Here is a 57671-nt window from a genome sequence, read left to right as displayed (position 1 = left end):
TGCCCACCAGCGGCAGGAAGAAGACCAGTCCGAACAGCAGACCCCAGAAGCTGCCGCCGAGCGCCAGGCTCCGGCTGAGCGCACCGGCACCCGCCCTGCCGTGCACCTGCTCGGTACGGGGACTCTCCCGCCCCCGCGGCCAAGTCACGAGTGCCGCATCGTCGACCTGAACGAGCTGCCCGCGAGCCAGCCGCTCCAGCAGTTCCAGCGCGGCATGCGCACCCTGCGCCGTCTCGAACCGCCACACCGTCAACGTCGCCATGCCGACTCCCTGCATGTACTGCCTGTTGTTGGAAACCCTGTAGCGGTACGGCGCGAACCGCATCACCCGCTGCGGGCGATGTGGTTGCCCTGCCGGGGAGTGAACCTGGTAGCTCACGTGCCAGTGGGGACTCGACGCTCCGCGCCGGCCCAGTGGGCGGGGCGAGAACCTGGCCCCGAGGCGAGAGGAACGCTGATGGCTGGAGCGGGGACGTCCAGCGCACTGCGAGCGGTGCTCGTCCCGCTCGCGCTCGCGCAATTCCTGTGCACCTTCGCTGGCTCCAACATGAACGTCATGATCAACGACATCAGCACCGATCTCGGCACGACGGTGCAGGGTGTGCAGGTCACGATCACGATCTTTCTGCTGGTCATGGCCGCCCTGATGATTCCCGGCGGCACAGTGACCGACCGATACGGCCGCAAGCGCTGCTTCATGGCAGGTCTGGCCGTGTACGGCGTCGGTGCCGTGCTGAGCGCGGTCTCGCCAGGCCTGGGCGTGCTCATCCTCGGAAACTCGATTCTCGAAGGCCTCGGCACGGCCATGCTCATCCCGCCCGTCTACATCCTCGCGACGCTGCTGTTCACCGAGTTGACCACCCGTGCCCGCGCGTTCGGGGCCATCATGGCGATGGGCGGCATCGGCGCCGCGGCGGGACCGCTGATCGGCGGGCTCATCACCGCGATGCTCAGTTGGCGGGCCGCCTTCGTCTTCCAGGCCCTCGTGGCCCTGTTGATCATCCTGCTCGGCCGCCGGATCAAGGACCCCCTGCCGCCGGACCCGACTCACCCCTTCGACCTCGGCGGGGCCGTCCTGTCGGCAGTCGGCCTGTTCCTTCTCGTCACGGGAATCCTGGCGGCCGACAACGACATCGTGCTGATGCTCGCCCTGCTCGCTCTCGGCGTGCTGGTCCTGCTGTGGTTCTTCCGTTGGATCCACGCCAAGGACAAGGCTGGCGGCGAGCCCTTGGTGTCACCGAGCGTGTTCGGCAATCGTACGTCCAACCTCGGTCTCGCCACGCAGAACATTCAGTGGCTGCTGCTCATGGGGACCTCGTTCACCGTCGCCGCATACCTCCAGGTTGTGCGCGGGTACACCGCGATCCAGACCGGTGTGATCTTCACGGCGGCCACCCTGGGCCTGCTCGTGTCCTCACTGGCCGCCGAGCGCCTGGCGAAACGCCGTGCGCAGAGAACCCTCATCGTGGTCGGCTTCGTGTTGACCATCGTGGGCATCGGTGTGCTGCTCGCGATGGTCGGTGCCTCCCCGAATCCCTGGGCCTTCGCCCCCGGACTGCTCCTGATCGGACTGGGACTCGGCGTCATGCTGACCCCGTCGGTCAACGTCGTGCAGTCCAGCTTCGGCGAGCAACAGCAGGGCGAGATCTCCGGCCTCTCGCGCAGCGTGTCCAACCTCGGCTCCGCACTGGGCACGGCCATCGCCGGCACGATCCTCGTCGCCGACCCCACTTCCCGGGCGTACATCGCCGCGATGATCACCTTGGCCGCCATCGGGCTCGCCGGGCTCATCGCCGCGACGTTCCTCCCTCGGGGCGTGGCTCCGACGCCCCATGACTCGGGATGAGCGGGCAGCCGTGTGGACCCGGACGCGGAGACCTCCTCGTCCGCGGTGAGCCACACGGCTGCCGTGTGCGGGACCTCCCGTTCCGCCGTCCGCCTCACACCAGGCCGAGCTGCTCCAGGTCCCGCACGTACTTGGTGATCAGCGAGGCCGACAGGTGCGGGATGTCCTTGTCCGGTCCGATCTTGGCGGTCCGCACGGCGGCCCGGAACTCGTCCGCGGGAATGACCGAACCCGCGACGGGCACCCCGGGCTGCTCGAAGGCGTGCATCAGCGGCAGCAGGCAGTGCTGGCGCTGCTTCTCCGGCAGGGCCCGCAGGGCGGTGTCGAACCGGGCGAACCACTCCTGGTAGTCCTCGATCCGCTGGATCGGGTGACCGGTCTCGGCCAGCCAGTCGACGAGGACGTCCAGCGAGATGCCGTCGTCGTGCGGGTTGAGCACGTTGAAGGTCCGGTACCCCGCTGCGGCCCGCGCGCCGAGTTCGGTGATGGCCTCGGCGGTGAACTCGGCGGGCAGCCCGTCGTAGTGCGCCCGCTGACGGCCCCCGTCGGAACCGGTCCGGTAGAACGACTTCGGCGCGATCCCGGTCAGCACGAGGCTGAGCAGCAGGCGGGTGAACATGTCGGGCACGTTGAGCTGCCCGGTGTACCGGCTGTGCGCGAGGATCATGTCCGAGCGGAACACGACGGCGGGCAGGCCGAAGGCCTCGTGCGCCTCCCGCAGGAGGACCTCGCCCGCCCACTTGCTCGTGCCGTAGCCGCTGGCGTAGCTCTGGTCGAGCCGGCGCACGGGGCTGGTGTCGCGGATGTCCAGGTCCTCGCGCAGCGCCGAGGGCGCGATCTGCGCGGACAGGACGCCCACTGTGGACAGGTACACGAACGGCTTGAGCCGCTTGGTGATCGCCATCCGGATCAGCCCCGCGGTGCCGACCACGTTCGGCCCGAACAACTGCTGGTACGGCAGCACGTGGTTGACCAGCGCGGCCGGGTGCACGATCAGGTCCACGCTGTCGGCCAGCCGGTGCCAGGTCTGCTCGTCCAGGCCGAGGTCCGGTTCGCCGATGTCCCCGGCGAGGACCTCCAGGTGCTCGGCGGCCAGCTCCCGGAAGAGCCGGAGCAGCTCGGCGTCGCCGCTGTCGAAGGCCTGCTCGAGCCGCCGCCTGGCCGCTTCCGCGCTGCTCCCACGCACGATGCAGACCAGCTTGCCGCCGTCCTGCGACAGGCGTCGCAGCCACTCAAGGCAGAGGAACCGGCCCAGGTAGCCGTTCGCGCCGGTCAGCAGGACGGTCCGCGCGGTACCGCTCGGGCCCGGCAGGTCCTTCGCCCCGGCCAGGGTGGCGGAGTCGATGAACTTGTCCAGGGTGAGGTCGGCGGCTCGCACTTCGAGGCTGCCCTGCCCGTGCACGGTGGCGAACGTGGGCCGCTTGGCCCCGGAACTGAGCTCGGTCTCGACGTAGTTCGCCAACTGCCGCAGGTCGTTGGCCGGGCTGATGACCACGCCCACCGGGACCTCGACGGTGAAGATCTCCTGGAGCAGGTTGGACAGCGACAGCGCGGAGAGGGAGTCGCCGCCGAGCTCGGTGAAGTGCGCGTCGGGGCTCAGGTCGGTGCTCGCACACCCCAACAGCGCCTGGGCGGCCCGGGTGACCGTCTCCAGCACCGGCCGGTCGCGACCGGTCACGCGCAGCGCGTGCAGTTCGTCCACCTGCCCCTTGGCGAGCTCGGCGTAGAGCTGTTCGAGGCGCTCGCCGTAGTGCTCCTTCAGCCTGGGGCGCAACAGTTTCCTGGCGTCGGAGAGCAGGCCGTTCTCGGTGCTGAACGGGTCGGTCTCGATCAGGAGGTCGCGCGGGATCTCGTAGGAGTTCAGCTCGGCTTCCCGGGCGATCCGTTGCAGGGACTCGCTGATCGAGGACTTCAACGCCGCGTTGTCCGTGACGGTCCGCCGCAGCGCCTCCTCGGTGGGCACGACCACGGCGAGCAGGTAGGCTCGCGCGCTGCTGCCGTAGACGAAGACCTGGCGGACCAGTGGGCTGGTGGCGAAGACGGCCTCCAGCCGCGACACGGCCACGAACTCGCCCTGGGACAGCTTCAGCACGTTCTTGCGGCGGTCCACGTAGACGAGCTGGTCCGGCCCGATCTCGGCCATGATGTCGCCGGTCTGGTAGTAGCCGTCCGCGTCGAAGATCTCGGCCGTGGCGTCGGGGCGCTTGAAGTAGCCGGGGATGATGGTCCGCGTCTTGATCAGCAGCTCACCACGCGGGTGCGGCGTGTCGGTGCGGAAGTAGCCGAGCTCGGGGACATCGACCAGCTTGTAGTCGAGCACCGGCGGCCGGAGCACGTGCTTGTCGATGACGACCCCACCGGCCTCCGTCGAGCCGTAGCCGTCGTGCAGCTCCAGGTCCAGGCAGGACTCGACGAACGCCGCCATCTCGGCGGACAGTGGTGCGGTGCTGCACATCGCGCGCACGACCCGCCCGCCGAGGAAGCCCTCCCGCAGCTCCTGCTTCACCTGTGCGTCGACCGCGTCCAGGTCGCTGGTGCCGGGCGCGCGCCGGTCCAGTTCGCTCTGGTAGCGCTGGAAGAGCATGTCGCAGACCCTCGGGACCAGGTTCAGTTCCGTGGGCCGGATCAGGGCGATGTCCTCGAACAGGGTCGAGAGGTCGCTCTTGGCCGCGAAGTAGCTGGTTCCGCCGCTGCTGAGCGCCCTGAGCAGTGAGATGCGCCCGGCGAGGTGGCTCATGGGCATGTAGTTGATGCCGATGACGGGCAGGGCGTTCTTGTCGCGCCAGAGCCCGTCCCACAGCGAGTGCACGAGCCGCTCGGGGTACATGGCGCCCTTGGGCGTACCGGTGCTGCCGGAGGTGTAGATCAGCATCGTGAGCGGGTCCTCGTCGGGCCCGGGGGTGAACAGGGGAGCGGGCGGCAGTGCGCGCCCGCGCTCGAGGACCGCGGCCAGCGAGTCCACGACCGCCGGGTGCCCGGCCTCGGTCAGCCGCTGCCGCGCCGACTCCAGTGCCTCGCGCTGCTCGTCGACCTCCGGGTGGGAGTCGAAGACGACCAGCCGCCGCACCGTCGGGCTGCCCAGCGCGAGCTCCACGGCGGTGTCCAGGCGCTCGGCACTCGTGGCGAGGATGCTCGGGCCGGTCTCCGCGATGATCGGCCTGAGCTGGGAGGCGGGGGAACTGGACTGCAACGGCACGCAGACCGCGCCCAGGTGCAGGCACACCAGGTCCAAGGTCGTGTAGTCGCAGCTGGTGAAGCCCAGGATGCCGACGAACTCGCCCGCGGCCAGCGGGTGGTCCGGGTGGTGGTGCCAGTCGCTGGCGATCGCGCCGACGCGGGTCCACAGCTCGCGGTAGCTGATGGTGTCGAACCATGGCAGCAGGCGGATCGAGGTCCGGCCCGTGCCGGGATCGGTGACCAGTTCCCGCGCGCGTTCCCCGAGGGCGGGCCGGTCCGCGTAGCCCGCCATGATCGCGGCCACCACCTGTGTGAGCCGCTGCCCGGGACTGCTCGTCGCCTCGTTGACCGCGTCGAGCGGTGCGGCCGCCCTGACCTGCTCGTCCTGTGCGCGCAGCTGCGCGGCGCGACGTTCCTCCCGGGGGCCGGACACCCCGTGGACCTCACTGGTCTCAGACCACGAACCCGTCGTCACCACTGTCAGCCTCCCATCGGTCGCGCCGTGTATGAGGGGGAACGACGTTGGTCCCACGAACAGATACTTACCATAGCTAAATATACGTTGGGTACTGCTCTACTCACGAAGGGTGAGTGTGAGGTCCGCTACAGGAGGATTTGGTTTGTGACACGTCCAAAGTAGTTGGTGGCACGTACTAACAGCGGCTACGGTAGGGCCATGACCGCATCGCACCGTCCTCGGCAGGTGGCGGACCTGGGCATCGTGGACGGGCTTGTACAACTGTCCTTCCTCGTGCAGGGCATCCTGGGCCGCGTCGCCGACACGCACGACCTGACGCTCCAGCAGACGCGCCTGCTCGGTGTGCTCCGCGACCGGGAACTGGGCATGGCCCAGTTGTCGGGCGTGCTGGACCTGGACAAGTCCAGCACCACCGGCCTGGTCACCCGCGCCGAGCGGCGGGGACTGGTGCGGCGCACCGCGGTTCCCGAGGACCTGCGGGCCGTGCGTGTCGTGCTGACAGCACAGGGCAAGCGGCTCGCCGAGGAGTTCGCCGCCGAGGTCGCGCTGCGCCTGAACGAAGCCGCCGCCGACCTCACCGAGACCAACCGTGCACGCCTGTCCCGGCTGGCCAGTCAGGTCGTCCACCACCACGCCGACCGCCAGGGCATCGACCTGACGGCCGGAACCTCCGCCGCACCACGTGCACGGCACTGAGCCGTTCGCGCCTCTCATAACAAGGGGTCCACCGCAATGGAGAACAACGACCGGGTCGCGGTCGTCATCGGAAGCACCCGCCCGGCCCGGATCTGCCCCGGCATCGCCCAGTGGATCCGGGACCTCGCGCAGCAGGGCAGTCCGCTGCGCTATGAACTGCTCGACCTCGCCGAGGCCAATCTGCCCCTGCTCGACGAGCCGCTGATGGCCGCGCTCCAGCGTTACGAGCACGAGCACACCCGGCAGTGGAGCCGTACCGTCAGCTCCTACAGTGCCTTCGTGTTCGTTTTCCCGCAGTACAACTGGGGTTACCCGGCGGTGCTGAAGAACGCGCTCGACTTCCTGTACCACGAGTGGCGGGACAAGCCCGCGACCGTTGCCTGTTACGGGACCCGTGGTGGCAACCGGGGTGCCGCCCAACTGCTCGACGTGCTCCGGGGCCTGCACATGCGGACCCTGCCCGACCACCTCGAACTGGTCATCACCGAGCAGGACGTGGACGAGGACTGGCAGCTCAAGGACCTGGACGCGACCCTGCACCCGTACCGGGACCAGGTCAGGCACATCGACGAGCAGCTGATCAAGGCCCTCCGGGACGGCCGGTAGCGGGCGGTGTGGGCGCCGCGTGCATTCCGTTGCGAACAACGCGAACTGCGTGAACCGCCCACCAGAACCGCTTTGTCCGCCCTAGAGTCCGTTCCCGGGCTGCCTTCGGCCGGGGAAGCGGGGTACTCACATGGGGGACTGTCAAGGTCGAGGTGTGGTGCGCTTCCACCTACTGGGGCCGCTCGCCGTGCTGGTGGACGGCAAGGAGGTGCCGCTGGGCGGTACGAAGCAGCGGGTGTTGCTGGCCCACCTGCTGCTCAACGCGAACCGGCTGGTCTCGCCAGGGCAACTGATCGAGACGCTCTGGCCGGGTGAACCGCCCGCCTCGGCCGCCGCGAACCTGCAGACCTACGTGTGGCGGCTGCGGCGGCGGTTGCCCACGGCGCCGGGGATGCCTGGACTGCGCACCTGCGGCTCCGGTTACTCGCTGGCCGTCGACCCCGAGGACCTCGACGCGCACCGCTTCACCCGGCTGGTCGAGGAGGCCGCGCGGGCAGCCAGGAAGGGCGCGGCGCGATCGGCGTTGGCGCTGTTGGCCGAGGCGGAGGCGTTGTGGCGGGGTGACCCGCTGGCGGACCTGCCGACCGCTCCTGCCTGGGACGCCGAACTCGGCAGGCTGGTGGAGAAGCGGTTGGCCGCCGTCGAGGAGCGGTTGGCGTTACAGGTGTTGCTCGGCGAGCACGACCCGGTGATAGCCGAGCTCACGGTGCTGCTCGCCGAGCACCCGTACCGCGAACGGTTGTGGCAGCAGTACATGCTCGCGCTCAACGGCGCCGGGCGCCGGGCCGAGGCGCTCAACGCCTACGCGACGGCGCGGGAACGGCTGGTCGCCGATCTGGGTGTGGAGCCGGGGCCCGAGCTGCGCGCGATCCAGGACGCGGTCCTGAACGGGGAAAACCTGCCAAGCGGCCCGGTTTCGGCCAGCCCTCCGCCGCCGCTGCGGCAACTCCCCGCCGATCTCCCGGACTTCACCGGCCGCGCGGACCACGTCCGTGAGCTGGCACAGATTCTCGCCGCGAACAGGGCAACCCCGCCGGTGGTGGTGCTGACCGGTTCGCCGGGCACCGGCAAGACGGCGCTGGCCATGCACGTCGCGCACCGGCTGGCGGACCGGTTCCCGGACGGCCAGCTCTACGTGGACCTCGCGGGTACCGGGGTGGCGCGGGGCCCGGCCGAGGTGCTCGCCGACTTCCTGCACGCGTTGGGCGTCACCGGCAACCTCGTCCCGGTGCGGCTCGACCAGCGTGCCGCGCTGTTCCGGTCCCAGCTCAGTGGCCGTCAGGTGCTGCTGGTGCTTGACGACGCCGCCTGCGCCGATCAGGTCCGGCCCCTGCTGCCCGCGGGTGCGGGCTGCGCCGTGCTGGTGACCAGCCGTGGCAGACTGCCCGAGCTGCCCGGGGCACAGCACCTCGCGCTGGCGGTGTTCGAGGAGGGGGAGGCCGAGCAGTTGCTCGCCGGGGTGGCCGGTGCGGACCGGGTCCTCGGCGAACCGGCTGAGGCCGCGGCGATCGTGCGGTGCTGCGGGTACCTGCCGCTGGCGATCCGCATCGCGGGGGCCCGCCTGGCCGGGCGCCAGGCGTGGAGCCTGCGCACCCTGCACGACAGGCTGGCCGACGAGTCGAACCGGCTGAGCGAGCTGCGCGTCGGCGATCTCGGTGTGCGGTCGAGCTTCGAGCTGAGCCTGCGCCAGCTGTCCGGGCCCGCGCGCACGGCGTTCTGCCGTTCTGCGCTGCTGGGCGCGCAGGACTTCCCGAGCTGGGTGCTCGACGCGCTGCTCGACCGCCGCGACACCCACGAGGTGCTCGACCTGCTCGTCGACGCGAACCTGATCTCCCTGGTCGGCGTGGACGCCGCCGGCCACCCGCGCTACCGCCTGCACGACCTCTTACGGTGCTATGCGGCGGAACTGCTGGAGGCCGAACCGCCGCAGGACCGCCTGCGGGCACTGGAGCGCGTGCTGTCCGGGCTGCTGTCGCTGGCGAAAGTGGCGGCGGCCGGGTTGCCGCCCGCGTTCGGCGCGATGACCGGGCCCGTGATCGGGTGGCAGTTCGAGCCTGCGGTGGCGCGGCGGCTGGTGGCCGATCCGCCGGTCTGGTTCGCGGCCAAGCGCACGATGCTGACCCGCGCTGTGCACATCGCCGCCGAGGCGGGGCTGGACGAGATCGCCTGGCAGCTCACGGCGACCGCGGTGCCGTTCTACGACCTGAGCGGGGCTTACGAGGATTGGCGGCGCAGTCACCAGGTCGCGCTGGAGGCAGTCGTGGCGGCCGGGAACCGGACGGGGGAGGCGGTGCTGGCGCGCGGCCTGGGCCAGGTCCAGCTCTACCACGACGAGTACACCGAGGCCGTGCGGCACATGCGGAGATCGGCTGCGCTGTTCGCCGAACTCGGCGATGTCCGCGGCGAGGCACTGGCCGTGGCCGGACTGGGCACCGCGGCCAGGGTCCAGCGCCAGCCGGGGGAGGCACTGGGTTTCTACCGGCGTGCGCTCGACGGGCTCCAGCGGGCGGGGGACCACAGCGGGGTGGCGCAGATGCTGAGCTCCATCGGCTCGGCGCACGCGCTGTGCGGGGAGTTCGCGGAGGCCGAGAACTGGCTCGACCGGGCCCGGGAACTGGCCCGTGGCATCGGCGACGCGCACCGCGAGGCGAAGGTGCTCACCGAGTTGGGCACCCTGCACCGCGACTGCGGGCGGCTGCCGGAGTCGCTGAACTGCCTGCGGCGCGCACTGAGCACGTTGGAGGAACTGGCGGACGAGCGGTGCAGCGCCTACGCGCTGTTGGGCATCGGTCAGACCCTGCTCGCCTCCGGTGAACCGGTGCAGGCCCGCGGTGTGTGCGACCGAGCGTTACGGGTCTTCCGGGAGACCGGCAACCGGCAGGGGGAGACGACCGGACTGGCCCTACTGGAACAGGCACAGCGGCGACGGGGTCCCGCCGCCACCGTGCCCGGGGTGGCTCAGTTGCTGTTGCCCGGCTTCCAGCCGAGGTAGTGGCTGAAGTAGCTCTGCTTCGCGTGCCCGATGCGGCCGTTGACACTGGTCGCCCACACCCCGCCCGCACCGTCGGCGATGCCGACGTGGCCGTACGCGGAGATGTCCCAGAACACGAAGGCGCCCTTCGGCGGGGTGCCGGTGGTGTGCCGGACGCCGTCGGAGGAGCGCCAGTGCTCGATCGCGCTGGCGTGGTGGGTGGTGCGGTCCCAGGCCAGGCGCGCTGCCTTCTCGCAGTAGCCCTGGTAGGCGGTGCTGCCGTTGCGGCTGGAGTACCAGGCGATCGCCTGGTCGGCGGTCCGCGCGAGGGCCAGGTCGGCGGGGGAGTCGGCGATGAGGGCACCGGGGTCGGCGATGTCGGCGGCGGAGATCTCGGCGTAGGTATCGGACGGCGCGGCCGAGGCGGCGGCCCCGCCCGCGAACAGCAGTGCCGCCGAGATGGCGACCACCTGGCACGCGGTCTTGGTGAGCATGGGTTCCTCCCTTTGGTTCCGGGACCGGGATCCCGGCGACTTCGAACGAGGCAGAGCCTGGCGGCCCCCGCTACACCGCCACTACACCGCTACGAGCGGGTGTGTGTGACCGCGCTCATCGGCCAATCGGATGGCCTCCGTGCAGGCTTTACCCGGCCGTCACCACGGGTCGTGGGCCCGCAACACCCCGCCCCAACCATGGCCGGGTGACCAGAAGACGTGTCGTCGGAATCGATTCCGGACCCTCGGGCCAGCTCGCCGCGAGCACCAGGCCGCGCGGCAAGGCGCGCAGCGGCAGGGCGTGGCGTCACTACCCGTCGCTGTGGCTGATCCGCGCCGCGGTCGAGGACCGGCCCGGCCAGTTGTCCGTGCTCACCGGAGTGCTCGGCGGGCTGGGCTGTGACATCAGGGCGCTGCACGTGCACACCGGGCAGGAGGGGCCGGTGGACGAGTTCCTGGTGCACGCACCGGCGGACATCAGCGCCGAGTCCCTGGTCCGTGCCCTGCACGGAGCGGGTGGCCGCGAAGTCAGGGTGCTGCCCGCGGAGACCCACGACCTGATGGACGCCGCCACCGCAGCCATCGGCCTGGCGGGCGACCTCGTCCTGGATCCGGACGGCCTGCCGGGCGTGCTGTCCCGGCTGCTGGCCGCCCGGGTGTCGGCGCACCCCGCGGGCGCCGGTCCCGTGGACCAGGTGGACGGCACGAGGATCCGGCTGTGCTACCGGGGCGAGGTGCTGGTGCTCGAGCGGCCCCGGATGCCGTTCACCGGCAACGAGTTCGCCCGTGCCAGGGCGATGGTCGAGCTGACCGGCCAGTTGCGCGAGCAGCGGCCGGGCTGAGGCGTGCCGCTGAGGGTTGGGGCGCGCGGTGGCGCCCCGGCCGGGAGATCAGCTGCTGGAGTAGGTCAGGCAGTTGGCGGCGTGGTCCCCGCCGCCGGGCCCGATGCGCACCCCGGAGGCGGTGCACTCCAGGTTGGAGTTGTGCGTGCACTCGGCGCGCGAGCAGGCGCCGACCTGGGCGACGACCTTCGGCAGGCCGCCCTTGGTGGACAGCGGCACGAAGGTGCCGCAGTCGGCGGTCCCGTTCGCCCCGTTCACGGTGATCGCGAATGCGTGGCACCCGTCGTGGTTGTACGAGCAGCCGGTGACGGTGCACTCGTGCACGGCGGGCATTTCGGTGGTGGTCATGAACGCTCCCGTGAAATGCGGTTCGTGGAATTCACACGGTGCCACTGACCTGCGAGGTCGGCAACCGGAGCGATTTAGGTGAGGCTTACCTGAATGGTAAATGCTTTCCTGGTGGAGGCGGGAAAAACTCGCTAGTCAATACGGTGAGTAAACGCATCGCACCCGACTGAGTGCCGCGGTTCACCGGGCCCGCGACACCGCCCCGGAGTGGTGAGTGCGCAGCTGCGAAGGCGTTGTCCCCGAGCTGTTGCGCCGGTGAGCACGGCCCTCCGGCGGGCGAGGGCCTGCCGCCTGGGCGACGCGCGCGATCAGTGCCGTGACCACCTGCCGAGCGCGCTGACGCGTCCAGCCCGCGGCACCGCTCGTGCCGGCGGAGGTGAACAGTTCGACCAGGTGCCTGTCCGGGCCGGGCAGCAGGTCGATCTCGTCGCGGGTGAGGGCGTGCCGGATCGCGGCGTCCACCGCCTGCTGGTCCGCCTGGTCGGCGAGCACGTGCCGCAGCGCGAGCACGGCCCGCGCGCGGAGGTCGGTGCCGCGCAGACCCGCGGCGTGGTCCACGACCAGGTCGGCCAGCTCGGTGCGGCCGCACCTGGTCAGCACCGTCCAGATCAGGCGGGTGACGCGGTGCGCGAGTGCTTCAGCCGTGTGCACGATCCCAACTCCTGCCGATCAGTTCCAGCACCGTCCGGACAGCCCCGGGCAGCGTCCGCACCGCCCGCACCGGCTGCGGTGTCCCCACTTGCGACCAGCCCGGTCCGGCGACGACCACCGCCACCCCGGGTTCGGCCACCAACGCCGCCAACGGCACCGACCGTGCCAGGTCCTCGCGGTGTGCCCACACCACGACCACCGCGGGGCGCAGCTTGCCGACCGCGTCCAGCAGCGCCCGCGGCGGTACGCGTGCCCCGAGGGCGCGGTGCGCGCAGTCCCGTTCGGACAGGGCGGCGCCCAGGGCGTCCAAGGCGAGTGTGTGCAGTTCCTCGGGCGCGCACGCCAGCAGCACCGGTAGCCGCCCCCGGTGCTCCGGCGCGGGGACCTGGCGCAGGGCGTGCCCCACCGTGGCGCTGGCGATGTGCTCCACCTCGATGCCGCTGCTCCGGTCGGCGACGCGCTCCCCGATCTGGATCAGCGCGGGCATGAACACCTGCTCCCAGGCCGTGACCACGCCGTACTCGCTGATCAGGTCCTGGCTCAGCCCGCGCAGCAGGGGCTCGTCCAGCCGGGTCGCGGCCCTGGCGAATCCCCGCACGGCGGCGGCGTGCGGCCCGATCACGGCGGCGGGCCCGACATCGCCGTCACGCGGTGGCTGCCCCAGGGCGAGTGCCGCCGCCGATGCCGGGGCCATGCCCATGGCGGTCAGTTCGACCATGCGCCGCAAGCGGGCCGCGTCCTGGTCGGTGTAGCGGCGGTGCCTGCCGTCCTGCCGTGCGCTGGGGCCCAGTCCGTAGCGGCGGTCCCAGGTCCGCAGGGTGGTCGGCGAGATGCCCAGCGACCGGGCCAGCGCCCCGGGTGTCCACACCGCGGGGCCGGTCACGGCGAAAGGCGGGCGGTGCGGCGGCGGTAGGCGATCAGGTCGCGCAGCTCGCTCTCACCCAGGCCACCCCAGACCCCGAAGGTCTCCTCGACGGTGAGCGCGTGCTCGCGACACTGCGCCAGCACCGGGCAGTGCGCGCAGATGGCCTTGGCGTGCCGTTCCCGCTCCTCGCGGTGCGAGCCGCGCTCGTTGCGCGGGTGGAAGAACACCGCGTTGTCCCGCCCCCGGCACGCCGCGCGCAGCTGCCAGTCCCAGGACTCGGCCACGGGGGTGGGCAGTCGACTCAGTTCGGGCATGGCCGTCTCCTTCGCGGTCATCGGGCACGCCGGGGAGACCCACTCTAGAATCGATTCGAAACCGTTTCAACTTGACCGGGAGTGTGCATGACCACCCTGCCCCTGCGGCGCCAGGCCGGCGCCGGAGCCGTGTTCGCCCTGCTCGTCGTGCTCACCGCGGGCACCGGGGTGCTGTCCAGCACTCGCACCGCCCAGGACTACCTCGCCCTGCGACAGCCGTCCTGGGCCCCGCCCTCCTGGCTGTTCGGGCCGGTCTGGACGCTGCTCTACGCCCTCATCGCGGTCGCGGGCTGGCTGGTCTGGCGGCGAGTCGCGGGCACCGGTCGCGGGCGGGCGGCGCTGACCGTCTACGGGGTGCAACTCCTGCTCAACGCCGCGTGGACCCCGATCTTCTTCGGCGCGCGCCAGTTCGGGGTGGCCTTCGCCGACATCGTGCTGCTGTGGATCGCCATCGGGGTGACGGCCGGGCTCTTCGCGCGCCTGCACCGCGGGGCGGCCGCCCTGCTGGTGCCGTACTGGCTGTGGACCACCTTCGCCGCCGCGCTCAACCTCGCGGTGTGGAGCCTCAACCCCTGACAACCAGTCAGAAGCGGCCGGAGGCCTTGACCAATGCCTCCGGCCGCGTGCTGGTGACCGCTGGCGTCACCGCACGGCGCGGTACGCGGTGCCGACGGCGTTACGTGCCGTGCCCTGGTACAGGCCGGTGGGGTGGGCGTTGGCGGACAGGGTGAACCACGCGTAGCGCTCAACGAAGGACAGGCCGTTCAGCATGGCCGTGGACGCCCTGACGAAGTCGATCTGCTGTTGCTGGCTGGGGTACCGGGGAGTGCCGGTGGAGTAGTCGGTCAGCGCGTACTCGGTCAGCCAGATCGGCTTGTGGTAGCGGTCGTGCACGGCTTGCAGGTAGCCGCGCAGTTGGTTGCTGGCCTGCGCGGAGAAGTCCCCGCCGTACCAGTGCAGGGGGATGAAGTCGACCCGGTAGCCGCGCGCCGCCGCCCCGGACATGAACTGGTCGAGCCAGCCGCCCGGCGTGGCCCCGCCGAAGGCCACCGCGGGCGCGCCGAGCCGCAGCCCCGTGTCCGCCAGCTGGGGCCAGAGGTCCAGTGCCCGCTGCACCGACATGTTCGCCTGTCCCGGCAGATCGGGCTCGTTGAAGCCGAGCAGTGTGCTGCCCGCACGGCGTGCGTTGGCCAACTCCGTGGGGTTGACCGAGGCCGCACCCCAGATCATCGGCACGAACTCCACGCCCGCGGGCTTGGTGATGCTTCCCGTTGTGGAAGACCAGTCGTAGTACCAGGAGGCGCCGACATCGATCAGGTCCTGGCTCGCGCCGCTGAACGCCTCGGCGCTCACTCCCTTGCGCGGGCCCGTGGCGGCGTGTGCGGGCTGGACGGCGCCGAGCAGGGTCAGCGCGAGGCCGAGCGCCGCGAGTCGAGTGGAAGTGCGCACAGTTTCCCCCTCAGTGGAAGGTGACCGTGAACCCGGAGCAGGAGGAGCACTGGCGCATCACCCTGTTGCCGGGCACGGTGTCCTGCTTGGACCAGGTGTACGCCTTGGGGCAGTGGGAGGTCAGGTTGCGGCTGTAGCTGGTTTCCGCGTCCCGGTTGGGGTTCACACACAGCTTCCCGCCCGCGGTGAGGTCTCCGCTGGGACAGTACGGCAACAGGTTCTCGGGGCAGCCCATCTGCTCACAGCTGCCACCGCCCGGGGGAGGCGCGGGTGCGTTGCGCGGGGAGATGGTGATGGGCAGGGAGAAGGCGTTGACGTAGCTGACGTCGTACCAGGGTGCGAGCGAGTCGCCCGCGTCGAAGTTGAACTCGGCGAGGCTGGCGGGCTGCTCGCCGGTGGTGCAGTGGTCGGCGGCCGGTCCGCAGTCGCCGATCTGGCAGTGGAAGCCGTTGCCGGACTGGCCGGTGCAACCCTGGCGGGCGAAGAACTTGCCGCGCCAGTGGCCGGGTGCGGACGCCTCCGGGATGGTCACGGTGGCCGACTGGCCCGGTGCGAGCCTGGGCAGCTTGGCGAAGTTCACCGAGCCGTCGGCGTTGACCGTGCTGCCGATCCACAGGGTTTGCTTGGTGCCATTGACAAAGGTGACCGTGTGCTGGGTGCGGGCGTGGGCCACCGGAGCGGCGGCGATCGTGGCCAGCAGCAGGGAGCACAGTGCGAAGAGGATTCGTCGAAGGTGCATTGCTGGTTCCTTTCCCGAACCAGCAGCACACTGCTCGGGACGGGCACTCGTCTAGGTGTTTTCCCCTTTTTCCGCTGAGACGCTGGACAAAGGACGCGCGCCGGGTGGCCCTCGCGCCCGGCGAGGGCCACCCGGTGCCGGTCTCAGCCCGTCACGCTCAGCACGAGCTTGCCCCGGGTGTGGCCGTTCTCACCGCGGGCGTGGGCCTGGGCGGCCTGCTCCAGCGGGAAGACCTCCGCCACCTCCGCCGCCACCGCACCGGTGTCGATCAGGTCGGCGATCGTGGTCAGCGCGGGGCCGTCCGGCTCCACCAGGAACGGGCTCGTCCGCACCCCAAGAGCCTGCGCGGCCTGATGCAGCTCGGGGGAGACCCCGGACGGGATCGCGACGAGCAGGCCGCCGGGGTGCAGCACCCGCAACGACCGGGTGCTGGTGCTGTCCTGCCCGTCCCCGATCAGGTCGATGACCAGGTCCATGTCCTGGACGACTTCCTCGAACCGGGTCGTGGTGTAGTCCACGAGTTCGTCGGCGCCGAGCTTGGTGAGCCAGTCGTGCCGCTTGGCGCTCGCGGTGCCGATGACGTGGGCGCCCAGGTGCTTGGCGAACTGCACCGCGAAGTGCCCCACCCCGCCCGCGGCCGCGTGGATCAGCACGCGCTGACCGGGCTGGAGGTCGGCGGTGTCCACCAGTGCCTGCCACGCGGTGAGCGCGGCCAGCGGCACGGCGGCCGCCTGCTCGTGGCTGACACTGCTGGGCTTGCGGGCGAACTGCCGGGCCGGTGCGGTGACGTACTCGGCGTAGCCGCCCGCGGCACGCGGGAACCAGGGCATGCCGTACACCCCGTCCCCGGGGGCCAGCGTGGTCACCCCGAAGCCGACCTGCTCCACCACCCCGGACACGTCCCAGCCGAGGATGAACGGCGGCTCGCCCAGCACCCCGGCCATGCCGCCGCCGGAACGGGTCTTCCAGTCCACTGGGTTGACGCCCGCGGCGTGCACCCGCACGAGGACCTCGGTCGGCAGCGGCTCGGGCCGGGGCACCCGCTCCAGCCGCAGCACGTCCTGGCCGCCGAAGCCGTGCTGGACCACCGCGCGCATTGGGGATGCGGACATGACAACTCCTCAGAGAAATATCGGCCAAGACCGTTGCGTGGCCTCTCCTTGTACGATGCCGACCGTATCTCCGGGGATATAGTTACCCGCAAGGGTTGCTACTTCCCATTGGGAAGTAGCCTGGTGAGGAGCGTGAGGATGACCATCGCCTGCACGACCGGTCAGCACTCGGACCACGACGTGTACGCGGCGCAGTGCCCCTGCCGCGCCATGCTGGACCTGTTGGCCAACAAGTGGTCCGCGCTGGCCATCGGGGCCCTGGAGGAGGGGCCGCTGCGCTTCGGCGAGTTGCAGCGCTGCCTACAGGGCGTCAGCCCCAAGGTGCTCACGCAGACCCTGCGCAGGCTGGAGACCTTCGGCTTCCTCGACCGCACAGTCATTCCCGCGGTGCCCCTGCACGTGGAGTACTCGCTGACCGAGCTCGGGCGCAGCGCGGCCGTGCCCCTGGGCCAGCTGCGCTCCTGGGTGGAGGAGAACGTGGACCGGTCCGCGGCCGTCCAGCCCTGTGCGGGGGACTGATCCTCCCGGATCGCCGGTGCCGCTGAGGACCTCAGCGCGCCACGCGGCAGCCCGTGTCCAGGGTGTCCTCGTGGTGGGTCCCCGCCGCCCGGTACCGGGCAGCGCGGTCCGCGGCCTCGGCCGGGGACACCACCTCGTCGCGGGTGTAGTAGGTCCAGGCCACCTGCTGGGTGTAGGTGCTCCGGCCGCCTTGGTGCGCCTCGGTGTCGATGAGCCAGGTGTTGTAGCTCAACGACATGGGCTGCCGGGGTGCCACGCTCTCCCCGTCGGGGTCCAGCGAGTGGTCGGCGGTGAGCTCGCCGTCGATGTAGTACTTCACGTGCCCCTCCGCGACCTGGGTGACCAGCTCGTGCCATCCCGCCATGGACCGGGTCTGCGTGTTGTAGGCCCGGTGGGTGAGGTCCAGCGGGTCCGGGCGGTAGGTGTGGTAGCTGGTCTGGTAGTTCGTGGCCTCGCCCACGCCCCAGCCACCGTTGGGCAGGTACTCGGCGAAGTCCAGTTCGCTGTAGAGCGGGTCGTAGTCCCCGTTGAGCGGGCTGATCGCGAAGTAGGTCTCGTTGACGTGGTCGCCGTCGGCCCCCTCGGACGGGGCGTCGGTGAAGCGGATCCGGCTCGCGTAGGTGCCCTCGTAGAACCGCCGCCTGCCCTGGGACAGCTCGGCCTGCGTGGTGCCGCCCGCGGACCCGTCGGTGGAGACGCTCAGTTGCAGCACCTTGCCCCCGTCCGCGTCGGGGAAGGCGATGTTGTCCGGGGACCAGGTCGCGCCAGGCACGCCGGGACCGCCCGAGCCGCCGCGGGCCTGCCAGCCGTTGGCCGAGAAGGCGGGGTCGGCCGTGGAGGAGTACTGGAAGTCGTCGAAGAACGCGCCGCACCGCGGGGCCGCGGCCGAGGGCAGCGCGGTGGCGGTGGTCGCGAGCGTGCTCAGCGCACAGCCCAACACAACAGCGCGAGTCCTTGACCAGTGCACCAGGCACACTCCTTCTGCCGCTCGTGGCGCCGGAAGGTAGCCCTCGGGCCGGTCCCTGTACAGACCAGGCGTCCGCAAGGGCAACAAATCCGGTGCGCCCGGTCAGTGCCGCCACCTGTCGGACAGGTCGCCGGACCCTGACCGGGCGCACCGCGACCGGGACTGGCTCGCAGCCCGGTCAGCGACACGCGGCGCAAGGCCGCGCGGCCGCGGTTCGCCGTTCGATCGGATTCATGCGCCCAGGCCCGCTTCCCACGCGGTGAGCGCGGTGGAGTCCGTCGACACCAGGAACTCCGGTCGCGGATTGGGGACCGGCACGGGCGCGTTGTCCACGCTGTTGTACGTGATCAACAGCAGCCGCCGGTCCTGCGGGGACATGTTCGTACCGGACCCGTGGATGAGCCGCGGATCGAACAACAGCAGGCTGCCCGCGGTGCCAGTGGCCGCGCGGATACCGAGGTCCGCCGCGACCGAGGCCAGTTGCCGCGGGCTCAGTTGGTAGTTGAGGTCGGCCTTGAGGTTCGCGGCCCAGTCATCCCCGGCGCTGCGCCGCTCGGTCCGCACCGTGCCCAGCAGGTGCGAACCAGGCAGGAACAGCAGCGGACCGTTGAAGTCCGTCGCGTCGTCGAGGAACAGCGCGATGTTCATCGCCCGCGGGGTGCGCATGCCGTCCTCGCGCTCCCAGAAGATGTAGTCCTGGTGCCAAGGCCACACGTCGCCACGCAGCGCCAGCTTGGCGTTGACCTTCGACTGGTACACGTAGACCTTGCTCTCAAGGACCTGCTCCGCCGCCCCCAGCAACCTCGGCAGCCGGGTGAGCCGGTCGAACAGCGAGCTGACCTGGTGGCAGCCGTGCACGCCGCGCACGGTCGTGCCGTCCGTCTCGAGCATGCGGCCGGGGTGGTCCAGCGCGAACAACGTCTCGACATCGTCCCGCACCAGCGCGAGATCCGCGGGCGGGATGACGTCGGGAACGACGACGAACCCCTCGGTGTGGTAGGTGGCGAACTGCGAATCGGTGAGCATGTTCTCCCCCGACAATCTCTCGGTGATTACCCTGGTGATCTGCACCAGTGGTACTGACTGAACGCGGCGTCGCCCTGTGCGATCGGCTGCACCTCCGTTGGTGCGGGCTCAATGGCCCTGGGTTGCCATCTCCGCCAGGAATTCCGCGATCGCCCCGACTTGGGGCTCCTGGAAGAGCGAGAAGTGGTCGCCCGCGATCACCCGGGTGTCCACCAGACCCGGGCACAACTCCCGCCACCTCGCGCTGGCCTTCTCCCGCACAGCCGGGTCGGTGTCAGCACTCTGTAGCAGGGCAACGGGTCCGGACCACGGCGCTGGCACGTACCTGCTGGCCGCCAGCGAGTGCACGTGGTACAGCTCGAGGCGTCGTTGCAGGTGCTCCCTCGCCACCGCCGAGAGCTCGCTCGGGTCCTGGCCGGTGACGTCCTGGATGGTCACCGGATCGCCATCGAGCAGCAGCTCGGGCGGGTACGTGTCCACCAGGACCACCATGGCGGGGCGCTCACCCGCGCTGGCCAACCGGCGGGCCAGTTCCAGCGCGACCAGGCCGCCCATCGACCAGCCGAGCAGCACGTGCGGTCCGGGGACCCCGGCGACCTCCGCGACGTACCGGTCGGCCAGGCCGGTCACGTCCTGACCGGCGTCCGGTTCGGTGGGAGCTTGCAGGGCGTACACCGGACGGCCCAGTTCCGGCCGCAGGGACAGCGAACGAAACCCCAGCACATCGCCCCCTGCCGGGTGAACGCAGATCAATGGCAGCCCGGCACCGTCCCTGCGCAAACGCACCAGACTGCCCAGTCGGACCGACGAGCTGGCGGTGCGCACCAGCCGCGCCAGGCGTGTGGCGGAGGCCAGCCGATGGCCACTGTCATCGTCATCCGCGTCGAACAGCACGGTCACGGGCAGGCTCAGGCCCATCGCCTCGTTGATCCTCGCGATGAGCTGCACCGCGAGCAACGAGTGCCCACCCAGGTCGAAGAAGTCCTCGTCCGCACCGACCTGGGTACCGAGCAACTCCTCCATGCAGTGGAGGATGACCAGTTCCACCGTGTCGACGGGCTGGGCCAGGTGGCGCGACCGGGCTGTCGTGGACTGCTCGGCCAGCGAGCGGACATCGACCTTCCCGTTCGTGGTCAACGGGATCTCGCTGATCCGGTGGTACTCCTCCGGGACCAGCTCCGCCGGGAGGCGCTCGCGGACGAACGCGTCGATCTCCGCCTCGGGCGGGGCGTCGGCGAGGAGGTACGCGACCAGGCGTGTGCCGCGGTTCTCGTCGTTGCTCGCCACCACAACCGCGTCGCGGACAGCCTCGTGCTCCAGGAGGGCGGCGCGTACCTCCTCGGGTTCGACGCGGACACCCCTGATCTTGACTTGGTCGTCCACCCTGCCCACGTAGTGCAGGCCTCCACCGGGCGTGTGGCAGGCCAGGTCACCAGTCCGGTAGAGCCGGCCGCCGGGGGTGTTCGCGAACGGGTCCGGCACGAACCGTTGCGCCGTCAGGCCGGGGGCCGAGTGGTAGCCCCTGGCCAGCCCGGCACCACCGATGTAGATCTCGCCCGTGACACCGACGCCGACCGGTCGTAGCCGCTGGTCCAACACGTAGATCTGGGTGTTCGCGATCGGCCGCCCGATCGTCACCGGTCCTGTCGTGGTGGTGACCTCGTGGACGCTGCACCCGACGGTGGCTTCGGTTGGCCCGTACTCGTTGAACAACCTGGTCGGCCCATCGCGCCACGGCCGGGCGACGTCCGCGGTCAGCGCCTCACCGCCCACGACGAGCGCCCGCACCCGACCGGCGAGTTGGTCAAAGCTGTGGTTCAGTACCTTCAAGTGCGACGGGGTCAACTTCAGTATCGCGGGTTCGTCCAGAGTGGGCAGGCCCTCGGCCAGCCGTAGCACGTCCCGCCACGCGGGGTTGATCCGCACCGAACCGCCAGCCACCAACGGTGTGAACAGGCTGGTGACGGTCAGGTCGAACGCGACCGAGGAGTGCAGCACGGCTGCCGTGTCGGCTGTTCCGTACGCGGCGGCACTCCACCGCACGTAGTTGGCCACGGCGCTGTGCGGGATCATGACGCCCTTCGGGACACCCGTCGACCCGGAGGTGAAGATCACGTACGCCAGGTTGTCCGGTGTCACCCCGGAGTCGGGGCGAGGGCAGGTCGGCCTGCTCTCGGTGATGTCCAGCACCTCGAAGCCGCCGACCCACCGGTCGGGGTCGTCGGTGACCAGGTGCGTCGAGCCGACCCGACCCAGCAACGTGGCCACCCGGTGTGCGGGAAGGTCGACGTCCAAGGGCACGTACCCGCCCCCGGCCTTCAGGACGCCGAGCAACGCCACCACGAGGTTCGCCGAATGCCGCACGCCGACCCCGACCAGGACCTCCGGGCCGACGCCTCGCGCCCGCAGCACCCCGGCGAGGGCGTTCGCCCGCTCGTCGAGTTCGCGGTACGACAACCGCTCATCACCGCTGTGCACCGCAACCGCGTTCGGGGTCGCGGCCGCCTGGTCCTCGAACAGCTCGTGGAGGCAGCGGGCAGGTTCGGTGTTGGCCGTCAGGTTGAAGCGGACCACGAGGTCGTGCCGGGTCGGCGCGTCCAGTGGGTCGAGGTCGGCCACCCGGACCGTCGGGTCACCGGTCACCTCGGCGAGAACGGTGGCGTACTGCCGGGCCAAGACGGTCACGTAGTCGTGTGCGAAGCGGTCCGGTACGTAGTGCCAGACGAATCGGACCGTGTCCGCACCGACCACGCACTCCAGTTTGAGGTCGTACGACTCGGCCTCGACGTCCTCCCAGTCCAAGGTGAAGGTGACCGCTCCGGCGGCCAGCGGTTCGACCGCGGTCTTGTACTCGAAGGCCGCTTCCCATGCGACGGGTTCGGTGGCGTAGGGGTCGAGCAGGCACTCCGCCAACTCGTCCACTTCGGACAGTTCGGCCTCGGTGCTTGCCACGAGCTCGTTGAACCTGGTGTCCTCGCCGATCTCGCTGCGCACGCCGACCCACCGGGCCAGCGGCCCGGCACAGTCCCGCAACTCGTCCAGGTCCCGGCCGGGAAAGCAGGTGCCGACGGTCAGGTCTGGCCGGCCGGAGACCCGGGACAGCAGGACCTGCCAGCACGCCAGCAAAACGCATTCCACCGACGTGTTCAACCTGGCGGCGCAGCTGTGCAGCGCCTGGGGCATCTCGACGGTCACGTACCGGCCGTCGGTCAGTGCGCCCTCCTGATGCCCGCCCGCGAGTGGCAGACGCAGCAGGGTGTTCACGGACCGGCGGCGCAGCAGCGCGACGGCCTCCTCCTGCGGTTCCTGTCCCAGTTCATGTTGCCACTGCGCGAGTTGGCTGTGTCGAAGACCGACATGGTCCAACGGATCCTGCCGGTAGGCCGACACCAGATCGGCGACTATCGTGCGCAATGCCGCGCTGTCCACGACGAGGGCCGTGGTCGTGATCAGCAGTGCGTGGTCGTCGGGTCCACGCGTGATCAGCACCACCCTGAGCGGCGATCCCGTGTGGAGGTCGCCACGCGCGGTCCACTCCGCGCGCCGGATCCGCTCCAGATGCGACTGTCCATTAAGGACAATTCGACGCACCGCGACCAGAGGTGCCTCATCGGACACCACCTGGACCGCGGTCATTCCGTCCTGTACCGGATGGAACGAGGTGCGCAGCATCTCGCGCTCCCGAACCACTGTGGCGAAGGCGGACGCCAGCCGGTCCACGTCCAGCTGGCCACGGATCCGGACCAGTGCCTGCGCCCGGCACTCCCGGCCGCGTTGCCGTTGCTGCCACACGCGCAACTGCTGTGCAGACAGCCGATATCCCTCGACCTGAACCGCCATGACCTCGTCCGTTCTCGAGCAGCTGATCCCAGTGGATCAGCCGAAACTCATCATGTCGCCCATGGCCACGAGCAGCTTCCGCTTGCCACCGAACGGGTTGCGGGCGTGGGCGACCGAGATGTTGTCCAGCATCAGCACATCACCCACCTGCCACGGGAAGCTGACCTCCAACTCCGCGTACACCCGGCAGATCTCGGCCATGGCGTCGTCCGGGATGGGAGTGCCGTCGCCGAACCGGCAGTCCCGGGGGAGTTCGTCACGATCGAAGGTCGCCAGGATCGACTTCCGCGTCCGCTCGTCGAGGCACGAGAGGTGCCAGTGCTGCGCCTGGTTGAACCACGACCACTCGCCGGACACCGGATGGCGGAGTACCGAAGGACGTACCGCCGAGGTGTACAGCCGGTCGTCCCGCCACTCGTACCGCAGGCCCTGCGCGACGCACCGCGCCTGGACCTCGGCACGGCTGTTGGTCCGGAACGCCGTGCGCCAGTCGAGGCCCAGGCCGGTGCCGTACCCGCGCAGGTACATCACGTTCTTCGCGGCGAACTCCGCGCGCAGGTCCGGATGGAGGGTCCGGTACATGACCCGGCTGTCAACGATCGGCGTCTCCCCACCCCATGTCGCCGGGCACTTGGCGCAGAACCAGATCCGTCCTGGGCCGCTGTCGTTGAAGGAGTCCCGGTTGTGCCACAGCAGCTTCTCCTCCGGTGGGAAGAGCGTGGGCGGGTAGGCTCGGCCGTTCAGCGAGGACTGCGAGTGCTCGCCGTTGTCGACGAACAGATCGGTCACGAAGACGGAGGCGAACCGTTCCAGTTCCTCGGATTCGGTGATTTCGAAGCCGCGGAACAACAGCGCCCCGCTGGTGAGGAGCGCATCATCCAGCATGGCTCGGTTATTCCGCGCCCACGCGACCAGGTCGACCTGTTCCTGATTCGGTGTGGCCACCACCGGCAGGGTGGTCCCCGGTGCGAGAGGAGCCAGGCCAACCAGGTCCGCGGAGTTCGCGATGACCTTCTTCGGCGCGGTTCGCTTCAGCTCGCGCAGGCGGCCCCGCACGCTGTTCCTGTCCATTCCGTGCGTCTTGCCCCGCTCCGGTCGGGGGCGGGACAGCTCGGCCCGGTGGTCTGGCTGCTCGGCGAGGGCGGTCACGAGCCGCACGTAGTCCGCCGCCAGCAGGGTGACCGCATCCCGGTCGAACACCTGAACGTCGTACTCCCAGGCGCCGACGATCGTCGTACCTTCCTCGGCCATCAGCAGGGTCAGGTCGAACCGGGTGGTGTCCAGGTCGAACTCCAGCGGATCGAGGCGGACACCAGGCAGCGTCCGGTTGCCGCGCCGGGTGTTGTCCAGCATCAGGTTGGTCTGGAACAGCGGGCTGTGGCCGCGGTCGCGTGGCGGGTTCACCACCTTCACGACCTCCTCGAACGGCAGGTCCTGGTGCGCGTACGCGGCCAAGGTCGTGGCACGTGCCCGGCACACCAGCTCCCGCCAGGTCGGTTCACCGTCCACAGTGGTGCGCAGCACGACCTGGTTGACGAAGAAGCCGATCAGGTTCTCCACCGCCGGGTCCGACCGGTTGGCGAGGTTCGCGCCAACGGCGAGGTCGGTCGAGCCGGTCCGCTCGTGCAGCAGCGCGTACAGCGCGGAGAGCAGGACCATGAACAGGGTCGCGTCCTCCTGCCGGGCCAGGGCGTGGATCTTGTCCGCGGTCGTGCTCGGGATGGTGAACTCCACCCGGTGGCCGACGAACTGCGCCGGGGCCTCGCGGGGACGGGTCATCGGCAGCGCGGGGATCTCCAGAATGCCCGCGAGCTGGTCGCGCCAGTAGTCCCGGGCCTTCGCCAGGTGGCCCTCGTCGAGCAGACAACGTTGCCACACGGCGTAGTCCGCGTACTGGACCGGGAGATCGGGCAGCACCGGCGGACGGTTCTCCTGCCGCGCCGCGTACAGCTCGCTGAACTCGTCCAGCAGCACGCCGGTGGACCACCCGTCGAACGAGATGTGGTGCACGCTCACCAGCAGCAAGTGCTCGGTGGCGGACAGCCGGACCAGGTGGGTCCGCATCACGGGGCCGTTGGCCAGGTCGAACGCCCGGACGGACTCGGCAAGCGCCAATCGCATCGCCTCGGCCTCGGGATCGTCGACGGTGCTGACGTCCACGGTGACCAGGTCGACCGGCTGGTACTGCTGTACGGACTGGTAGGGCCGGCCGTCCTCGGTGACGAGCACCGTCCTGAGCACTTCGTGCCGGCGGACGATCTCGTTGAGCGCGTGGTGCAAGGCTGGCACGTCCAGGTCCCCGGTCAGCCGGACGTACAGGGGGACGTTGTACCGAGGATTGTCGGGCGCGAGCTGGTGCAGGAACCAGAGGCGTTCCTGCGCGCGGGAAGTGGGCATCAAGGTAGTGCGGGGCACAGGTGCCAGCGCGGGCGTGGTGGAACCCGAGGCCTGAGCGCACAGTTCCTCGACCGCTGCCGCCATGTCGGCCAGGACCGGTTTCTCGAAGGGGGTGCGTATCGGGATGTCGACCCCGAGCGCGTCGCGCAGCCGGTACAGCAGCTGGAACGTGAGCAGCGAATGGCCGCCCAGTTCGAAGAAGTGGTCGTCCGACCCGATGCCGTCCTTGACGAGCAGTTCCTCCCAGATGTCGGCGATCGTCCGCTCGGTCGGTGTCAGCGGCCGTGTGTCCCGGCCGTGCGCGTGTGATCGGTCGTCGAGCGCCATCAACTCCCGCAGCACCAGGTGATCCACCTTGCCGCTGGGCGTCAAGGGGAACTCGCGCAGCAGCACGTAACGGGCGGGCACCATGTGTGCCGGCAGGTGTGCTTTGGCGTGCGCCGCCACCGCGGTGAGCCTTCGTGCGGCGGTCGTTCGCCACATCGGGTCGTTCGCGTACTCGCCAGAACCGGCAGCCTTGGGCGCGGCGGGGTTGGCAACCGCGGGCGCAGATGTTGGCTGGAGGAGCACATCGTACGAGCCGTCGGGGGCGCCAGCTGCCCAGCTGAGGTCGACCTCGTAGGACAGCCGCTCGGCCAGCGCGCGGACCTCGTCCGGATCGATTCCCGCTGGTGCCGCCACACTCGCGCGCGGCACTTCTCCGGCCGGTGCGTCGGCCAGCGCGACACGCCCGCCAAGCGCCTCGGACAGCCGGGAGTTGGCCAGGTTCCGCAGCTGGATCCGTCGCGGCTGGCGCCCGGTCAGCAGGTTCTCGATCGCCGCGAGGTCCATGCCGACCGCGTTGTGACTGTCCCATTCGGACTGTTCAAGTCGGTTCCCGCCGACCTCGATGACGACGTCGTACCGGTAGGAGACCAGTTCGTTGCGGTACGGCCCGGGTTTTGGCACCACCCGCACAGCGCTGACACGCTCCCAGCGTTGTGCCAGGTCGGTGAACAGGCGCGGGTCGACGCACAGTTCCTCCTCGCCGTCGACACCGCGCCGGACGCGGGCGCGCAGGGTGCCGGCGGTGTCCCCGTTCGCCGCCTGGTGCATGACGACGTCGGTGTGGAACAGGTCCAACATCGCGAAATTCCGGACGTCCCCGACGAAGACGTGGCCGCGTACCGGGATCGCGGCGACAGCCTGCCGGATGATGTCGGTGAGGTAGTCGACCGACGGGAAGTACTGGACCACCGAGTTCATGATCACGGTGTCGTACTCATCACCTTCGGTGATGCTCCGGTGCGCCGGTGCGGCCCGCAGGTCGACCCGGTCCACGAGGTCCGGCACGGCCTGGGCCAACGCCTCCCGGACGTGGTCGACCACCGAAGCGGACAGGTCCGTCGCCCGGTAGCTGACGCACTCGGGTGCGACGCGGGCCAGGATCATTCCGGTGCCACAGCCGATCTCAAGCGCGTGGCGGGGCCGCAGGGCATGGATGGCGGCCACGGTGTTGTCCAGCCAGGACCGCATCTCGTCCTCGGCGATGGGGCTACCGGTGAAGCTGCTGGTCCAACCGGCCAGGTCGAAGAACGGCGTCGGCGAGGTTTGTAGGTCCCCGTACAGGTTCTGGTACAGCATCTCCCACTGGTCGACCACGTTCTCCGCCTGACCGGGATCGGGCGTGCCCGCCTCAACCCGGACGAACGCGACCAGCTCGGCACCGGAGGGGCGGTCGGCGACCTCGACGGCGGCCTGCCGGACGTGCTGGTGCCCCTCCAGCACCGCTGCGATCTCTCCCGGCTCGACTCGATGGCCGCGCACCTTGGCCTGGTCGTCCACCCTGGACAGGAACTCCAGCTCGCCGTCGCCGCGCCACCGGACGAGGTCGCCCGTCCGGTACAGCCGCCCTCCGGGCAGTTGCCCGAACGGATCCGGCACGAACCGTTCCGCGGTCAGGTCAGGCCGCCGCCAGTACCCGTGCGAGACACCGGCACCGCCGACGTAGAGTTCCCCCGCCACGCCAACCGGAACCGGACGCATCCGGTCGTCGAGGACGTAGCAGCACGTGTTGTGGATCGGCCGCCCGATCGGCACCCGCGAACCCACCTGGTCGGCGGTTTCGTAACACGCGCACGCCACAGCTGTCTCGGTGGGCCCGTACTCGTTGAACAGCCTGGCCGTGTGCCACTGGGGGAGTTGTTCCTCGTACAGGGCTTCACCGCCGACGACCAGAGACCGGGCCCACTGACTGTCGACGGCGGCATCGGCGAGCAGTTGGAGGTGCGATGGCGTGAGCTTGACCAAGCTCAGGTTGGTCATCCGCTCCGCACAGGTCCGCAACGCCTCCCCGGGCGCGCCGGACTCGTCCAGCAGGATCAACCGCTGTCCGACCAGCAACGGCGCGAACACGCTCGTCACCGTCATGTCCGCACTCAGCGAGGAGTGCAGCGGCACCCCGTCGCCCTCCGCGACCGCGAACGCCTCCACCGCCCACAGCAGGTAGTTGACGAGGTTGCGGTGTGACAGCATCACCCCCTTGGGGCCGCCGGTCGAACCCGAGGTGTAGATCACGTACATCGGGTCGTCCGGCCGGCACCGAACCTCGCTCAAGGCGCCGTCCGCGGACCACTCGTCCACGAGGACGATCCGCGCGGTCTCGGGCCGCAACCGGTTGGCGAACTGGGACTCGGTGACCAGGAACCCGGCGGTGCTGTCGTCGAGCAGCCACCGCAGCCGAGCGTCGGGGTGCTGGGGATCCAGGGGGACGTAGGCGGCCCCGGCCTTCATGATGCCCAGCAGTGTGACTGGCAACGCCGGCGACCGGGAAAGCAGCACGCCCACCAGTGATCCACGTCCGACACCGAGCCCACGCAGGTGTTCGGCGAACGCGCTGGCCCGCTGGCTCAGTTCGCCGTAGGTCAGCTCTTCGGTCGAGGCGGTGACGGCGATGGCGTCGGGCGTGCGCCGGGCCTGTGCCTCGACCAACTCGACCACCGTCGTGTCCGGGACGGCGCGGTCGGTGCCGTTGCCCTCGGTGAGCAGTCGCCGCTGGTCATCCTCGGTCATCATCGGGAGATCGCGTAGCAGGGTGTCGGGCGCGTGGGCCGCGGCTTCGAGCAGCACGGTGAACGACCGCGCGATCCGCGCCACCGTCGAGTGGTCGAACAGATCCGTCGCGTAGATCAGCTGGCACTCCAGCCCGGCTGGGGTCTCGACGAGGCTGAGGTCCAGGTCGAACCGGGCACCGGTCTGCTCGACCTCGAGCGGGGTGATCACCATGCCCGGCGCCATCTCGACCGCCTCGGGCTGGTTGTGCAGCACGCAGTTGACCTGGTAGACGGGGTTGCGGCTGAGGTCGCGCTCCGGCTGGATCGTCTGCACGAGCAGGTCCAGCGGGATGTCCTGGTGCTCGTAGGCGGCAAGGCAGGTCGTCCTGGTGTGGCGGACGAACTCCCGGAACGGCACGTGCCCGGACGGGCGGCCCCGCAGCACCACCGAGTTGGCGAAGAACCCGATGAGGGAGTGGAACTCGGTGAACCTGCGGTTGGCCACGGCCGTACCGACCAGGATGTCGTCCTGCCCGCTGTAACGCGCCAGCACGGTCTGGAATGCTGCCAGGAGCACCATGTAGAGCGTGGCGCCGGTCTCCCGGGCCACCGCGTGGATCCGGTCCAGTACCGTGTCCGGAACGACGAAGTTGTGCGCGGCACCGCGATAGCTCGCGTGTGCGGGCCGCAGCCGGTCGGTGGGCAGGCGCAGCAGTTCTGGTGCCCGCGCGAGCTGCGCCGTCCAGTACCCGATCTGGTCGGCGGCTTCCTCGCTCGCCAACCAGTCCTGTTGCCAGCGGGCGTAGTCGGCGTACTGCAACGGCAACTCGGGCAACGGGCTGGGCTTGTCGGCCAGGTAGGCGTCGTACAACGCGGCGACCTCACGGGAGAAGACCGCGAGCGCCCAGCCGTCGACGACCGCGTGGTGGAACGTCAACAGCAGGATCGATTCGTGCCAGTCCATCCGCAGCAGGTGGAACCGCACCAGGGGGTCGGTGGCGAGGTCGAACGGGGCCGACTCCTCGGTCGCCATCAGCCGACGCAGCTCCTGCTGCCGCTGTGTCGGCGACAGCCCGGTCAGGTCGATGATCGGCAGCTGGCGTGGTTCGGCGGGGCGTACCCGTTGCTTGATCTCGCCCTCGTGCACCACGAGTGCTGTCCGTAGCGCCTCGTGGCGAAGCAGGATTTCGTTCAGGGCGTGTTCGAGGGCGTCGGGTCGCACCCGCCCGGTGAGGCGGCACGGGACCGAACTGACGTAGGCGGTGCTGTGCCGATCCATCTCGTGCAGGAACACCATCCGACGCTGGGTGAACGAGGGCGGGGCGTACTCCTGCTCGCCGTCCAGCGCCTGTGCGACTATCCCTCTCTCCCAGAGCCGTCGCCGTAGCTCGGCCCGCTTGCCCGGTTGCAGTTCGGCGATCCGCGCCGCCAGGTCCGTCATCAGGACACCCCCTCGGTTTCCCCTCAACCGTGCGCTACCAGGTGCGAAGCGCGCCTTCCAGGAACAGCTGCCGACTGTGCCGGCGTTGCACCTTCCCGCTCGTAGTGGTCGGCAGGCCGCCCGGCTTGAGTAACGTGACCGCGGCCACGCCGAGCTGGTGCTCCTCGGCCACCCGCTGGCGAACCGCCTGGAGCAGTTCGGCCTCGGTCACCTCGCCGGACTTCCGGGACTCGGCCGGGCCGTCCGGTACGACTCGGAACCGGCGTGCGACCTCGGCCACCACCCCCAACCGGGACTCACCGTCCACCTCGTACCGGAAGGCCGCGCACCGGTTCGACGCCAGGGCCGGGTGGCTCGCGGTGACGGTCAGCTCCACATCGGACGGATAGTGGTTGCGACCGTCGATGATGATCAGGTCGTCCAGCCGGCCCAGGATGATCAGGTGCCCCTCGCTGAAGAAGCCCAGGTCGCCGGTGCGCAGGAACGAGCCCGCCACCCCGGGTACCTTCCAGTGGAACTTCGCCGCGGTCGCCTCCGGCTGACCCCAGTACCCCTGCGCGATGCTGGCGCCCGCGACCCAGATCTCGCCGACCTTGTCCGGCGGGCACGGCTCGCACGTCTGGGGATCGACGATCCGCACGGTCAGGTTCTCCGGAACCCGCCCGCACGGCACCAGTTTCCGTTGAGCGCCTGGGTCTTCCCTGACGATTCCCTTGTCCTCCAACAGGTCGCTGTCGACGGTCACCAGCCGGCGGTCCTCCGGCCGCCGTCCACCGCTGACGTAGACCGTCGCTTCGGCCAGCCCGTAGCACGGCATGAACGCCGTGTCGCGGAACCCCGCCGGCCGGAACGCCTGCCGGAACCGCTCCAGGGACTCCGCGCGTACCGGTTCGGCGCCGTTGAGCGCGTACTCCCAGCAGGACAGGTCCAGTCGTTCGCGTTGTTCGGGCGTTGTCCTCGTGACGCACAGGTCGTACGCGAAGTTCGGCGCGCTGCACATGACCGCGCGATGCCGATCGATCGCCTCCAGCCACACCAGCGGCCGCATGATGAACGTCGTCGGTGCCATGAGCACGGCCGTGCCGCCGAGGTACATCGGCAGCAGCAGCTTCGCCAGCCCCATGTCGTGGAACAGCGGCAGCCAGCTCACGGTCCGGAACCTCGCCGCGATCGCGGGATCGGTGCTGACCCGCATGGCGCCGGCGACCGCGGCGAAGTTCTCCAGCACGTTCTCGTGAGCGATCATCGCCCCCTTCGGTGCGCTGGTCGACCCGGAGGTGTACTGGAGGAAGGCGAGGTCGGAGGCAGCGGTGTCCGAGGCCGTCCACTCCTCCGCCGGGGTGCGGGTCAATTGGTCGACCGTGGCGAGTTCGAGGCCGCCGAGGTCGTACTGGGAGCGCAACTCCGCCGCGGCCGGGGTGGTCAGCGCCAGCACGGGGGAGGCGTCCTTGACGATCGACTGCACGCGGCTGAGGAACCGCGTCCCGCCGGTCAACGACTCGGGGTAGGGGATGGGCACCGCGACCAGTCCGGCGTACGCGCAGCCGAAGAAGCTGACGACGAAGTCCAAACCGGACGGTTGCCAGACCAGGACCCTGTCCCCGTGGGTGGTTCGCCGCCGCAACGCTGCCGCGACGCCGCGCGCCTTCCGGTCCAAGTCGCCGTACGTCAGGGTCTCCACCGGTTGGCCCTCGCGGCCCAGCATGACGCACGCGGGTTGGGTGGGGGTGCGCGAAGCGTGCCGCTGGATCATCGTCGCCAACGTGTCCACGGCTGCTTCCCGCCGCACCGGGTGCGAGTCAGTCACCATCTGTCCTTCCCTCCACCGCTGGGAATCCCAACGTGAACGCGCAGAAGTCCCGCCACTGCGCTGTGGTCGAGCTGAAGATCACGGCGGCGTCGGCGACCACCGGGTCGCGGACCACTGCCAGGTCGTCTCGCAGGTACGCGATGTCGTCCTCGCCCAGCGAGCTGTCGAGCGGACCCGTGGTCCACCCGTCGAAGGCTCGCAGTTCCCGCAGTGGGTAGCCCTTGCTGTACCCGCTCATGGCCTTTCCTGGTCGAGTTGCCGCCGCAAGCTCAGCGGCCGCATGTCGGTCCACACCTCGTTGATGAAGTCCAGGCAGGTGCGTTTGTCACCGACCTTGCCGGCATCCCGCCAACCCGCCGGGTTGTCCCGGTCGGTCGGCCAGATGGAGTACTGCTCCTCGTGATTGAGCACGACCTTGTACCGCGTGCTGTCCTGGTTCTCATCCGTGTCCAACGGCACGTTGTCCTCCATTGTCCGAATGGATTGTCATTGCTCGGTGTGCACCGACCGTTCGACCATCGTGACGAGGTCGTCGAGTTCGTCCGCGACTTCGTCAGGTTGGGTCAACTGATCCGCGATCTCGCGGGCGAGTGCGGCGACCGTCGGATTCTCGAACAGCCGACGAAGGGGAATCTCGACCTTGAAGTGGTCGCGCACGGCGGCAAGAACGGTGGTCGCCAGCAGGGAGTGGCCGCCGATGAGGAAGAAGTCGTCGGACACTCCGACTCGGTCGAGGCCCAGTACGTCTGCCCAGATCGCTGCCAGTGCGGTTTCGGTGTCGGTGCGTGGGGCGAGGTATTCGGTCTGGTTGACTCGGGCAGCTTCGAGGGTGTCGGGCAGTGCCTTGGTGTCGAGTTTTCCGTTCTGTGTCAGCGGCAACGACTCCAGTGGCACGAACAGTGACGGCACCATGTAGTCCGGGAGGCTGTCGCGTACCGCGTCGCGCAGTGCTGCGGCGTCGACTTCGTTGCCAGTTGCGGCGACGATGTAGGCGATGAGGACGTCTCCGCGTCCCACCACTGCGGCCTGTGAGACTCCCGGTTGGCGTTCCAGTACCAGTTCCACCTCGCCGGGCTCCACCCGGTTTCCCCGGACCTTCACCTGACGATCAGCCCGCCCGAACAACTCCAGGCTGCCGTCCACGAGCTGCCGACCGAGATCACCAGTCCGGTACAGTCTTGCGCCGGGCAGTGGCGTGATCGGGTCGGGCAGGAAGCGTTCGGCGGTGAGGTCCGGCCGGTCGAGGTAGCCGCGGCTGAGCCCCTCGCCGCCGACGTACAACTCGCCGGGGACACCCTGCGGGACCGGCCGCATCGACTCGTCCAGGACGTAGACGACGGTGTTGGGAAACGGCTTGCCGATCAGGTTCCGGCGTTCGTACTCGCTGTCGTGCCCACGCGCTGGGTGGAAGGTGCTGTCAATCGTGCACTCGGTCATGCCGTACTGGTTGACCACGACACAATCCGGCCCGGTCAGTTCCTTGATCGTGGCCAGCTCGTCGGCGTAGAGGGTGTCCGAAGCGACGATCAGCACCTTTATGAAGTCCAGCCGTTCACCGGTCGACCGCAGGTGTGCCACCAGGCCTTTGATCACCGCGGGCACGAATTCGGCGCAGTCGACCCGTTCGCGGCGCATCAGGTCGAACAGTTCGGCGGGGCGCAGCAGCAGGTCCTGCGGGCAGAGTACGAGCCTGGCGCCGGACAGGATGGCCCGTACGAGGTCGAAGGTGAAAACGCTGAAGCCCTCGCTGGCCATCTGGAGTATCGAGGTGACCCGGCCACGCAGGCGGTAGGTCTCGTCATATGCCGCGAAACCGGATACCAGGTTGTGGTGTTCGAACATGACGCCCTTGGGTGTACCGCTGGACCCCGAGGTGAACACGGTGGTCAACATGTCGTGCGGCCGCACGACCACGCCCGAGTTGTCCGTTGGCTCGTTGTCCAGCTTCGGGTTCCCGTTGACGAGAACCGTTGTCGCGTCGAGGTTGTCCAAGTCCTCGGCGAGGCGTCGGTGTGCGAGCACATGTGTGACGCGAGCTTCGGCGATGATGGCATCCCGGCGCCGCACCGGCATGTCCGAGGGCAGCGGAACCGAGGAGGCGCCGGCCTTCCAGATCCCGATTACCGCGGCGATCATCTCAGTCGACCGGTCCATCAGCACGCCGACACGGGACTGGTTGCTGAGGCCGTACCGCCGGAGGTGGTGCGCCACCTGGTTGGCGCGGTCGTTGAGGTCCCGGAACGTCACCTGGTCCGTGCCGCACACGACGGCCACCCCGTCGGGGGTGCGCTCCACCTGTGCCTCGAACAGGTCCGGGATGGTGTCGACCGGTACCGGGCGTGCGAGTTCGGTCCAGCTCTCGCTCAACTGCTTGTGTTCCGCTGGGGACAGCAGGTCGATCGCACCGCAGCGGATGTCCGGTTCGGCCACGACTGCCGTGAGGGCTCGGAGGAAGTACGTCGTGATCCGCTCGATCGTTGACCGGTCGAACAGGTCCGTGGCGTATTCGAGGGAGCTGACGATGCCCGCGGGCGTTCCGTCCGAGCCACGCCGTTCGCGCATCTGGAAGACCAGATCGACCTTCGCGGCCGTGCTGCCGCGGGGGATCTCGGTCGCATCCAGGTCCACCAGCTGGGTTTGGAAGTCGCTGGTGTTGTCGAAGGCGAGCATCACCTGGAACAACGGGTGCCGCGCCAACGACCGCTCCGGGTTCAGCACCTCGACCAACCGCTCGAACGGCACGTCCTGGTGCTCCAACGCACCCACGTCGCCGTCACGCACCCGACCGACCAACTCGCCGAAGGTCGGGTCGCCCGACACGTCCACCCGCAACACCAACGTGTTCACGAAGAACCCGACAAGATCCGCCACAGCCTCGTCCAGCCGGCCAGCCACCGGACTGCCCACCACCACGTCAGTCCCGCCGCCCAACCGCGACAACAGCACCGCCAGGCCAGCCCGCACCACCATGAACAACGAGGCGCCCCACTCGGCGGCGATCCGCGCCAACCCCGCGTGGACCTCCGCAGGCACCACGAAGCCGACCGAATCGCCCCGGAAACTCGCCACGGCAGGCCGACGGCGGTCCACCGGCAGGCTGATCTCCAGCGGGATGCCAGCCAGCCGTTCGCGCCAGAACGCCAGTTGCCGTGAGACCACGCTCCCCGGATCTTCCTCCGAGCCCAGCAACTCCCGCTGCCACAGCGTGTAGTCCACGTACTGCACGGGCAACGGCTGCCAGGCGGGCGAGGTGCCCGTTCGGCGGGCCGCGTAGGCGGTACCGAGGTCTTGGGCCAGCGGGCTGGCCGACCAGGCATCGCCCGCGATGTGGTGCACCACGATGACGAGCACATGTTCGTCTTGCCGCACTTGGAACAGGCAGATCCGCAACGGCAGGTCGGTCGTGAGGTCGAAGGGATACTCGCAGGCCCTTTCCACCGCCTGCTCGACCTGATCGCGGTCGACCCGTTGGACCGTCACGTCGACCGTGGCCTCCGCGCTGTCCAGGACCTGTTGGGTCGGCTGGCCGTCCAACTCGACGAACCGCGTGCGCAGGGTCTCGTGCCGGGCGACCACGTCCTGGACCGCCGCCGTCAACGCGGCGAGGTCGAGCTCTCCGGTGAGGCGCACCGGCAGGGCCATGTTGTAGGTCGGGTTCGGGCCTTCCAGCCGATTGAGGAACCACAGCCGCGACTGCGCATAGGACAGCGGGATCTCGTTGGGACGTACGCGTGGGCACAGCTCCGGACGGGTTTCACTGGTCGTGTGCGGGCCGTCGAGCAGTGCGGCGAGGCCGGCGATCGTGGGCGCGTCGAACAGCCAGCGGATCGGGACCTCGCTGCCGAGTTCCGCCCGGATCTTGCTGATCACCCGGGTGACTGCCAGGGAGTGGCCGCCGATGAGGAAGAAGTCGTCGGACACTCCGACTCGGTCTACGCCCAGCACGTCCGCCCAGATCGCAGCCAGTGTGGTCTCGGTGTCGGTGCGTGGGGCGAGGTATTCGGTCTGGTTGACTCGGGCAGCTTCGAGGGTGTCGGGCAGTGCCCTGGTGTCGAGTTTTCCGTTCTGTGTCAGCGGCAACGACTCCAGTGGCACGAACAGTGACGGCACCATGTAGTCCGGGAGGCTGTCGCGTACCGCGTCGCGCAGTGCTGCGGCGTCTACCTGGCTGCCAGTTGCGGCGACGATGTAGGCGACGAGGACGTCTCCACGTCCCACCACTGCGGCCTGGGAGACTCCCGGCTGGCGCTCCAGCACCAGTTCCACCTCGCCCGGCTCCACCCGGTTTCCCCGGACCTTCACCTGACGATCAGCCCGCCCGAAGAACTCCAACTGCCCGTCGGGCAACCACCGCGCGAGGTCACCAGTCCGGTACATCCGCGTGCCAGGCTCACCGAACGGGTCGGGCAGGAACACCTCCGCGGTACGGGCGGGCATGTTCAGGTAGCCATGCGCCAAACCAACTCCGGCCGCGTACAGGTTGCCCACGACGCCAGGCGGTACCGTCTGCATCTCCTCGTCCAGCACGTAGCTGCGGGTGTTGCTGATCGGCCTTCCGATGGGCGCGTTCACCGGCCAGTCCGCGACCTCGGCCGCGAGCTTCGCGGTCGTGACCACGTGTGTCTCGCTGGGACCGTAGTGGTTGAACAGCCGACGGTCCTCGACCGCATCGAAGAACCGCCGCACCCGGTCACTCGGGGTCAGTGCCTCGCCGGCCTGCGCCACCACCTTCAACTCGGGCAGCACCACGCCGAGCTCCTCGGCGGCCTCACACACTGCCTCCAGCACCAGGTTCGGCACGTGCAGCTCGCCAACGCCGAACAGCTCCAACCACTCCGCCAGCTTCCTGGCGTCCCGCCGTACTTCCTCGGTCGGCACCGCGAGCACCTTGTCGTACAGCAGGGCCGAGAAGATCTCATGCGCGGACGCGTCAAACCCCAACGACGCGAACTGGGCCACAACCGCACCAGGTTCGACGGCCATGTCCTTGTGGCTCCAGTCGAACAGGTTCACCAAGCTTTCGTGGCTCATCACGACGCCCTTGGGCTTGCCCGTGGAGCCCGAGGTGTACAGCACGTACGCGGGGTTCGCCGGGGTCACCGTCCGGGCGAGGTTTTCGGTGAGGTATTCCGCCTGGGGCTGTTCATCCAGTGCCACCACCGGGCAGTCCAGTCCCAACCGAGACGCGATCTCGCTGGTGGTCACGACGAGTCGTGGCCGTGCGTCGGACACGATCGTTTTGACACGCTTGTCGGGGTACGCGATGTCGATCGGCAGATACGCGGCGCCAGCCTTCAACACCGCCAGCACCGCGACCACCATGTCGATCGACCTCGGCACCATCAGGCCGACTACGCTCTCCTGTGCCACCCCCTGGTCGGCCAGCAGCCGCGCCAGCTGGTTGGCGCGGGCGTTCAACTCGGCACAGGTGACCTTCTCCTGCTCGAACAGCACCGCGAGCGCATCCGGTGCCCGCTCCACGCGTTCCTCGAACAACGCGTGCAGGGTCGTGTCCGAAATCGTGGCAGTACCACCGTCTTCCCACTGGTGCAAGGTCGCGCTTGCCGCAGCGGTGATCATCGGGATCCGCTTGGCGTGCTGGTCCGCCTCGGTCAGGAACGCGTCCAGCAGCAGTGCGAACGTGGCGACGTGACCGCGAATCGTCGGCTCGTCGAAAAGGTCCGCGTTGTACTTGAATACCGCCCTGATCTCATCGCCCATCGAGACCATGTCGACCTCGATGTCCGCCTTGGCGTAGTGGGATTCGGCGGTCAGCAGGGTCGCGGACAGACCGTCCAGTTGCGGCGCCGTGACGGCGTTGTCCAGGTTGAACGTCGTATTGATCAGCTGGGCGCGGGTTCCGTCGACGCCCGCGAGCATCTCGGTGCGCAGTTCGGCGAACGGGTAGGCCGCGTGGTCGTGCGCGGCGAACAGGTCCTGTCGCAACGAGGTGAGGAAGTCCGCCACAGTCATGGCGCCGGTCAGTCGGCTGCGGACGGGGACCATGTTGCCGCAGTTGCCGACCAGCCGGTCCGCACCCTTGTCCTCGCGCAGGGCGATGGGAACGCCGATGACGACGTCCTGGTCACCGGTGACGCGGTGCAGCAGAAGCGCGTATGCGCCGAGCAGGATGGTGAACGGGGTATTTCCCAGTTCCCGCGCGGTCTTCGCGAGCCGAGTGGCCACGTCCTGCCCCAGCACCATCGGTACCTGTCCACCGTGGTAGGTGACTCGCGGTGGACGTGGTCGGTCCGTCGGCAGCCGCAGGGTCGGTACGCCGTTGGGGAAGTGGTTCAGCCAGTACGCCCGGTCGCGCGCCGCGTCCTCACCGCTGAGATAGCGCAGTCGCCGGTCAACGAACTCCTGGTAGCGCGGGGCGGGCGCAAGCCGCTCGGCACCCAGGGACACGCGGGTGTTGTAAAGGTGCTCGAGCTCGTTGAAGAGCACGACGAACGACCAACCGTCGAGTACGGTGTGGTGCGCGGCCACGTGCAACTGGTGGCGGTCGTCGGCGATCTTGAGCACGGCCACGCGGACCAGGGGAGCGGCTGTCAGGTCGAACGTGGTCTCGGTCTGTGCCGTGAGCCACTGCGCCCGGGCGGCCGGATCGGCGGAGAAGTCCAGGACCGGGACGTCCAGTTGGAGCGAGTGCGCGACAAGCTGTTCGGAACCGTCTGCGGCAAATGTGGTTCGCAGGGTGTCGTGTCGACGAACCAGGTCCTGCAACGACTCCCGCAGCGCGTCGACGCGCAACTCGCCGCGTAGTTCCAGCAAGGCCGTCTCGACGCAGACCCGAGCCTGCTCCGGGCCGATCTGGTTGAGCAGCCAGAACTCGCGCTGCATGTCGGTGAGCGGGTACCCGCCGGGTTGGTCGGCCACCGCCTTCGAGCCGGGGAAGAACCCGTGTGCGCGCAGTTCGTTCACCGTGTCGGCGAAGATCGACACGATCCGGTCCACGTCCTCGTCGGTGTGCGCCGTGGACAGGAAGCAGTTGCGGCCCTCCCAGATGTAGAGGCCGCGTTCCACCAGCATCAGGTGGAACAGTTCCACGGTCTCCGACAGCATCGGCTCCTCCGGGAACCGCAGCCGGAACAGCGAGCCGAAGTTCACCACCGCGATCGGCACACCGGCCTCGCGGCACATCGCGTTCAGCCGGTCGGCCATGCCCTCGACCCGCTGGTTGAGCTCGGCGTGCAGACCCGGGCCGCGGCGGCGCATCTCCCGCAGCACGGCCCGGCTCGCGGCCAGGGCGAGCGGGTGCTTGCAGAACGTGCCGGTGAAGAAGGTCCTGACCGACTGCGGGTACGGCGTGTTGCCGAACCCCCAGGCGCCGCCGTCGATCGCGTCGAGGTACTCGCTGTTGCCCGCGACCATGCCGATCGGCAGGCCGCCCCCGATGATCTTGCCGTACACGGCCAGGTCCGCCGGCACGTCGAACAGGGCCTGCGCGCCACCGGGGTGCACCCGGAACCCGGTGATGACCTCGTCGAAGATCAACGCCACCCCGGCCTGCGCGGTGATCTCTCGCAGCTGCCGTAGGAACTCCACCGGCTGAAGTTCGGGCTTCCTGCTCTGCACCGGTTCGACCAGCACAGCGGCGAGTTCGTGCACGTGGTCGCGGAGCATGGCGAGGGCTTCGTCCTCCCCGTACGGCAGGATCAGCGTGTCCTGCCCCACGGCGGCTGGCACGCCAGGCGCCAGTGGAGCCGCGTCACCGGTGCGGCCGTTGGGGTCCTGCCTGGCCAGGATCGGGTCCGCGGAACCGTGGTAGGAACCGGCGAACAGCGCCACCTTCGTACGTCCGGACACGGCTCGTGCCAGTCGCACGGCGACCATCACCGCCTCGGAACCGGTGTTGCAGAACACCGCCCGTTGCTTCCCGGTCATCTCGCAGACCAGTTCGGCCACCTCGGCGGCGAGCAGCGGGTGCGGGCCGAGCTGCATGCCGTGGTCCAGCTGACCGGTGATGGCCTCGTTGATGAAGGATTCGTTGTGCCCGAACAGGTTGACACCGAACCCCATGGTGAGGTCGAGGTACTCGTTGCCGTCCACGTCCCACATCCGCGCGCCCTGCGAACGGGTCACCGCGATGGGGTAGCGGGTCTCCCGCAGGTCGATGTGGGGTTGGGGCGCGTGTCGTACGTCAGCGTGGTACGCGCGTTCCTGGATCGCCTGTTGCTTGGAAACGGCTGTGCGTGCGCAGAACCGGCGGACGAACTCCTCGGCGAACGCGTGCTGCTCGGCGTTCCAGGCCCCTGACCGCTTGGCCTCGGTCTGCTGGAAGGCGACGTAGGTTTCCCGCTGCTTGGTCTGCTGGGTCTGCGGCTCGGCCGGTCGGGGCGGGAGGGGCGTCTTGCGGCCTTGCAGGAGTTCGTATGCCTGGGCCATCACACGTTCGTGCACGCTGAGGAACTGGCCGACCGCGTCGTCCGGAGCTGCTCCGTTGGCGGGAGCTGGCGCCGTGCGCGGTTGCGCCGCCACCGGCACAGGTGCCGGCGTGATCAGCTGGTCCAGTACGTGTTTCGGCGCGTTCTCGGTGATGTACGCGGCCAACCGGTCGACGGTGTTGAGTTCCTCGAACAGCCTGCTGACCGGCAGCCGTACCTGGAAGGTCTCCTGGACCGTTTGCAGGGTCTGGAACAGTGTCATCGAGTCGGCGCCCAGTTCCAGGAACGAGGCGTGCGGGTCGACCGGACCGTGGTGGTGCAACAACCGGCCCACGGTTTCGGCCAGCACGGTGTGGACATCACGAGATGGCTGCGCGGTGAGCACGGGGACCTCAGCCCTTTCTGCTGGCCGTTCGTGGTGCGGGTCGCCGGGGAGCGGGAACCAGTGGCGCTGGCGGTCGAAGTGGTGGCCGGGCATCGGCTGTTTGCGGGCGCGCTGTCCGCGGTGGTGGCCAGCCCAGTCCACCGGTCGACCACTGACGTACAGCTGGGCGAGGCTGTCGGACAGCACGGCCCAGTCGTCGATCGTGGGGCGCAGCGAGGCCAACCACAGCCGCCCGGTGACCTCGCGTTGCCCGGCGCCGATCAGCGTCCGACCTGGACCGACCTCCAGATAGGTGTCGCACCCGAGACCGGCCAGCAGCCGGATCCCGTCGGCGTACCGGACGGGCTGGGTCAGGTGCCGCTCCCAGTAGGAGGCATCCAGGACGTGCTCGGCGTCGAACAACCGGCCATCCAGGTCGCTGACCAGCGGGATCCGCGGCGAAGAGTGCGGTACGGCCCTCGCGGCCCGGCCGAAGGCGGTGCCCGCGGCGGCCATCGCCGGGGTGTGGAAAGGGTACGTGGAGTTGAGCGGGCGGGTGTCGATGCCTCGCGCGGCGAGGACCTCGGCGAACGCGGCGACCAGCGTCGACGCTCCGGCGACCGCGACGTTGCGGGATCCGTTCACGGCGGCCACGGCGAGCCCTGGCCACTCGTCGAGCATCGCACGGACCGCTTGTTCCTCGGTGAACACCGCGAGCATCGCGCCCGCCGGCACCAGTTCCTGGACCAGGCGGCCGCGCTCGGCGGCCAGCCGCAGGCCTTGTTCCAGGTCGAACACCCCGGCCACGCAGGCGGCGGCCAGCTCACCGACGCTGTGCCCGAGCAGGTAGTCCGGTTCGATTCCCCAGGACTGCCAGAGCCGCGCGAGGGCGCACTCGATCGCGAACAACGCCGGCTGCGTGTACCGCGTCTGGTCGAGGAGTCCACGGTCGGCGGGGTCCGGAAACAGCACGGACGACAGCGACCGGCCCCAGTACTCGCCGAGCACCTCGTCGCACTGGTCCAGTTCCCGACGAAACCACGGGTTCGTGGTGTAGAGCTGCCTTGCCATGTCGGCGAATTGAGCGCCTTGGCCGCTGAAGAGGAAGGCCAATTTGCCAGACTGTCCTAAACGGACAATTCCGTTGTGGACATCCGATGTGGACCGACGCAGCAGCTGATCGGCCAGCTGTGCACGGTCGCCGCCGACCACGGCCAGCCGGTGGGTGAAGTGCTGTCGGCCCGTGTTCGCGGTCACGCACGCGTCCTCGACCGAGACGTCGGTGGCTCCGCGAAGCCTTTCGCCCCAGGCGGTCCTCGCCGCGTCGAGTGCGGATTCGGTGCGGGCGCTGAGGGTCAACACGTGGACGGTCCTGCCGTCGACCTCGTCGGGTGTCGCGGGTTCTTCGGTCGCCTCCTGGACGATCACGTGCGCGTTCGAACCACCGAACCCGAAGCCGCTCACCCCAGCGGTCCGGGCACCGAGGCGCCGCGGCCAGTCGGACAGGCGGAGCGGAATCCTGACCGGCTTGGCGGCGACGTCCGGGTTGATCCGCGACAGGTGCAGGTGCGGTGGCACCTGCCGGTGCCGCAGCATCAGGATCACCTTGATCAGTCCCGCGATGCCGGCCGCTGACTCGGCGTGGCCGATATTGGTCTTGACCGACCCGACCAGCACGGGCTCCTCCGCGTCACGGCCCTCGGCGAGCACGTCGGTGAGGGCTCGGATCTCGATCGGGTCGCCGAGCGCCGTGCCGGTGCCGTGGGCCTCGACGTAGTCCACCTCGGCCGGGGTGATCGCGGCCCGGTGCAGGGCGCTCCGGATGACCTCTCGCTGGGCCTGCCCGTTCGGCGCGGCAAGGCCGTTGCTCCGGCCGTCGTGGTTCACCGCCGAGCCGCGGATCACGGCCAGCACCTGGTCGCCGTCCCGGCGGGCCGCGCTGAGCGTTTTCAGGGCGAGCAGGCCGCAGCCCTCGGCCCGGACGTACCCATCCGCGGCGGCGTCGAAGGTCTTGCACCTGCCGTCCGGTGCCATCATCCCGGCCTTGGTGAGGATCTCGGTCACCTCGGGCAGCACGATCAGGTTCACGCCACCGGCCAGCACCAGGGTGGACTCGCCCGCGCGCAGGCTCTCGCACGCCATGTGGACTGCCACGAGGGACGAGGAGCAGGCAGTGTCCACGGCCACGCTCGGCCCGCGGAAGTCGAAGAAGTACGACATCCGGTTCGCCGCGACACTGAGCGCCGACCCCGTACCGCTGTATTCGGTGAGCCGCTCGGGCGTGTTGGTCTGGACTCTGGTGTAGTCACCGACGCTGATCCCGACGAAGACACCGGTTTGGCTGCCAGCCAACGAGTCGGGTGGTGTGCCGGCGGACTCCAGCGTTCGCCACGCCACCTCCAGCAGCAGCCGCTGTTGCGGATCGACGTACGGTGTCTCCCGAGCGGAGAGGGCGAAGAACTCCGCGTCGAAGGTCTCGATGTCCTCGAGCAGACCGTGGGCGCCAGGCAGCTGGGTGCGGCGTGGGCTGGCGGCGACAGCGTCGACGCCGTCAGCCAGCAGCCGCCAGAACTCCTCGGGCCCGTCGGCGCCGGGGAACCGGCAGCCGACACCGACGACCGCGATGGGTTCCTGGGCGCCAGCCGGTGGTTCGCTGGCTTCGACGGCCGGTGCTGGGACTGGGACGTCGGCGATGTGCCGGCTCAACTGGCGAATAGTCGGGTGTTCCCAGATCAGCGCTGGGGACAGCGTACGGGCGGTGACCGTCTCCAATTCCCCGATCATCCCGACGGCATCCCGCGAGGACAGGCCATACGACGCGAGGGGCTCGTCGGGGTCGATGTCGGCCGCGGCCCGGCCGACGTGTCTGGCTATCCGGTCGATCAGCCACGATTCCATCTGGTCCGGCGTCATCTGATCCCCCAACTAGGACGCTTCTTCCCCGGATTTCATTCAGTGCGAGTTGTCGACTGCTTTTCAACAATGATCAGCTGGCGTCAGTAGACCCGGTGCGTTTTCCGGGTGAGCCTGCCGGATTGGGGTGGCCAGTGCGGCGAGCACGATCACCAGGTAAAGCGCGCCGACAACGAGCAGCGGCGTCTGGACCCCCACGTGTTGCACCAACGCGGCGAGCACGGCCGCACCAATGGGGCCGGCCGCACCGTGAATGGTCCAGAACGCAGACGTCACCCGGCCAAGCAGATGACTCGGAGTCATGCTCTGCCGCAACGACATGTTGCAGACGCCGGCCAATGTCGTCCCCAAGTTGAACGCGGTCGCCATCAGGGCGACCACCACGACTTGTTCCGACATCCCGAGCAACGCGACCGCGACACCGCAGATGGCGTACGAAATCGTCCAGCACAGCCCGAACCCCCAGGACCTCCGCAGCGGCGCCGCGAGAACCGCGCCGACCACCGCGCCAGCGCTGACCAACGCCAACACCACACCGACCACCTGGTCGTCCTGGCCAAGGCCGGAGCGCAGGTAGTAGATGAAAACGTCGGTCAGTCCGAGGCTGAGAAACGTGATCACCGAGAGCAGCACGGTCAGCCAACGCAGCACGGGAACGCGCCACAGGAACACGACACCCATGAAGAACTCGGCGCGCCGGTCCCGCCACGTGGCGCCGCGCATCGGCTTCTGGTCGGCCGGCATACGCAACGTGATCATGGTCAGTCCGGCGGCGGACACCGCGAAGCTGGCCGCGTCGAATCCCACCGCCATGGCCGGGCCGGACGCCGCGGCGACCAGCCCGGCCACCACCGGTCCGAGGACGTTGGCCACGCCGAACGTCCCTTGCAGGCGCCCGTTCGCCGCCACGAGCTGGCTGCTGTGCACCAGTCCGGCCACCGCGGTCACGTAGGTGACGTCGAAGATCGTGTTGCACACGGAGGTCAGGACCATGACCACGTACAGGAACCAGATCTGGGAGCCGGCCAGCCACAGCACCGGTACCAGGCCCATCAGCACGACTCGGACGAGGTCGCAGGTGATCATCAGCCGACGGCGGTCCACGTTGTCGGCGAGCATGCCGGCGAACAACCCGGTCGACAGTGCGCCCACGCTGGCCGCCGCGGTGAGCAGGCCCATCTGCGCGACCGATCCGGTGGTCTCCAGGACGAGCAGCGGCAGCGCCACGAACGAGAACGAACTGCCCAGGTTCGACAGCGCCTGCGCCAGCCAGAACACGGTGAAGTCCCGGTTGGCGCGCAGCGGCAGGACAGCCAGCGTGGTGTCGCCGCGGCCAAGGGGGCGCTCGCCGCCCTCGCTGCGCCTCACGGGGATGGCTCCGCCATCGCCACCGCGCTCCGGCGTTGCCCGGCGAACGGCCCGCGCCCGTGTGCTGCCAGCACGGTGTCCACCACGTCCGGAATGCTCTCGGCGCCGCACATCTCCAGCTGGCCGTCCGCGTCACCCGCGTGAAACCCGCAGAAGGGCAATGTGTCATACGGGCTCAGTGCGCCGTCCATGCCGCCCCCAATTTCCATCCGGTTTCGACGACCACCTCGGCGATGTCGCACCCCCGCGCGGCACCGCGTTCATAATGAGTGGACCCAGGCGGGGTCCTTCTCAATAACTATCTCACACGACACTACAACTTCGCATGGCGAACTAACGGTAATCGGTAGCGGATCTCCGCATCAATACACCTTTTGGACCAATCACGCTGTGCGACGCCCCGTTAGTCAAAAAGTTCACGCCAAAGAACCCGTCCAGCTGCGAGGCTGCGCCGCCGCCACACGGGTGACCAAACAGATTTGAAGGTTCTGAACTGTTGTGGGCGCTGCTCCTCCTACCTCAGCAAACCGGATTCACCGGCGCGGACCTGCCTGGGCGAGGAGGTCGTGAGGCTCGTCGAACAAGTGCTGGTGTCGCTCATGGCCGAGGTGGACGTGCGGGTGTTCGGCTCCATGACAACCTCGGTGTGTGGAGCGTCCGGGTCTGGTGGCCGTCGGTCGTGCTCTTCACGGTGCTCACGATGCCGCCGAGTGAGTGCGGCTCGCGTCGGTGAACATTGCCTACCCGCGGGGCGGTGGCAGGTCAGTCGGGGTCGGGGATCCAGTGTCCGTGGCTGGGCGTTGCGGCGCGGTGGTCGTTGGTGGTGGGAACTCGGCGTCCGGGTCGTCCAGTTGCTGCTCACCGATCCACCACCGCCCACGGCGTCTCCCCAGTACCACCAGGGGCTGTGTCGGTGCCAGGGCGGCGAAGGGCAGCTATTCCGTCCCCGCTGAAGCTGGAACTATCCCGGTTCGTCGGCCAGGATCCATTACATATGGATGGCTTGCTCGGGCGGCGGAACGAGACCTCGCGGCTTCAGATACTGCTGGACGATGCGAGGCGATCTCGGGGCGGTGCCGTGCTGGTGCGCGGGGAGCCGGGCATCGGCAAGAGCGCGCTGATGGCCCACCTTGCCGAATCGGCATCCGGTTTCCTGACCATGCGGGCCTCCGGTGCCGAGTTCGAGACCGAACTGCCGTATTCCGCGCTGCACCAACTGTGCCTTCCGGTTCTGGCGCACCTGGACGTGCTCCCGGCCCCGCACCGCAAAGCGCTGCGGATCGCGTTCGGCATGGAAACCGGTACCCCCGACCTGTTCCTGGCCAGCGCGGCGACGCTGGGCCTGCTGCTGGAACACGACCAGCCGCTGCTGTGCCTGATCGACGACGCCCAATGGCTGGACCACGCCTCGGCTCGGGCGTTGGCGTTCGTGGCCCGCCGCGTGACCGCGGAGCGGGTGGCGATGGTCTTCGCCGCCCGCGAGGGCCTGCACGAACTGGACCACCTGCCCAAGGTGGACGTCCAGCCGCTCAGCGAGCCCGAGGCGCGCGCGTTGCTGGCCCGCGAGATCCGCGCCCCCTTGGACGAACGGGTCCGCGATCGTGTCCTCGCCGAGGCGCGGGGCAACCCACTGGCCCTGTTGGAACTGGCCAGAACCGCGGGGCTGACCGGGATGGCCGGAGGCTTCGACCTGCCCGCTCCGGCAGCCGCCGAGCGGAGCTTCCGCGCCCGCCTGGAAGGGCTGTCGCCCCAGGTCCGGCTGCTGTTGATCGTGGCGGCCGCCGAGCCGGTGGGCGATCCGGGCCTGCTGTGGCGGGCGGCGGCGCTGCTGGGCGTCGAGGAGACCGCCGCACAGGACGTACCACTGGTCGAGTTCGGTACCCGAGTGCGATTCGTGCACCCGCTGGCCCGCTCGGCGGTCTACCGGGCCGCGACCGAGTCGCAGCGGCGCCGCGCGCACAGCGCTCTCGCACTGGTCAGCGACCCGCTCGCCGATCCGGACCGCGTTGCCTGGCATCGCGCCCGAGCCAGCGTCGGCCCCGACGAGGACGTGGCCGCCGCACTCGCCGAATCGGCCTCTCGCGCGCAGGCCCGTGGCGGGGTAGCCGCCGCGGCGGCCTTCCTGGAACGCTCCGCCGCGCTGACACTCGAACCTGGGCTGCGGATCGAGCGGGTACTGGCAGCGGTTGAGGCCAAGATGTCCGCCGGCGACTTCGACGCCGCCGCCGAACTGCTGTCCACCCTCGAACCTGACGATCCCCGCGTCGACCTGCTGCGCGGCCAGATCTCCTTCGCCCGCTTCCGGGGCGGGAACCTGCCCACCGATCATCTCCTCAGCGCCGCCGCCAAGCTGACGGACAAGGAGCCGGCGGATGCGCGGACGATCTACGTGGACGCCATCGAGATGGGCATGCAGACCGGCAGCCTCGCCACGGTGCTCGAGGCCGCGCGGACAGCACCTCCCGCCCCCGACCTTCCCCGCAGCGCCGACATCATCCTGGACGGCATGGTCGCCTTGGCCGACCGGGGCCACCAGGCTGCCGCGGAACTCCTGCGCCCTGTCGTGGCGGACAGCGGCGACCAGGCGTGGACCCGGTGGCCGACCCTCGGTTTCCTGCTCGCCGTCGAACTTTGGGATGCCGACGCCGCGCACGACATCGCCGTCCGGTGCACCGCGTCCGGCCGTGAGTCCGGCTCCTTCCACATGCTGCCGATCGGGCTGGCCATGCTCGCCACCGTCACCGCCTACACCGGGGATTTCGGCGCCGCCAAGGAGATGATCTCCGAGGAGGAGGCGATCGCGGAGGCCACCGGCGCCGCCCCCATCGTCTACCCTCGCCTCCACCTGGCCGCCCTGCACGGGCGGCGCGAGGAAGCTGAGGAACTGTTCTCCCGAGTCGGCCCGAACATGACCCTCAGCGTGCAGTACGCGACAGCCGTCCTCAACAACGGCCTCGCCGACTATCCCGCTGCCATGCACGCCGCTGCGCAGGCGGTCGCAACCGGCGATCTCGGAGTGGTCGGCCAGGCCCTGCCCGAACTGGTCGAAGCCGCCGTGCGCTGCGGCCACGAACAGACGGCGCGCTCCGCGCTCGCGGCACTGACCGAACGCACGAGCGCGGGCGGACAACCGTGGGGGCTGGGCATCGAAGCCTACGCACGGGCCCTGGTGTACGAGGACGAAGACGCCTACCAGCAGGCCATCTCGCTGCTGGATTCCACCACGATGGCGATCTACTGCGGCCGCGCCCACCTGATCTACGGGGAATGGCTGCGCCGACAGGGGCGACGCCGCGACGCCCGGACCGAACTACGGCACGCCCACGAGCTGCTGTCCGGGCTCGGCGCGGAAGCCTTCGCGGCCCGGGCGGCGAACGAGCTGCGAGCCACCGGCGAACACGCACGCGGCCGCTCCTCCTCAGCCTCCGACATACTCACGGTGCAGGAAGTACACATCGCCCGTCTGGTCTCCGATGGCGCCACCTCCAAGGAAGTCGCCGCCAAACTGTTCCTCAGCCCACGAACCGTCGACGCCCACCTCCGCAACATCTTCCGCAAACTCGCCATCACCTCGCGACGTCAACTCCGCGACCTCCCCGCCATCCGATAAGCCCAACCGCGGCGGAAGAGGCGGCTCCGCGTGGGACATCGCGTTCATCGGGTATTGATGGCACGCCCGATCGAGCCCGCGGGTGTCAAAAGCTGGTTTTCATCCGGCTCGGCGGTTGGCTGGTTTCGATTTAGAGCAGCACACTCGGGTCTTCGAGGTGACCTGGCGCTGACGCCGCGTGCCGTATGGGACACGAGGTGTCCCATACGGCACGCGGCATGGATCAGAACACGCCGGTGGTGAGCCTCTTCGCGGCGATGTACTGCTGCACGGAGTCGGTCAGCGGCGTGCCGGAGGTCTCCGCCTCGGCGCGCGGGGCCAGCGCGGACTTGCCGTCGGCGGGCACGTTCGGGCGCGGGTCACCGGCACAGGTGGTGCGGGTGCCGGGCAGCACGCCGTCGACCAGGTAGCGGTCGATGATGTCCGAGGCGCAGGCGTTGCGGCCGTAAAGGCCGTGCGTGCCGTCGTCGGAGACCGACACCAGTTGGTCGTTCAGCTTGGTGGCCATCGCGGGGCCGCCGTCGTACTGGGTCTGCGAGTCGCCCTCGGCCTGGATCACCAGCCCGGTCGGGTAGCCGTTGCGCTTGAGGTCGGTGACCTTGTCGGTCAGCGCGAAGTTGCGGAAGGTGCACTGGTTGGCCGCGGCATTGGAGACGCCGTAGCCGAAGGGGTACCTCTCCCGGTACAGCTTCATGTCGCTGTAGTAGATCGACAGGTCCTTGGGCCAGTCGACCTCGCAGGTGACGGTCTGGAACACGCCGTTGATGGTCCGCGCGATGCCCAGGTCGTTGACCAGCTTGGCGGCCCTGCCCGCGTCCACGACCTGGGCGGAGTCGGCGGCGGCCGTGCCGTCGGCGGCGGCCTTGAGGGTTTTGATCATCTTGCCGGTGGTGTCCCACGTCGGGCGGTAGGAGGCGAGGGTGCCCAGCACGCCGTCGTAGGTGCTGCCGTCCACCCTGCCGTAGAACGGGTCGACGACCGGCTTGGCGGTCAGCTTGGCGACCAGTGCCTCGGTGGTGGCGAACACCTCGTCGTGGGACTTGCCCAGGCCGTAGACGGAGTTGCGCTCGCCGAGCCAGGTGTAGAGGGCGTCGACGTTGGCGCGCGTGGCGACGGCCTGCTCCTTGGACTGCTCGCGCCAGATCCAGTCCGGGCTGACCGAGGAGTCCAGGACAGTGCGGTCCAGGCTGGCCGGGAACAGGCTGCCGAAGACCGCGCCCAGGTAGGTGCCGTAGGAGAAGCCCAGGTAGTTGATCTTCTTCTCACCCAGGGCGCCGCGGATGACGTCCATGTCCCGCGCCGTGTTCGGGGTGTTGACGTACGGCCGCAGCCCGCCAGCCGAGCGCTCGCAGTCCGACTCGCCGGTCTGGGCCTGCGCGGTGAACAACGCGAACTGGCTGTCGGTCGGCCGCGAGGGCAGCTCGCCCAGCGGGTCGGAGACCTCGCACTGCAAGGGGGTCGAGCGGCCGACACCGCGCGGGTCGAAGCCGATCAGGTCGTAGGTCCGCGCGATGGGCCGGTCGGCGAAGGCCAGCGGCATGCTCAGGCCGGGACCACCGGGACCACCGGGGTTGATCAACAGCACCCCGCGGCGCTTGGCGGTGTCCTTGGCGGGCAGCTTGCTGATCGTGACCGAGATGCGCTCGTCACCGGGCTTGCGGTAGTTCATCGGCACCACGAGCGTGGCGCACTGCAACTTCGCGAGCTGGCCGTCCTTGGCGCAGGGCTCCCACTTGGGCTGCTGGCCGTAGAACTCCGCCAGGCCCGCGGGCACCTTCGCGGCCGGGGCCGCGAGCGCCGACGGTGCCGTTCCCGCCATCGCGGCGAGCACGCTCACGCTGGCGCAGGCCCACCGACTCAACCTACTAGCTGACATTGACGACCTCTCAGTTCTCGACCGAGCACTGCGGCCGACACTAGGGGTGGTTGCTCGGCCGCACATCAGTCTCACGACGAGTGCAGGTCATACCGAAGGACTACGAGTGCTGCCTTGCTTCGCGGGTGTTGGCGCGTCCTGGTAGCTGGCGGCCTGGATGGTGTAGAGGGTGTGGTAGATGCCGCCGAGCTCCATCAGTTCGTGGTGTGTGCCGGATTCGGCGAGGCGGCCGTGGTCGAGGACGTAGATGCGGTCGGCGGTGCGGACGCTGGCCATGCGGTGGGTGATCATCACGCAGGTCCGGCCCTGGGCGAGGTGGGCCAGGGACTGGTAGACCGCGGCCTCGGCCTTGGCGTCGAGGTTGGCGGTCGGCTCGTCGGCGATGAGGAGATCGCCCTCCCGGTACAGCGCCCTGGCGATCGCGAGCCGCTGCTCCTGCCCACCCGACAGGCGGGTGCCGTGTACGAACTGCCGCGACAGCAAGGTCTCCCAGCCACGGGGCAACTGCGCGGCGACCTCATCGGCTCCCGCCGCGGCCGCGGCCGCGCGCAGCGCCGTGTCCTGGGTGTCGGTGCGGTCGCGGCGGCCCAGGCGGATGTTGTCGGCCAGCGAGGTGGGGAAGTGGATGGGATCCTGCATCACCAGGGCCACGCGGTCGAACACGCTGTCGGGGTCGGCGGTGGCGATGTCCACCCCGTCCCAGAGGATCCGGCCGCCCGAGGGCCGGTACAGGCCCGCGATCAGCTTGGCCAGGGTCGACTTGCCCGAGCCGTTCTCCCCGACCAGCGCGATGACCTGCCCTGCGGTGAACTCCAGGCTGACCTCGTGCAGGCTGTCCCGCTCGGCGCCGGGGTAGCGGAAGCTGAGGTTCTCCACCCGGTAGCGCGAGGGTGCCACCGGCGCGGTGACGGCGGTGGTGGGTCGGGTGCGGGTGTGGGCATCGTCGAGGAACCGCTGGTACTCGTTGACGTACAGGCCTTCCTCGTAGATCCGGTTGACCGAGAGGATGACGTCCTCCAGCCGGGCCCGGCCGACCTGGATCGCGATCAAGGCGCCACCGGCCACCGCCAGCGGCACCCGCCCGGTGGCCAGGAACACCCCCAGCAGCACATACGCCGCGCCGAGCCCGACCCCGCCCAGCGCGCGGCCGATCGCCCGGGTGCGGGCCTGCACCTGGGCCAGGCGGGTCTCCTCGGCCACGAGCAGTCCGGCGATGCGGTCCAGGTCGGCCAGCAGCCACGGCTGGGCCTGGTAGGCGCGGATCTCCGCGGCGGGGGAGTCGTCGCGGGCCATGCGGGTGCTCAGCCAACGGCGCCGCCGCAGCGTGGAGGTGCGGCGCATCGAGGTGTACAGCAGGCGCGCCACGTGCAGCGCCGCGTAGGCGTCGGGCAGTACCGACAGCACCAGCGCGGGCAGCAGCAGCGGGTCCAGCAGCGCGACGGTGCCCGCGGTGGCCAGCAGTCCCGCCAGCGAGCCCAGTGCGGTGGCCAGCCGGTCGAAGGCGCCGTCCACGTGGGCGACACCGGACTGGTAGGCCAACTCCAGGGAGTCGAACCAGCTCGACTCGTCGTAGGCCGACAGCTCCACGTGCAGTGCGGCGTCCACGACGCGGCGCTCGGCCAGCCGTTCCAGCCCGGCCCCGATCACCTGGCTGCCGTACCCGCCCAGGATGGTCAGCCCGCGCTGCACCGCCAGGGCCGCCACGACCACCGCGAGCGCGGGCAGCGCAGCGACCAGCCGGGCCGCGGTCGGACCCTCGGTGATCAGTTCCCGCAGCACGCTGGTGGTGGAGTAGACGCTGATCCCCGCCGCGAGACCGGACACCACGTTGGCGCCCACCACCAGCAGGGTCATGCTCGGCGAGACCTGCCACGCCAGGCCGAACAGGTAGCGCGCGGTGGACGGCAGGCGCCGCAGCATCGCCCACAGCGAGGCCGCGTGCGCCTGACGCTCCAGCTTCACCGACCGCCACGCCGGGGCGACGAGCTCGTCGTCGGTTCCGCTCAACGGATCCTGTGACAGGTCAACCTTGTTGGCACGAAACAGAAACCGCACAAGAACTCCTTCGCGCAGTCGCGGGACAACCAGTGAGATCCCTTCCTACCTCGACTTTCGCGTTGTGGTCGAATGCGTGTTCACCACGAGCTCAAGTCGCTGGAAGTCCGCTCATCGCGCTCGATGCGGTATGTGCGGATGCGCGCCGCTGCCCGCATGGCCCCGGCGGTGGAAGGCGGCTCGGGCCGTACCCGGGGGTCCTTCGAGGGCTGGGGACCCGGTCGGGGTGTCGTTTTCCGGATTGCGTGCCCGCTGAGCAGGCATGACGAGGGGGCGCGCGGTGGGCAGTGCGGTGGGTTCCCTGGCAGGCAGGCTGGTGCTTGGCCCTCACAGCCGCCCGGGTAGGCCGCCCAGTCCCTGGCGGCCTGCCCCCGACGCCCGGAGTCCGCGCCGAGGCACGGGTCAGCGAGCGTGGCCGAGCAGGGTCCGCGACGGTGGCTGGCCGTAGGCGCGGCGGTAGTAGTAGGCGAAGCGGCCGGGGTGGAAGAAGCCCCAGCGGGCGGCGATCTCGGTGACCGTGGTCCCGGTGGTTGGGTCGGCGGCCACGAGTTCCTGGTGGGCGTGGTGCAGCCGGGCCAAGCGTAGGTAGCCCATGGGGGTGGTGCCGCGGTGGCGGCGGAAGGCGTACTGCAAGGCGCGGATGCTGACGCGGGTGGCGGCGGCGATGTCGGCGAGGCTGATGTCGTGGTGGGCGTGGTCGTCGATGAACGCGATCGCCCGTCGCAGTGTGGCCGAGTGGGCGTCGTGGCGGTCCTCGATGGTGGGATCGAGTAGCGCGGTGTGGGGGAAGGTGGCCAGCACCATGGCCGCCAGCAACTGGGTTGCGGTGGAGGCGATCAACGGCGCGCCCCGCAGCGCCGGGGCGGTCGCGACGTGGTTGCGCAGGAAGGTGATGGTGCGCAGCAGTTGCTGGCCCGCAGCCGGGGAGATTGGCCGGTAGCTGGTCAACCGCACCGGGGCCTCGATGTGGCCGGGCGCGGTCCCGGCCACCTGCGACAACAACGCAGGCTCCAGCATGGTGAAGCTGTAGCGCGCATGGCATACCCGGACGACGTAGGGCCGATCGGGCTGAGCGACCAGGAACACCTCACCCGGACCATAACGGTCCAGCACGCCCTTGACTTCCCCGCGCGAAACGGTGCCGGATTTCGCCCCGACGAGACCGAGGTAGCTCGGCGGGTTGACGGCCCAGTCCAGCGCGAAACCGCAGTCAACCAGGTCCAGGCTGATCGGACCCAACGGATTCCGGATGAGCCGGAACTGGAGCTGATCGTGGAGGCGGGCCTTGAGCCGCATCGGCGCGTAGTGCGCGCTGAGGTATTCCTGCATCTCGTCCAGGTGGGTGCTTTGGAAGACTATGCCCATGATGGTCCTCGTGCTGTGCTCGGAGAGGGCTGGGCCAGGTCCGTGTGGGGTGGGTGGCCGTAGGTGGCGTGGTAGCGGGCGGCGAATTGGGCGGGGGTGGTGAATCCCCAGCGGTGGGCGATGGCCGCGATGGTGTCTCCGCGGGTGGGGTCGGCGGTGAGTAGGTCTTGGTGGGCGTGGTGCAGGCGGGCCTGGCGCAGGTAGCCCATGGGGGTGGTGCCTCGGTGGCGGCGGAAGGCGTCCCGCAACCCGCGTGGGCTCACCCGGGCGGCGGCGGCGATGGCGGACAGGGTCAGTGGCTGGTCGGCGTGGGCATCGATGAACGCGACCGCCCGGCGCAGCGCGGCGGGGCCGACACTGCCCGGGCCGGGCAGGTAGTCCAGGGTCATGGTGGTGTTGGGGAAGGTGGCCAGCGCGATGGTGGCCAGCAGGGTCACCAGCTGGGTGTGCACCAGCGGCTCGCGCAGCGGACTGTGCGGGGCGCACAGTTGCTGGCGGGCGAACTCGCCGGTGGCCCACCAGTGGTCCTGCATGGCGGTGTTGCTCGGGGCCATGCCCGCGAAGTGCACCTGGTCTTGGCCGTACTGCTCGAATGCCACCCGCCGTACCGTGCCGGCGGGCAGCATCAGGAGGTAGCAGTCCGACTCTTGCAGGGTGTAGACGCCCGCGTCCTGCGGTGGAAGCGCGTAGGTCAGTCCGGCCCGGCCGCGCAGCTCCTCCCGTCGGGTGGCGCCGCTCCACCGGCCGGCGCGCAGGAAGCCGAGCACCCCACGCGGGAAGGGATCGGTGTCCAGCGACACCGAACCGGTGACCCACACCTGGTGCACACACAGCTCACCGACCCCGCACTGGCGCAACCGCATCGTGAAGCCCTCCGTGTCCGGGTAGACGATTCGGTTCGGCACAGACAGTTTGTTGAGCGTGGCCCGCGCGACCTCGGGATCTGAGGTCGTGAGATCAAAGTGGTCGACCGGGAGTAGAGCATGGTGTGCGGGCACGGCCGCGTTCCCTTTCGCTGCGATGCCGGTGGGCAGGACAGCGGCGCGCCAACCGGGTGGGATGTGGGGCATGGCAGGGTGAGCCCCTCGCACGATGCCGGGGACACAATCTCCGTAGCCTGGTAATCGGCACTAGGGCCTTAAGTCCTTCATTGGGCTGCCGTCAACACGCCCCCGTTCTGTCGTCACTGTCTGCCCGGCATCGTCGAGACCTCCTCAACTCGACATGCGAGCACGTTCCGCACGAACTTCGCTACGCCACTGGTGTCCTTCGACGTCCCCGCGCACGGCTCCCCAGCGCATCCGTAGCCCAGCGTGTCACGTGATCATGCCCGGCTGGTGAGTTCCCATCGCAGGGCGTACTGCCTGCCACGGAAGGCGTTGGTCTGGATGCCGTACTTGCCGAAGTCCGTGTCGCAACTGCTGGAGGTGTTCCGGCCCTGCTTCTCCGCGCGGACCTACACCACGTTCGTCGCGCTGGTGACCGGTTTGATCGCCGCGCCCGCGCGACGGACGGTGTGCGGCATGCTCACCGCCGCACGGATGGCCGGGGTGTGGCACCACGGTCGCGCGCACCGGTTCTTCGCCACCGCCCAATGGAGCCTGGACCAGGTCGGGCTGACCATGGTCGGGTTGGTGGTCGGCTGGCTCACTCCCGCTGGCGCACCGCTAGTGGTCGCCGTCGACGACACGCTGTTCCGGCGCGCCGGCCGCAAGGTCCACGGCGCGTTCTGGGCCAACGACGGCTCCCGGAAAGTGGCCGCTGGCCAAGAGAAACTGTCTCGCGGCACCACGTTCGTGGTCGCGGCCCTCGTCGTCGAGCTTCCTTTCCTGGAACGCCCCATCGCCCTACCGGTGCTGTACCGACTGTGGCGGCCGGGCGGGCCGACTACACCCACGCTGGCCCAGGAACTGATCACTCTCATCGCGGGCATTCGGCCCGACCGCCGTGTCCACGTCGTCACCGACGGCGCCTCCCTGTGCCGCACCCTGCGCCACCTACCAAGCAACGTCACCCTCACCGGCCCGCCGCCCCGCCACGCCGGACTCTACGAACTCCACCCCGACAGTGCCCAGGCGCAGCAATCGCGGCGGAGGGGCCGTCCCCGCGTCCGTGCCCAGTTGGTTCGGGTGATCGCCGTGCGCGAACCCCGCACACCCGGCTTCGCCGTGGTGACCACCGACCTCACCTCCTCGACAGCGCAGATCATCGAACGCCATGCCGCCCGTTGGGCCATCGAGATCGCGTTCCACGACGCCACACACCTCACCGGAGCAGGCGAGGCCCGTAACCGCACCCGGCGGGCCGTCGAGCGCACCGCGCCGTTCGTCATACTCGTCCACACCCTCGTCGTGCTCTGGTACCACCTGGCTGGCCACTCACCCAAGGTGGTCACCGAGCACCGGCGCCGCGCCCGCTGGTACACGACCAAGACGCATCCCAGCTACCAGGACATGCTGATCAAGCTTCGCCGCGTGCTCATCGCCGCCCACTATCGTGCCGACCTGGCCGGCGATCCCACCCTCGAACAAATCCACGCGATACGTCTGGCCTGGGCAGACGCCGCAGCCTGACCGCGAAACTCAAGTTTCCTACCGACAGCGCGGAGGTGTCGAACAGAGGTTCGATCGAGCGTCACCGCAACGGATGTTGACGACACCCGCCCGGAGCAGTGCCGGTCGCGGCTCGACCGCTGCCGACTTCGTCCATAGTGGACTGTCGTGCCGTTGCGGAACCGCTCAGGTGCCGACGCCCGTCAGCAGGGTGTGCACCAGCAGGTCGGCGGCCTGGGGGGCGCTCATGTCCTCGTTCGACGCGAGGTGCAGCAACTGGATGAGCAGTCGGAGCGCCCAGCCGTCCGGCAGATCCGCGCGCAGGAAGCCCTCCTCGGTGGCGCGCTGGAGAAACGCCGCCACCTCGGCGGTCGACCGGCCGCGCCGCTCCTGGATCGTCGGCTCGGTGCGCAGCCGGGTGAGCTCGACCGGCCACCTGCGGTTCACCTCGATGATGCCCTCGGCGAAGCGGTGCAGTGCCACCGGTACGGGCGACTCCCGCAGCCGTGCGGATTCGATGGCCGCATCGACCGCCGCCAACCTCGCGTCGTAGATCGCGAACAGCAGTTCGTCCCGGGAGGCGAAGCGCCGGTAGACCGTGCGCCGGTCGACGCCGGCGGCCGCGGCGATCGCGCTGATGCTCGCCGTCGGATCGTCGGCGAGCATCCGTGCGCCGGTGGTCAGCACGGTTTCGAGGTTGCGCACGGCGTCGGCTCTCACGAGGTGAAGGTACCACCTCGGTGTGACTGTAACCGAGCTTACTGGCACATGATCGTCGCACTAATCGACACAAGTGCTACAGTGATGTGACAGATCAACCGGAGGGGTGGGCAAGTGCTGACGTACGACAAGCTGTTCATCGGAGGCGCCTGGGTGGCGCCGACCAGCGCGGACCTGCTCGACATCGTGTCGCCGCACGACCAGTCCGTGATCGGCCGCGCCGCGCAGGCGCTGCCGGCGGACATCGACCGCGCGGTGGCCGCCGCCCGCACGGCCTTCGACGAGGGGCCGTGGCGGCGGACCACACCCGCGGAGCGGATCGAGCTGATCCGCCGCTTCGACCGGCTCCGTCTGGAGCGCGCGGAGGAGATCGCCGCGCTCGTCTCCGCGGAGAACGGCCAGGCGATCTGGTTCGCGCGCGGCGGTCAGCAGGGAATGTCCCGGCAGGTCGCCGCGTACCTGAAGGCCGCCGAGGAACTCGACTGGGAGCAGGCGCTGCCGACGGCGGAACCGATCCGCTCGGTGGTACGGCGTGAGCCGATCGGCGTTGTCGCCGCGATCATCCCGTGGAACTCGCCGTTCTCCTCGGCGCTTGCCAAGATCGTGCCAGCGCTGCTGGCCGGGAACACCGTGGTGCTCAAGGTGTCCCCGGAGAACTCGCTGAGCATGAACCTGTTCGCGGACATGCTGCGGGAGATCGGCCTGCCGGAGGGCGTGATCAGCGTGCTCGCGGCGGACCGGGAGACCAGCGAGCACCTGGTGAAGCACCCGGACGTGGACAAGATCGCCTTCACCGGGTCGACGCGGGCCGGCCGCCGGATCGCGTCGCTGGCGGGGGAGC

The 57671-nt window shown here is 69.5% G+C and carries 35 protein-coding genes (2 of these 35 running past the window's edge); 10 read left to right on the top strand and 25 right to left on the bottom strand.

The annotated features are described in order from the left end of the window. Window positions 1-262, bottom strand: partial view of a DUF1269 domain-containing protein gene (locus KALB_RS23490; RefSeq protein ID WP_025358154.1) — the 5' portion only. 254 nt of this gene lie to the left of the window's left edge; 262 of the gene's 516 nt are visible here — the first part of the coding sequence; its start codon is at window positions 260-262; the stop codon falls past the left edge of the window. On the opposite strand from KALB_RS23490, the gene KALB_RS23485 reads away from it, so the two are divergent. Then, a complete protein-coding gene (locus KALB_RS23485) occupies window positions 215-1846 on the top strand; it encodes an MFS transporter (RefSeq protein WP_236649996.1) in 1632 nt (543 codons plus the stop codon). The two genes, KALB_RS23490 and KALB_RS23485, sit on opposite strands and share 48 nt — an antisense overlap. 94 nt (window positions 1847-1940) lie before the next feature. Here KALB_RS23485 and car read toward each other — a convergent pair whose 3' ends face one another. Further along, a complete protein-coding gene (gene car / locus KALB_RS23480) occupies window positions 1941-5456 on the bottom strand; it encodes a carboxylic acid reductase (protein WP_201771801.1) in 3516 nt (1171 codons plus the stop codon). A gap of 243 nt (window positions 5457-5699) precedes the next feature. Between car and KALB_RS23475 the strand changes: the two genes are divergently transcribed. From KALB_RS23475 to KALB_RS23465, 3 genes are all read left to right on the top strand, one after another. Further along, window positions 5700-6197, top strand: a complete 498-nt coding sequence (locus KALB_RS23475; RefSeq protein WP_025358151.1) for a MarR family winged helix-turn-helix transcriptional regulator — start codon at window positions 5700-5702, stop codon at window positions 6195-6197. Between the two features lie 36 nt (window positions 6198-6233). Continuing rightward, complete coding sequence (locus tag KALB_RS23470) at window positions 6234-6803, top strand: NADPH-dependent FMN reductase (RefSeq protein WP_025358150.1); 570 nt, start codon at window positions 6234-6236, stop codon at window positions 6801-6803. A 154-nt stretch (window positions 6804-6957) separates the two neighbouring features. Beyond that, window positions 6958-9795 (top strand): AfsR/SARP family transcriptional regulator, encoded by a 2838-nt coding sequence (locus tag KALB_RS23465; protein ID WP_236649995.1) that lies wholly within the window; start codon window positions 6958-6960, stop codon window positions 9793-9795. Here KALB_RS23465 and KALB_RS23460 read toward each other — a convergent pair. Then, window positions 9762-10268 (bottom strand): hypothetical protein, encoded by a 507-nt coding sequence (locus KALB_RS23460; protein WP_025358148.1) that lies wholly within the window; start codon window positions 10266-10268, stop codon window positions 9762-9764. The genes KALB_RS23465 and KALB_RS23460 overlap by 34 nt on opposite strands. Before the next feature lie 206 nt (window positions 10269-10474). Here KALB_RS23460 and KALB_RS23455 point away from each other — a divergent pair, with 206 nt between their 5' ends. Further along, window positions 10475-11110, top strand: coding sequence for an ACT domain-containing protein (locus KALB_RS23455; RefSeq protein WP_025358147.1), 636 nt, complete (start codon window positions 10475-10477; stop codon window positions 11108-11110). Between the two features lie 48 nt (window positions 11111-11158). Here the strand turns inward: KALB_RS23455 and KALB_RS23450 are convergent, their stop codons facing one another. The 4 genes from KALB_RS23450 to KALB_RS23435 all read right to left on the bottom strand — a co-directional run bounded on the left by KALB_RS23450 (window position 11159) and on the right by KALB_RS23435 (window position 13288). Next, on the bottom strand, window positions 11159-11458 hold the full coding sequence (locus KALB_RS23450; protein ID WP_025358146.1) for a DUF1540 domain-containing protein: 300 nt from the start codon (window positions 11456-11458) through the stop codon (window positions 11159-11161). A gap of 180 nt (window positions 11459-11638) precedes the next feature. Next, window positions 11639-12109, bottom strand: a complete 471-nt coding sequence (locus KALB_RS23445; RefSeq protein WP_025358145.1) for a hypothetical protein — start codon at window positions 12107-12109, stop codon at window positions 11639-11641. Beyond that, on the bottom strand, window positions 12096-12992 hold the full coding sequence (locus KALB_RS23440) for a MerR family transcriptional regulator (protein ID WP_025358144.1): 897 nt from the start codon (window positions 12990-12992) through the stop codon (window positions 12096-12098). Before KALB_RS23440 ends, KALB_RS23445 begins: the two co-directional genes overlap by 14 nt. After that, complete coding sequence (locus KALB_RS23435) at window positions 12989-13288, bottom strand: WhiB family transcriptional regulator (RefSeq protein WP_025358143.1); 300 nt, start codon at window positions 13286-13288, stop codon at window positions 12989-12991. The genes KALB_RS23440 and KALB_RS23435 overlap by 4 nt, the downstream gene beginning before the upstream one ends. Before the next feature lie 87 nt (window positions 13289-13375). Between KALB_RS23435 and KALB_RS23430 the strand changes: the two genes are divergently transcribed. After that, window positions 13376-13864, top strand: a complete 489-nt coding sequence (locus KALB_RS23430) for a TspO/MBR family protein (protein WP_025358142.1) — start codon at window positions 13376-13378, stop codon at window positions 13862-13864. A 66-nt stretch (window positions 13865-13930) separates the two neighbouring features. Here KALB_RS23430 and KALB_RS23425 read toward each other — a convergent pair whose 3' ends face one another. The 3 genes from KALB_RS23425 to KALB_RS23415 all read right to left on the bottom strand — a co-directional run bounded on the left by KALB_RS23425 (window position 13931) and on the right by KALB_RS23415 (window position 16573). Beyond that, window positions 13931-14737 (bottom strand): glycoside hydrolase family protein, encoded by an 807-nt coding sequence (locus tag KALB_RS23425; RefSeq protein WP_025358141.1) that lies wholly within the window; start codon window positions 14735-14737, stop codon window positions 13931-13933. A gap of 10 nt (window positions 14738-14747) precedes the next feature. Next, window positions 14748-15476, bottom strand: coding sequence for a thaumatin family protein (locus KALB_RS23420; RefSeq protein ID WP_030110922.1), 729 nt, complete (start codon window positions 15474-15476; stop codon window positions 14748-14750). A gap of 143 nt (window positions 15477-15619) precedes the next feature. After that, window positions 15620-16573, bottom strand: a complete 954-nt coding sequence (locus KALB_RS23415; RefSeq protein WP_201772030.1) for an NADP-dependent oxidoreductase — start codon at window positions 16571-16573, stop codon at window positions 15620-15622. Between the two features lie 153 nt (window positions 16574-16726). On the opposite strand from KALB_RS23415, the gene KALB_RS23410 reads away from it, so the two are divergent. Next, complete coding sequence (locus KALB_RS23410; RefSeq protein WP_025358139.1) at window positions 16727-17107, top strand: winged helix-turn-helix transcriptional regulator; 381 nt, start codon at window positions 16727-16729, stop codon at window positions 17105-17107. Between the two features lie 31 nt (window positions 17108-17138). Here KALB_RS23410 and KALB_RS23405 read toward each other — a convergent pair whose 3' ends face one another. From KALB_RS23405 to KALB_RS23360, 10 genes are all read right to left on the bottom strand, one after another. Next, window positions 17139-18074: a glycoside hydrolase family 16 protein gene (locus KALB_RS23405; protein WP_081789944.1), complete on the bottom strand. Its 936-nt coding sequence runs from the start codon at window positions 18072-18074 to the stop codon at window positions 17139-17141. A 231-nt stretch (window positions 18075-18305) separates the two neighbouring features. Then, the gene (locus KALB_RS23400; protein ID WP_025358137.1) at window positions 18306-19100 is read right to left on the bottom strand and encodes a phytanoyl-CoA dioxygenase family protein; all 795 of its coding nucleotides are present in this window, start codon (window positions 19098-19100) and stop codon (window positions 18306-18308) included. Between the two features lie 108 nt (window positions 19101-19208). Next, complete coding sequence (locus KALB_RS23395; RefSeq protein ID WP_030110920.1) at window positions 19209-22940, bottom strand: non-ribosomal peptide synthetase; 3732 nt, start codon at window positions 22938-22940, stop codon at window positions 19209-19211. Between the two features lie 36 nt (window positions 22941-22976). After that, entirely contained in the window at window positions 22977-29810 is a 6834-nt protein-coding gene (locus KALB_RS23390; RefSeq protein WP_025358135.1) for a non-ribosomal peptide synthetase, read from the bottom strand. 34 nt (window positions 29811-29844) lie between these two features. Beyond that, window positions 29845-31620: a fatty acyl-AMP ligase gene (locus KALB_RS23385; protein ID WP_025358134.1), complete on the bottom strand. Its 1776-nt coding sequence runs from the start codon at window positions 31618-31620 to the stop codon at window positions 29845-29847. Continuing rightward, window positions 31610-31858, bottom strand: a complete 249-nt coding sequence (locus KALB_RS46735) for a hypothetical protein (RefSeq protein WP_030110917.1) — start codon at window positions 31856-31858, stop codon at window positions 31610-31612. Before KALB_RS46735 ends, KALB_RS23385 begins: the two co-directional genes overlap by 11 nt. After that, window positions 31855-32079: an MbtH family protein gene (locus KALB_RS23375; RefSeq protein ID WP_420811785.1), complete on the bottom strand. Its 225-nt coding sequence runs from the start codon at window positions 32077-32079 to the stop codon at window positions 31855-31857. Before KALB_RS23375 ends, KALB_RS46735 begins: the two co-directional genes overlap by 4 nt. A 27-nt stretch (window positions 32080-32106) precedes the next feature. Next, a complete protein-coding gene (locus KALB_RS23370) occupies window positions 32107-43284 on the bottom strand; it encodes a hybrid non-ribosomal peptide synthetase/type I polyketide synthase (protein WP_025358132.1) in 11178 nt (3725 codons plus the stop codon). Between the two features lie 63 nt (window positions 43285-43347). Next, window positions 43348-44652, bottom strand: coding sequence for an MFS transporter (locus KALB_RS23365; RefSeq protein WP_025358131.1), 1305 nt, complete (start codon window positions 44650-44652; stop codon window positions 43348-43350). Further along, the gene (locus KALB_RS23360) at window positions 44649-44861 is read right to left on the bottom strand and encodes a hypothetical protein (RefSeq protein ID WP_025358130.1); all 213 of its coding nucleotides are present in this window, start codon (window positions 44859-44861) and stop codon (window positions 44649-44651) included. Before KALB_RS23360 ends, KALB_RS23365 begins: the two co-directional genes overlap by 4 nt. A gap of 785 nt (window positions 44862-45646) precedes the next feature. On the opposite strand from KALB_RS23360, the gene KALB_RS23355 reads away from it, so the two are divergent. Beyond that, window positions 45647-48262 carry an AAA family ATPase gene (locus tag KALB_RS23355; protein WP_025358129.1) on the top strand — a complete coding sequence of 872 codons (2616 nt, stop codon included), beginning with the start codon at window positions 45647-45649 and terminating at the stop codon, window positions 48260-48262. Window positions 48263-48485: 223 nt separating this feature from the next. Here KALB_RS23355 and KALB_RS23350 read toward each other — a convergent pair whose 3' ends face one another. The 4 genes from KALB_RS23350 to KALB_RS44135 all read right to left on the bottom strand — a co-directional run bounded on the left by KALB_RS23350 (window position 48486) and on the right by KALB_RS44135 (window position 54628). Next, a complete protein-coding gene (locus KALB_RS23350) occupies window positions 48486-50099 on the bottom strand; it encodes an alpha/beta fold hydrolase (protein WP_025358128.1) in 1614 nt (537 codons plus the stop codon). A gap of 126 nt (window positions 50100-50225) precedes the next feature. Further along, a complete protein-coding gene (locus KALB_RS23345) occupies window positions 50226-52145 on the bottom strand; it encodes an ABC transporter ATP-binding protein (RefSeq protein ID WP_148309587.1) in 1920 nt (639 codons plus the stop codon). A gap of 450 nt (window positions 52146-52595) precedes the next feature. Further along, window positions 52596-53558 carry a helix-turn-helix transcriptional regulator gene (locus tag KALB_RS23340; protein ID WP_042220708.1) on the bottom strand — a complete coding sequence of 321 codons (963 nt, stop codon included), beginning with the start codon at window positions 53556-53558 and terminating at the stop codon, window positions 52596-52598. After that, window positions 53549-54628, bottom strand: a complete 1080-nt coding sequence (locus KALB_RS44135; RefSeq protein WP_081789462.1) for a helix-turn-helix transcriptional regulator — start codon at window positions 54626-54628, stop codon at window positions 53549-53551. Before KALB_RS44135 ends, KALB_RS23340 begins: the two co-directional genes overlap by 10 nt. A gap of 327 nt (window positions 54629-54955) precedes the next feature. Here KALB_RS44135 and KALB_RS23330 point away from each other — a divergent pair, with 327 nt between their 5' ends. Further along, window positions 54956-56131 carry a transposase gene (locus tag KALB_RS23330; protein ID WP_158510791.1) on the top strand — a complete coding sequence of 392 codons (1176 nt, stop codon included), beginning with the start codon at window positions 54956-54958 and terminating at the stop codon, window positions 56129-56131. Between the two features lie 165 nt (window positions 56132-56296). On the opposite strand, the gene KALB_RS23325 is transcribed toward KALB_RS23330, so the two are convergent. Beyond that, on the bottom strand, window positions 56297-56830 hold the full coding sequence (locus tag KALB_RS23325; RefSeq protein ID WP_025358124.1) for a TetR/AcrR family transcriptional regulator: 534 nt from the start codon (window positions 56828-56830) through the stop codon (window positions 56297-56299). Window positions 56831-56944: 114 nt separating this feature from the next. On the opposite strand from KALB_RS23325, the gene KALB_RS23320 reads away from it, so the two are divergent. Then, on the top strand, window positions 56945-57671 hold the 5' portion of the coding sequence (locus tag KALB_RS23320) for an aldehyde dehydrogenase (protein WP_025358123.1). Its footprint extends 707 nt past the window's final position; the window shows 727 of its 1434 coding nt (coding positions 1-727); the start codon lies at window positions 56945-56947; its stop codon lies off the right edge, out of view.

The organism is Kutzneria viridogrisea DSM 43870, from assembly GCF_000525635.1.
Classification (GTDB): Bacteria; Actinomycetota; Actinomycetes; order Mycobacteriales; family Pseudonocardiaceae; genus Kutzneria; species Kutzneria viridogrisea.
This window is presented reverse-complemented; position numbering and strand designations above follow the sequence as displayed.

Coding starts and splice junctions, on each gene's coding strand:
- KALB_RS23450 (WP_025358146.1), bottom strand. CDS start 11,458: ATGACCACCACCGAAATGCCCGCCGTGCACGAGTGCACCGTCACCGGC.
- KALB_RS23460 (WP_025358148.1), bottom strand. CDS start 10,268: ATGCTCACCAAGACCGCGTGCCAGGTGGTCGCCATCTCGGCGGCACTG.
- KALB_RS23485 (WP_236649996.1), top strand. CDS start 215: ATGCGCACCCTGCGCCGTCTCGAACCGCCACACCGTCAACGTCGCCAT.
- KALB_RS23340 (WP_042220708.1), bottom strand. CDS start 53,558: ATGGGCATAGTCTTCCAAAGCACCCACCTGGACGAGATGCAGGAATAC.
- KALB_RS23395 (WP_030110920.1), bottom strand. CDS start 22,940: ATGGCGGTTCAGGTCGAGGGATATCGGCTGTCTGCACAGCAGTTGCGC.
- KALB_RS46735 (WP_030110917.1), bottom strand. CDS start 31,858: ATGAGCGGGTACAGCAAGGGCTACCCACTGCGGGAACTGCGAGCCTTC.
- KALB_RS23470 (WP_025358150.1), top strand. CDS start 6,234: ATGGAGAACAACGACCGGGTCGCGGTCGTCATCGGAAGCACCCGCCCG.
- KALB_RS23355 (WP_025358129.1), top strand. CDS start 45,647: ATGGATGGCTTGCTCGGGCGGCGGAACGAGACCTCGCGGCTTCAGATA.
- KALB_RS23475 (WP_025358151.1), top strand. CDS start 5,700: ATGACCGCATCGCACCGTCCTCGGCAGGTGGCGGACCTGGGCATCGTG.
- KALB_RS23430 (WP_025358142.1), top strand. CDS start 13,376: ATGACCACCCTGCCCCTGCGGCGCCAGGCCGGCGCCGGAGCCGTGTTC.
- KALB_RS23385 (WP_025358134.1), bottom strand. CDS start 31,620: ATGGTGACTGACTCGCACCCGGTGCGGCGGGAAGCAGCCGTGGACACG.
- KALB_RS23410 (WP_025358139.1), top strand. CDS start 16,727: ATGACCATCGCCTGCACGACCGGTCAGCACTCGGACCACGACGTGTAC.
- KALB_RS23435 (WP_025358143.1), bottom strand. CDS start 13,288: ATGCCCGAACTGAGTCGACTGCCCACCCCCGTGGCCGAGTCCTGGGAC.
- KALB_RS23420 (WP_030110922.1), bottom strand. CDS start 15,476: ATGCACCTTCGACGAATCCTCTTCGCACTGTGCTCCCTGCTGCTGGCC.
- KALB_RS23390 (WP_025358135.1), bottom strand. CDS start 29,810: ATGACGGACCTGGCGGCGCGGATCGCCGAACTGCAACCGGGCAAGCGG.
- KALB_RS23370 (WP_025358132.1), bottom strand. CDS start 43,284: ATGACGCCGGACCAGATGGAATCGTGGCTGATCGACCGGATAGCCAGA.
- KALB_RS44135 (WP_081789462.1), bottom strand. CDS start 54,628: ATGCCCCACATCCCACCCGGTTGGCGCGCCGCTGTCCTGCCCACCGGC.
- KALB_RS23400 (WP_025358137.1), bottom strand. CDS start 19,100: ATGCTCACCGATTCGCAGTTCGCCACCTACCACACCGAGGGGTTCGTC.
- KALB_RS23415 (WP_201772030.1), bottom strand. CDS start 16,573: ATGCGCGCGGTGGTCCAGCACGGCTTCGGCGGCCAGGACGTGCTGCGG.
- KALB_RS23360 (WP_025358130.1), bottom strand. CDS start 44,861: ATGGAAATTGGGGGCGGCATGGACGGCGCACTGAGCCCGTATGACACA.